The organism is Actinoplanes sp. NPDC049598 (assembly GCF_040675435.1).
In the GTDB taxonomy this organism is placed as follows: domain Bacteria; phylum Actinomycetota; class Actinomycetes; order Mycobacteriales; family Micromonosporaceae; genus Actinoplanes.
Window position 1 is genome coordinate 416,930 of sequence record NZ_JBFAOX010000005.1, and the last position, 41,805, is coordinate 458,734.

A 41,805-nucleotide genomic window follows, 5' to 3' on the forward strand; every position below is an offset into this window, starting at 1 on the left:
ACGAGAACGACATCGCCCGGTTCGACCCCCAGAAGCCGATCGGCTTCGACGAGGCCGTCCGGTACGCGCTCGGCAAGATCCGGGACGCCAACGTGGAGACCCGGTGGGCCGACGCGACCGGCCGCGACGCCGAGGCCGAGCCACTGCCCAGCGACCCCGACTGGTCGGGCGGCAGCGTGTACGTGGACGAGCGCAGCCGCCCGGTCGACGCCCCGGCCGAGGCCCTGTGGCGGGTCATCGAGGGCGTGGGCGGCGAGAACGGCTGGTACTCGTTCCCGCTCGCCTGGTCGGTCCGGGGCTGGCTGGACCGGCTGGCCGGCGGGGTCGGGCTGCGCCGCGGCCGGCGCGACCGGCATCACCTGCGGGTGGGCGAGGCCCTGGACTGGTGGCGGGTCGAGGAGATCGTGCCGGGCCGGCTGCTGCGACTGCGGGCGGAGATGCGGGTGCCGGGCCGGGCCTGGCTCGAGATGTCGGCCGAGAAGGACGGCGAGGGGCGCAGCGTCTACCGCCAGCGGGCGGTCTTCCTGCCGCGCGGGCTGGCCGGGCACGCGTATTGGGCCTCGGTCCTGCCCTTCCACGGGGTGATCTTCAGCGGCATGGCGAGGAACATCGCTAAGGGGGCGGCGCAGCAGCAGCCCGGGTGAGCCGATCGCGGACGGCGAGCCAGTCCTCGGTCTGGGGCGGCTCCTGGACCAGGATCGTCGCCACCCCGGCGTCGTCCAGCCGGTGCAGGGCCGCGTAGAGATCGGCCGCGTACTCCCGGGGGTCGCCCGACAGGATCTCGGCCCCGGGCCCGTCCGCGGTCTCGTAGGTGAGCACCCCGACCGGCCCCGCCAGCTCCGAGCGGTCCACGTCACGCACGTCCTTGGCCAGGATCAGCCGGGCCCGCGGGGCGTAGTGCCGCCGGCTCATCCCCGGCGAGGGCCGGGCCGCGCCGTCGGCCGGGCCGGCGTCGGGCAGCGCGATGGTCCCGGTCACCTCCCGGATCGTACGGAGCGGGAGCGCACCCGGCCGCAGCAGCGTGGGCGTCGCCCCGGCCAGGCTGAGCACGGTCGACTCGATGCCCCACGAGCTCGGCCCGCCGTCCAGCACGAGCGGCACGTCGGGCAGGCTGCGGACCACGTGCTCGGCGGTGGTGGGCGAGATCGACTCGGAGCGGTTGGCGCTCGGCGCGGCCAGCGGCAGCCCGGACGCCTCGAGCAGGCGCAGCGCCACCTCGTGGGCCGGGATCCGGATCGCGATGGTCTCGTCGCCGGCCCCCACCCCGGCCAGGTGCCGGGCCCGCGGCAGCACGAGCGTGAGCGGCCCCGGCCAGAACCGGGCGGCCAGGTCGTCGGCCACCGACGGCCAGGCCGCGGTGAGCTCGCGGGCCGCCTCGACACCGGCCACGTGCACGATCAGCGGGTTCCAGGACGGCCGCTGCTTGAGCCGGTAGATCTCGCCCACGGCCTTGGCCGAGAACGCGTCGGCGCCCAGCCCGTAGACGGTCTCGGTCGGGAAGGCCACCACGGAGGAGGCCCGCAGCACCTCGACGGCCCGGCGCAGCCCCTCGGCGTCGGGGCGGACGATCGTGCCGGTCACGGCAGGAGCAGGGCGGCGAACGGGACCGTCGTGTCCTCGATCTCGTTGCCGATGCGCTGGAACGTCTGGTCGCCGCGCCCCCACGGGTCGTCGAGGTCGTCGCCCTCGCGGGGCGGGTCGTCGCCGCGGAGCCGGGCCACCTCCTCGACGATGGCGGCCCCGCGCGCGTGGACGTCACCGGAGGGCAGGCGGGACGCGTCGACCCCGGCCAGCAGCCGGCCGAACTCGCCGGTCACGAACGTGCGCGCGGCCGCCTCGGGCCGCAGGGCCACCACGTAGTCGAGCTGGTCGGCGGTGGCGGTGAGGATCAGGTCGGCCTCGTCGATGAAGTCGCCGCGCAGCTTGCGGGCCTCGAAGCCGTCGGGCCGGCCGCCGCGGGCGCGCACCTGGCGGGCCGCGGGCGGGTTCATCTCCTCGCCCTCGTGCCAGCCACCGGTGCCGGCGCTGACGCTGCGGACCAGTTTCTCGCCGCCGTCGCCGGCGCGGTCCTTGACCGCGCGGGCCAGCAGGCGCTCGGCCATCGGCGAGCGGCAGATGTTGCCCATGCAGACGTGCAGGACGGTGAACGGCTCCACGTCAGCCCTCCGCTGAGCTGCTGCCAGCGCCTGACGGCGCGGAGGACCCGTCAAAACCCATGGGGAGGATGTCCGGCGCCACGTCGCGGAGCTTTTCGAAGGGGATGGCGCCGTTGCGCAGCACCCGCGGGACGTCACCGGTCACGTCGACGATGGTGCTGGGCGCCGGGTCGAGCGCGGGGCCGGCCTCGAGGTAGACGCGGATCGCGTACTCGAGCTGGTCGCGGGCCTCGTCGGCGGTGTTGGGGGCGCCCCGGCCGACCTTGTTGGCCGTGGTGACGGCCATCGGGCCGACCGCGCGCAGCACCTCGAGCGCCACCGGGTGCAGCGGCATGCGCACCGCGACCTGCCCGCCGGTGTCGCCCAGGTCCCACTGCAGGCTCGGCGAATGCTCGACGTAGAGGGTCAGGGCGCCCGGCCAGAACGCGTCGGCCAGCTCGCGGGCCGCCTTGGGCAGCGAGTAGACCAGGCCGTCGAGCGTGTGCCGGGAGCCGACCAGCACCGGCGGCGGGACCTGGCTGGTGACGCTGCGCGCCTGGTGCAGGGCGGTGATCGCGTGCGGGGTGAAGGCGTCGGCGCCGATGCCGTAGACCGTGTCGGTCGGCATCACGATCAGCTCACCGCTCTTGACCGCCTCGACGGCGGCGGCGATGCCGCGATCCCGGTCCGCGGTGGTACGGCAGTCGTAGAGCATCACACCGTGCAGTCTGCCATGCGCCGCGGCGCATCGATCAGGTGCGCCGTGCCGTCGCGTACCGGGGGCGGCCGGTGAGATCGGCGTGTGCGGTCACCTCGGTGAAGTGGCCGTCGGCCCGCAGCAACGCCGGCACCGCCTCGCCGTGCACGTCGTCGTGCTCGATCCCCACCACACCACCGGGTTTCAGCAGCGCGGCCGCGAGCCGGACGACCGGCCGGATGACGGTGAGCCCGTCGGCCCCGCCGAAGACCGCCTCGGCCGGGTCGTGGTCGGCCACCTCGGGCGGCACCGGCGTGCCCTCCGGGACGTACGGCGGGTTGCAGAGCAGCACGTCGACCGCTCCCCGCAGATCGGACAGGAGCGACGGATCGGTCACGTCGCCCTCGACCACCTCGACGGCCGGGAAACCGGCGGCGTTGCGGCGCAGGTAGCCCAGCGCCACCGGTGAGCGCTCGACCGCGATCACCCGGGCCGCCCGGCTCTCGTCGGCCACCGACAGCGCGATGGCCCCGGTGCCGCTGCAAAGATCGACCACCGTCGAGCCCGGGCCGGCGTGCTCGGCGCCCCAGCCCGCGAGAAGCTCCGTCTCGGGTCGTGGGACGAAAACACCGTCGCCGACGGCTAATTCCAGATGCCGGAACGCGGCCGTGCCGAGCAGATGCTGCAGCGGGACGCGCCGGGCCCGCTCGGCCACCAGCGCCCGGAACCGGCCCAGCTCGTCGGCCCGGATCCCGTCCACCAGCAGCAAGCGGCCGCGGGAGATCTCCAGGACGTGGGCCGCCAGCAGCTCGGCGTCGACCCGGGGCGAGGCCACGCCGGCCGCCGAGAGATCGGCCGTCGCCGTTGCGATCGCATCGCTGAGTCGCGTCCGTACCAGCGGTCGGGAGCTGTCTTCGGAGTCCGGATCCACGGCATAATCATCGAACGTCGCGTGGGGCGCCGACCGGCCGGGTCGGCGGTCTGTTCGCGCGGCACGGGTGGGAGGCACCTGGTGAGTTGGTTGGACCAGCTCGCGGAGAACGTCGACGAGCTGCACCGCGCCGGCGGCCTGCAACAGAACGGCCGCTCGGCGGAGGCGCTGCCGATCCTCGACGCCGTGCTCGCCACGGCCACCGATCCCACGACCCGGGCCTACGCGCTGGTGCAGCGCTTCGGCGCGCTGATAAACCTGGGCCGGGTGGCCGAGCTGGCCACCGCGATGTCGGCCGCCGACAACGCGGTCCGCGAGATCCCCGACCCGTACCTGCGCGGCCAGATGCACGCCTTCGCCGCTCTCGGGGCCCACCTCGAGCGCAACCTCGACCGCGGCGTCACCCATCTCGTACAGGCCTCCCGCGCCCTGGCCGCGGTGCGCGAGAACGACTCCGAGACCGCCTGGGGCTGGCACGACCTGGCCATGGCCTATTCGTACCTCGGCTTCCACGGGCACGCGCTGACCGCGATCGAGCAGGCCCGGCAGGTCGGGGCCGCGGCCGGCCTGGCCCCGGAGATCTTCGCCGCCCCCGGCATCCGCCTGCGCAACGCGGTCTCCCTCGACCACCAGGGCGACACCGACGGCTGCCTGCGGGTGCTGCGGGACATCGACGCCGAGCTGAGCCGGTACGTGTCGGTCGGCGCCGGCCAGCTGCGCCCGGGCAGCCGGGCCGCCTACGGCTACGCGCTGGCCCGCCGGGCCGCCCTGGGCGAACAGACCCAGGCCGACGCGACCGAGTGGCTGACCGGTGGCGGCGACAGCGTGCGCACCCGCGACCTGCGTCACCTGGGGAACGTCTGCCTGGCCATCGCCGGCGGCCGCCCCGCGCACGCGCTGTCCATGCTGGACGCGGTGCCGGTGGCGCCCGAGGTGCTCGGCGCGGCCGAGCCGGCCCGGCTGCGCAGCATCTGCTACGCGGCCGCGGGCGACCACGCCGCCGCGCACACCGCCGACCGGTACGCGTTCCGCCTGGCCGCCCAGCGCATCGACCGGTTCCGCGACGGCTACCTCGACGGCGTCGCGGCCCGGCTCGACGCCCAGGAGACCCAGCGCGACCCCGGCCGCTACGGCGACGAGACGCTGACCGACCCGCTGACCGGCCTGCCCAACCGCCGCCAGCTCGAGCGTTACGTGGCCGCGCTGCTGGCCCGGGGCGAGCGGGCCGCGGTCGGCGTGTGCGACCTGATCGGCTTCACCGCGGTCAACGCACGGCACGGCCGGCACTGCGGCGATCTGGTGCTGCAGCGCATCGCCGGTGTCCTCAATCGAGTGATGCGCCGCGGCGATTTCGTGGCCCGCTTCGCCGGTGACGAGTTCGTGGTCGTGCTCCCGGGCGCCGGGACGGCCCAGGCGGCCGAGGTGTCACGCCGGCTCGCGGCCGCCACGAACGCGGAGAACTGGCAGGTCCTGGTGCCCGGCACGCCGGTCGGGCTGGCCGCCGGATGGTCCGAGGTCGGCGCCCACGGGCGTACGCTCAGTGCGGCCCTGGCCGCCGCCGCGGCCAATCGGACACCGACCAGATGACGGCTCCCAGATGGCCACGATCGAGCTCGGCGAGATCTCCGGCAAGCGCCCGGAGCATGCCCGCCCGCTCGGCCGCGACCGCCGGCTGGCCGCCGCGGCGATAACGATCCTGGTCGTCGGCGTGGTCGCCGGCTCGGCGGTTCCGCAGCCGCGCGGCGTCCGTCCGCTGTGGAGCGCCTCGGCCGTGGGCAGCCAGGGTCTGGCGCTGACCTCGGAGAGGGTCTACGTCCACCGCACCGACGGCCAGGACTCCCTGATCACGGCGTACGACCTCGGCACCGGCCGGCAGCGGTGGCAGCGCCCCCTGCCCGGCTCGGTCGGCTATCTGCAGGCCGCCGAGGAGGCGGGCCTGCTGCTGATCCCGGCCGAGATCCGCCGGGAGGAACGGCCCGGCTACCAGACCATCGCGCTCTCCATGGCGACCGGCGCCGAGCTCTGGCGCGCCCCCGGCGAGCCGCACACGATCGGCGCCGGCACCGCGCTGATGGCCGAGTACCGGGCCGACGGCAGTCTGCGGACGATGCGGGTCGTCCGGCTGGCCGACAACATGACCGTGTGGCGCCGGGACCCCCAGGGCGTCCGTAACCAGATCGTCGCCCAGTCCGGCGGCCGGCCCGACAGCGTGGTCACGGCCACGGCGGAGGGCGAGGTCCGGGTGTACGACTACACGACCGGCGCGCTGCGGGTCTCGGGCCGGATCCCGATGGTCGACCCGCGTCCCGAGGACGGCTACTTCAACGACCTGACCGCCTTCGGCGGACACCTGATCGTCAACCAGTCCCGGGCCGGCGTCTTCGACCTGACCGTCTACCGCATGGACACCCTGCGCCCGGCCTGGAACGCCGGCGACACCGACGGGTACGCCTTCGAGTGCGGCCCGGCCCTGTGTCTCAGCGGCGCCGGCGGGCTGGTCGCGCACGACCTGGCCACCGGGCGCGTCCGGTGGCGCCTGCCGGGCGCGACGAACGCCCTCGCCGTCGGTGACGACCGGCTGCTGCTCGACGACGGCAGCGAGGAGGGTGAGCCGGTGCTGGTCGACGCGGCCACGGGCACTCCGGTCGGTGAGCCGGGCCGCGGCACGCCGGTCTGGAGTCCCGAGCCCGCCGGTACCGTCCTGCTGCTGCGCTCGACGGTCAGCCCGCCCGGGCGCACAGCGGTGACCCACTGGGAGACCGACACCGGCCGGCGCGTGCTGCTCGGCACGATCGACCGGCTGCCCGGCTATCACTGCCAGGCGGCCGCGCGCTATCTGATCTGCAACCGCGGCGACCTCGTGGAGGTCAGCGAGGTGCCGTGAAGCTGTCCTCGCCGGCCAGCCGGGCCTCACGGTCGGCCGCGGCCAGCGCGTCCAGGACGCCGTCGAGCTCGCCGTTGAGAGCCAGGTCGAGGTTGTACGCGGTGTAGCCGATCCGGTGGTCGGTGATCCGATTCTGCGGGAAGTTGTACGTCCGGACCCGCTCGGAGCGGTCGACCGTGCGGACCTGCGCCTTGCGGGAGTCGGAGGCGGCAGCGTCGGCCTGCTCCTGGGCGATGGCGAGCAGCCGGGAGCGCAGGATGCGCATCGCCGACTCCTTGTTCTGCAGCTGGCTCTTCTCGTTCTGGCAGCTCACGACCGTGCCGGTGGGCAGGTGGGTGATGCGGACGGCGGAGTCGGTGGTGTTGACCGACTGGCCGCCGGGCCCGGACGAGCGGAAGACGTCGATGCGCAGGTCGTTCGGCTCGATCTGGACCTCGACGTCCTCGGCCTCGGGCAGCACGAGCACGCCGGCGGCCGAGGTGTGGATGCGGCCCTGCGACTCGGTGACCGGGACGCGCTGCACCCGGTGCACGCCGCCCTCCCACTTGAGCCGGGACCAGACGCCGTGCCCGCCCTCGGGCACGCCCTTGGTCTTGACCGCGACCGAGATGTCCTTGACCCCACCGAGGTCCGACTCCTGCGAGTCGATCACCTCGACGACCCAGCCGTGGCGCTCCGCGTAGCGCGTGTACATGCGCAGCAGGTCGCCGGCGAACAGCGCGGACTCCTGGCCGCCCTCGCCCGCCTTGATCTCGACGATCACGTCCTTGGCGTCGTTGGGGTCGCGCGGGATCAGCATCTCGCCGAGCTTCTCCTCGAGCGGGGGCAGCGTGGCCGCCACCGCCTCGACCTCGGAGGCGAACGACGGGTCCTCGGCCGCGAGCTCCTTGGCCGCGGCCAGGTCGGCCCGGGCCGCCTCGAGCTCGGCGTTGGCCGCGTAGATCGGCGCCAGCTCGGCGAAGCGGCGGCCGACCCGGCGCACCAGAGCCTGGTCGGCGTGGATGGAGGGGTCCTCCATCTGCTTCTCGAGCGCCGTGTACTCGTCGAGAAGGGTGGCCAGGCGGTCGGTGCTCACGGGTCTCTCCCCAGGCTGAAGATCGGGTCACATGCGAACGGCGCCCGCCCCCGGGAACCGGGTGCGGGCGCCGTCGACGCGGTTACTTCTTCTTCGCGGCGTTGACCTTGGCGTACTTGGCCTGGAACTTCGCCACGCGGCCCGCGGTGTCGAGCACGCGCTGCTTGCCGGTGTAGAACGGGTGGCAGGCGCTGCAGGTCTCGACACGGATGTCGCCCTTGGCGGTGCTGCGGGTGGAGAAGGTGCTGCCGCAGGAGCAGATGACCTCGGTGGTCGTGTACTCCGGGTGGATGCCGCTCTTCATGTGAATCGGTCCCTCTCAGTGTGGTGGTCGCCGGGTCGCTGTCAGCACCGCGCCGCCCCGCCAGGGCGGCGAGCTCGGGCGTGAACCGGAACCTTGGCCGATGGACCAGTCTGCCATGTCTCGAGTACAACCGAGAAATCGCGGGTCCGGAGGGTGTAACGCACGTCTTCTCAGTTGCATTCCACGCGCTTAATGCGAATAAAGTCCGTTTCTCGTCCGGTAGTGTCGCCGGTGGCATGACACGACTGCTGATCACCCGTGGTCTGCCGGCCTCCGGCAAGACCACGTTCGCGCGCAAGCTGCAGCCCGGCGTGGTGCGGGTCAACCGCGACGACCTGCGCCGGATGCTGCACGGCACCCGGCTCTACACGCAGTGGGCCGAGGCCCAGGTCTCCGACGCCCAGCGGGCCACCGTCGAGGCGCTGCTGCGGCGGCGCACCAGCGTGGTCGTCGACGACACCAACCTGCGGCCGAGCAAGGTACGCGAGTGGGCCGAGCTGGCCGCCCGCTACGGCGCCTCGTTCGAAGTGCACGACTTCACGGACGTACCGCTCAAGGAATGCATCCGGCGTGACGCCGCCCGCGATCCTGAGGAACGGGTCGGCGAGGACGCGATCCGGAAGATGTTCGACCGGTATCTGGCCAACCGTCCCCTTCCGCTGCCGGTGCCGTACGCGGCGCCCGAGCGCTCGTACGAGCCCGATCCGGCGCTGCCGCCGGCCCTGCTCGTCGACATCGACGGCACGGTGGCGCTGATGAGCGGCCGCGGCCCGTACGACTGGGAGGAGGTCGGCAGCGACCTCCCGCACCAGGCGGTGATCACCGCGGTCCGGGCCATGCACGCCGCCGGCAACGCGATCGTCTTCTGCACCGGCCGCGACGAGGTGTGCCGGGCCGAGACCGAGGCCTGGCTGGGTCTTTACGTGGACGTGCCGTACGAAGCACTATTCATGCGGCCCTGGGGCGACAGCCGCAAGGACTGGGTGGTCAAGCAGGAGATCTTCGAGCTCCAGATCCGGGACCGCTGGCGGATCGTCGGCGTCTTCGACGACCGCCGGCAGGTGGTGCGGATGTGGCGTGAGCTCGGGCTGACCGTGTTCCAGGTGGCGGAGGGGGACTTCTGAACGCGATGAAGTACCCGCGCACCTTCCACCTGCCCGACTCCCCCGGCGCCACCCACGACGACAAGGTGCAGACGGATCTGTCCTGGCTGGACGGTGAGCTCGTGGTGACCGAGAAACTCGACGGCGGCAACCTGACTTTCACCCGCGACGCGATGTACGGCCGTTCGCCCGACTCGGGCACGCAGCCGTGGGACCGCCCGGCCAAGGCGCTGTGGGCCATGACGGCGTACCGGATCCCCGACGAGTGGCGGGTCTGCGGCGAGTCGATGTGGGCCCGGCGCAGCATCGCCTACTGCGACCTGCCCGGCGTCTTCATCGTCTTCGGCATCTGGGACGAGACGGACACCCTGCTCGGCTGGGACGACACGGTCGACTGGGCCCATCGGCTCGAGCTGCCGGTCGTCCCCGTCCTCTACCGCGGCGGCAGCCTTTCCGAGGCCCGCGCCGCCTGGGCGGCGCAACGGGACGAAAGAACATCCGAGGGGTACGTGGTGAGGGCGGCCGGGCGCATTCCGGCCGCCGAGTTCACCCACAAACTACTCAAATGGGTCCGCGCCGATCACGTGCGCACGCCCGACTCGTGGCGGCACCGTGACGACTTCGCGGTCAACGAATTCGCCTAGGCCGCACGATCTTGAGCCGGACGAACCGGCCCAGCGAAATCAGCAGTGGTAGCACCACCGCCGTGACGAGCATGGCGATCACCCCGGCGAGCAGCGGCTGGTACTCGCTCCAGTCGGTGGCGCGAATCACCACCGTACGAAGTGGCCCCACCTCGGACAGCCACACCGACATCAGCGCCGCGATCGGGGTGGCCAGGACCAGAAGCAGCCAGGCGCCGCGGGTCCGCCCCCGGCGTGCGTCGATCACCGCCACGATCAGGCCGGCCAGCAGCAGGGCCACGCCTGCGAGGTGGAGCGCGTACGACGCGTAGAGCCGGTAGTCGCAGCAGACCCCGTACGTGCCCTCGCCGGCTCGCCACATGTTGGTGTCACCGAACCACGGGCTGGCGCCGGGAACCGGCACCTGCACCAGCGCGGCCACCGCCGTGACGGCCGCGGCGATCAACGGCGCGAACCGGGCCGCCCGGGACGCCGTACCCGGCAGGAACAGCGCCGCCACGCCCGCCACCGCGAGCGGGAAGGGGACGGTCATCGGCAGATCCGGCACCGGCGCCTGCATCAGTCGCAGCACCGGGCCGGCGAGCACCAGCGCCAGCGACACCGCGGCGGCGACGCGGGCGGAGCGCCCGGGGCGCACAGCCAGAAGAACCGCCGTCACGAGCCAGCCGACGAAGGCGGTCACGTACCAGGAGGCGAAGGGAGCGCCGTGGGCGCGCATCGACGTGTCGGGATGAAGCTCGTAGACCACCAGGAAGTAGACGGACAGGGCGCTGAGGGCGGTGAGCGTGAACACGGCCGCGGTGGGCAGGGCGTAGGCGATGCCGCCCAGCCCGACGGCGCGCAGCCGCTCGCGCACGCCACCGGCGATCAGGTCCACGGCATCGGCCAGCCGCGGGCGGCCGTCACCGGTCAGCTCGCGGTACATGTCGACCAGTTCGCGGCCACGCTCGCGGCGGTAGCGCTGGGGATAGGCGAACAGCAGCCGCTCGTACGAGTCGCTCACGCCCGCACCCCCATGGCGAAACCGTCGGCAGGACGCCGCTGCAGGCGGGCGCTGGCCGCCTCGACGTGCCGCCGCATGCGCTCGGTCTCGGCCCGCAGCGCGGTCTCGCCGTCGGCAGTGAGCCGGAAGTAGCGGCGCAGACGGCCCTCCACGACCTCCTCGCGGTCCCGGGCGACATAGCCGTCGTCGGCCAGCCGGTCCAGAGCGCCGTAGAGGGTGCCGGGGCGCAGGGCGACGCGGCCGTCGGAGAGCCGGTCGACCTCGGCGATGAGGCCGTAGCCGTGCCGGGGCCCGTCGGCGAGCGCGGTGAGGATCAGGAACGTCGGTTCCCGAAGGGGATCAGCCATGGCGGCCAATATAGTGGGCGCGAAGATATCTTCGTCACGAGGGTATGGCTAAACGATGTGCGGGCAGCCGCGGGCCCGGGCGGCGGCCTCCTCGTCGAGGTAGAAGTTCGGCCGCAGGTCGGCCTCGTGGTAGTAGCGGTGAAAGACCGGCGTCACCCCGCTCGACATCGGCGGGACGATCCAGGTCCAGTCGGCCGGCACCTTGCGGCCGGCCCGTTCCTCGTTCTCGATGTGCTTGAGGAAGCGCTCCGACTCCGTGTGGTGGTCGCTCATCTTCACGCCGGCCTGCTCGAACGAGTGCAGCACGGCCCGGTTGAGCTCGAGCAGCGCCCGGTCCTTCCACAGCGTCGAGACCCGGCTGGTGTCCAGGCCCATCCGGGCCGCGACCACCGGCAGCATGTCGTACCGGTCGGTGTCGGCCAGGTTGCGGGCGCCGATCTCGGTGCCCATGTACCAGCCGTTGAACGGAGCCAGCGGATAGTGCACGCCGCCGACGGTGAGCCGCATGTTGGCGATGGCCGGCACGGCGTGCCAGCGCAGGCCCAGCTCGGCGAACCAGGCGAACTCGGGATGGGTCAGCGGCACCTCGCGGATGGCCCGTTCGGGCAACTCGTAAAGGCGTACCCCCTCGGTGGGGGTCTCGATGGCCAGTGGGAGCACGTCGAACTGCTCGCCCTTGCCCCGCCACCCGAAGCCGCGCATGGCGTCGGTGAACTCCTCGAGCCGCGGGTCGCCGACCGGCCGGCCGACGGCGTCGCGGTAACCGGCGTACCGGATGAGCTGCTCGTTCCAGATCCGGGCGTGCGGCCGGCCCGGCTGCGCGGGCGCGAAGACGCTGATCACCGGGCGGACCGTGCCCTCCCCGGCGGTCCGCAGGTGGTGCACGAGCAGCGAGAAGATCTCGTCGGCGGTACGGGCCCGGCGACGGTCGAGCACCATCAGGCTGCGCCAGTAGAGACGGCCGATGCAGCGGCTCGCGTTGCGCCAGGCCATCCTCGCGCCGTGGGCGAGCTCCTCGGTGGTGTGCACGTACGTGCCGGTGGCGGCGATCTGCGCGCGGACGACGGCCAGCCGGGGTTCCACCGGGCCGAGCCGGGGGTTCTCCGCGTAGCACTGCCGGAGGAAGTCCTCGGCCTCGCCCGGATCGGCGGGCGCCGCTCGATCCCACTTCTCGGGTGGACAGTCCCGGTAGCCGGGCATGTTCATACGAGCGCCTCCCATCAGAGCTGCAGGGAGATTCTCAGAATGCATCCGGAACAAAGCACACAACTTGTCCGACAAAAAGGGCACAGCCCCTCCGTTAAGAGAGGCTGCGCCCTGTTTTGCGCTGTTACTCGCCAGGCGTGGACTTGGCGATCTGCATCAGGAACTCGACGTTGGTCCTCGTCTGCTTGAGCCGGTCGAGGAGCAGGTCGAGCGCGGCACTCGAGTCGAGCGAGTGCAGCACCTTCCGGAGCTTGTGGATGATCGCCAGCTCTTCCTTGCCGAGCAGGATCTCTTCCTTACGCGTGCCGGAGGGGTCGATGTCGATGGCCGGGAAGACCCGCTTGTCGGCGATCTTCCGGTCGAGCTTGAGCTCGGCGTTACCCGTGCCCTTGAACTCCTCGAAGATGACCGTGTCCATCATCGAGCCGGTCTCGACCAGCGCGGTGGCGAGAATCGTCAGCGAGCCGCCGTTCTCGATGTTGCGCGCCGCGCCGAGGAACCGCTTCGGCGGGTAGAGCGCCGTCGAATCGATACCACCCGACATGATGCGGCCCGAGGCGGGCGCGGCCAGGTTGTACGACCGGCCCAGACGGGTCACCGAGTCGAGCAGCACGACCACGTCGTGGCCCAGCTCGACCAGCCGCTTGGCCCGCTCGATGGCGAGCTCGGCGACCGTGGTGTGGTCCTGCGGCGGACGGTCGAACGTGGCCGCGACGACCTCGCCCTTGACCGAGCGCTGCATGTCGGTGACCTCTTCGGGCCGCTCGTCGACCAGCACGACCATCAGGTGGCACTCGGGGTTGTTGTGGGTGATCGCGTTGGCGATCGCCTGCAGCACCATCGTCTTACCGGCCTTGGGGGGCGAGACGATGAGCGCCCGCTGGCCCTTGCCGATCGGCATGACGAGGTCGATGACCCGGGTCGTCAGGATGTGCGGCTCGGTCTCGAGACGCAGGCGCTCCTGCGGGTAGAGCGGGGTGAGCTTGTAGAACTCCGGGCGGCGCCGGGCCTCCTCGGGCTCCATCCCGTTGATGGTGTCGAGCCGGACCAGCGGGTTGTACTTGTCCCGGCGCTGGTCACCGCTGCCGCTCTCGCGGGGCGTGGCCCGCACGGCGCCGGTGACCGCGTCGCCGCGGCGCAGGCCGTGCTTCTTCACCTGCGACATCGACACGTACACGTCGTTCGGGCCGGACAGGTAGCCGGTCGTGCGCACGAACGCGTAGTTGTCGAGCACGTCGAGGATGCCGGCCACCGGCACCAGGACGTCGTCCTCGCTCACGTGCGGCTCGCGGCCGCCACCCTCGCGCTGACCGCCCTCGTTGCCGTCCCGGTCACCACGGCCGCGGCGACGGTCACGGAAACGGCTCCGCCGGCTCCGGCGCCCGCCGTCGCTGTCGTCGTCGTCGTGACCCTGGTCGTCGCGCTGGTTACGGTCGTCGCGCTGGCCCCGGTCGTCCCGGTCACGCGGACCACGGTCGTCCCGGTCACGCGGACCACGGTCGTCCCGGTCACGCGGACCACGGTCATCGCGGTCACGGGGACCACGGTCGTCCCGCTGGGTGCGGTCACCCCGGTCACCCCGGTCGCCCCTTTCGCCCCGCTCGTCGCGGTTACGCTGGCGGTCGCGGTTGCGCTCGCCGCGGTCGGGCCGCTGGTCGGTGCGCTCGGCGGTCTCCGCCTCGGCGGTCACCGCCGGAACCGGCGCCGTGGCGACGACCGTGGCCGGCGCCGACTCGGCGGCGACGGCGGGAGCGGTCTCCCGCGGGGCGCTGTCGCGCGCAGCGGTCTCCCGCGGAGCCCGTTCACGGCGAGCACGCTCGCGACGGCTGCCACCCTCGGCGGCCGGCGCCGCCTCCGGCTGCGCGGCAGCGGTCTGCGGCGCCTCGGCCACGGGAGCCGGGGTCTCGGCCACGGGAGCCGGGGTCTCGGCCACGGGAGCCGGGGCCGGGGTCTCCGCCGCCGGGGCGCTGGCCTTGGCCTCGCTGCGGGGGCGCGGCGCGGCCTCGGCCGCGGCGCTGCCGCCGCTCTGCTTATCGGTGATAGCGGTGATCAACTCGCCCTTGCGCATGCGGGCGGTGCCCGAGATGCCGAGCGAGGCGGCGAGGCTCTGCAGCTCGGGCAGCAGCATCGCGGACAACCCGGTGCCGCCTCGGCGGCGCTTCGTGGCGGTCGCGGTGGTGCCGGCGCCGGCGTCAGCGACGTCAGAAACACCCGACGTCACGTCGGTGGTGTCGCTCAATGGATTCCTTCCGTCGGAAAAAGCCCGAGACTCCCGGTTTTCTGCAGCCTGGTGGGCCGGGTGTCGCGGTACCCGCCTCGCAACAGCGGCGCGGGAGTTTGTGCAGCACGGCAGCTCGACGGTGTCCCTGCTCGCCAGGGGCTGACGAGTAGGTCTCGGCGAGTGCAGCGACCTTTCGATGCTGCTCGGCGTGTGCCTTTGAGGAGGTGAGACAGCCGACAAGGCCATGGGGTCTCGGGGGTGCGCGCCGAACCGCAGAATCGCTTGCTTAGCGGCTGTGCTTGGTCTCGAGCGTAGTCAACTCGTGCGACCTGCGGCAACAGGGCCCCGCTAGGCGAGTTCCACCATACTCCCTTTGACAAGAGCACCGGCGGCATCCACGCCCAACGTCTCGGCGCGCCACTCTGTTCCCGGGTGGAAATCGCCCGGGACCTCGGTCAACGCCAGCACCGAGGGGCCGGCCCCGCTCACCACGGCCGCCACGCCGACCGAGCGCAGCGCCGCCACGAGCGACGTGGTGCCGGGCATGGCGTCGGCCCGGTAACCCTGGTGCAGCCGGTCCTCGGTGGCCGCGTGCAGGAGTTCGGGCGCGCTGGTCAGGGCGTGGGTGAGCAACGCGGCCCGGCCGGCGTTGAAGGCGGCGTCGGCGTGCGGCACGGCCGAGGGCAGCGCCGCCCGGGCCGACGCGGTGTAACCCCGTTCCTTCGGAACGAAGACCGTCGGCTGTACGCGATCCGACACGCCCAACCGCACGGCCCGCGCGCCCGCCCCCTCGCTCCAGGCGATGGTGAAGCCGCCGAGCAGACAGGGCGCGACGTTGTCGGGATGCCCCTCGAGCCGGGCCGCGATGCGCAGCGCGGCCTCGTCGCCGAGCCGGCTGAGGCCACCGGCGACCAGGCCCCGGGCCAGTTGCACGCCACCGACGATGGCGGCCGACGACGAGCCGAGCCCGCGCGCCTGCGGGATCCGGTTGACGCACTCGACGGCCAGCCCGGCCGGCCGGCCGCCGAGCTCGTCGAAGGTCGCGAGCATCGCCCGCAGCACGAGATGCGTCTCGTCGCCGGGCAGCTCGCCCGCGCCCTCGCCGCGCACGGCGACCGTGAACCCGCCGCCGGTGACCCGGGCGGTGAGATCGTCGTGGAGGCTGAGCGCGAGGCCCATCGTGTCGAAGCCCGGACCGAGGTTGGCGCTGGTCGCCGGCGTGCTCACGGAAACCGGCTCGGTCACGAAGGTCAGGCCCATCGCCACATGCTAGGCGGCGATCATGTGCAGCGGATGTCGCACCCACCCGTTACGTTCTGATCGTGTATGCGTTCGGCATCCTCATGGTGCAGTTCCCGATCCTGGCCGTGCTCGTGGCCGGCCTGGTGATTCTCTCGATGCCCGGGCGCCGGTTGCCCGGGCGCAGCGGCGGGCTGGCCCGGGCCGGTCTTTTCGTGCTGCTGGCCCAGGTCATCGTGTCAATGGTGTGGAACGTCGTCTTCGTCCAGGTCGTCGCCCAAGGACCGCTCGACCTGTCGGTGACCGACATCGGCGTGCTCAACGCGATCGTCGGCTTCATGCTGGCCGTCTTCTTCGCGGCGGGCCTCGGCCTGCTGGTCGCGGCCCTGATCAGCGCCCGGTCCCGGCCCGAGGGGGCCGACGGCTGACGGCTCGGCCAGCTTGCGCGTGGCCAGGCGCCAGCCGATCGCGTAGAGCAGGGTGATCAGCCCGCAGCCGGCCAGGATGAACCGCTCGTCGACCACGTCGACGACCGCGGTCGCGCCGAGCTGGCTCACCGCGATGGCCATCGTGGCCAGCATCAGGTCGGTGGCGAAGACGCGCCCGCGCAAGCGGTCCGGCACCTCGCCCTGCAGCGCGTAGTTGGACAGGGTCCAGTTCGCGCCGCCGGCCAGGTGCGCCACGAAGACGAGCAGCAGCACGAGCGGGAACCAGGAGGAGAACGCGACGCCGAGGTAGCCGACTCCGTAGAGCGACATCGACAGCGCGAGGCCGGGCAGGAACCACGACTGCCGGCGCAGCACCGGCCGCAGCAGGAACGGGCCGACCAGCGCGCCGGCGCCGCGAACGGCGAAGAGCAGACCGGCACCGAGGACGCCGGCCCCGTGCATCGCGGCGATCAGCGGGAAGACGGTGAGCACGCCGTTGCCCAGGCCGACCGCGCTCTTCACGGTGACCAGGGCCCGGATCCGCGGATGGGCCCGCAGGTAGCCGAACGACTCGCGCATCGCGTGCCACGTCGGCTGGGGTGCGGCGTCCGCCCGCGGCGCCTGCATCGGGCGGCGGATCAGCGACGTGAGCAAAGCCCCGGCGAGCAGGAACGAGGCGGCGACGCCGAAGCTGACGTACGGGCCGAAGGCGGCCCCGACGACGCCGCCCAGCGAGGCGCCGACGATCGTCATGGTGCCCCACGTCGAGCCGGAGACCGCGTTGGCCGCGGACAGATCCTCGGGGTCGACGATGTTGGGCAGGGCGGCCGAGGCGGCCGGCGAGTAGAACGACTTCGCGACCGCCATCGCGCCGATCGCGACCAGGGCCAGCGGGGCCGTCGCGGCGGAGCGGACCGTGAACAGCAGCAGCACGGCGGCGAAGACGGCGAGGTTCGACGCGATCAGGATCTTGCGCCGGTCGAAGCGGTCGGCCAGGGTGCCGGTGAACGGCAGGAGCAGGGCGTTGACGCCGGTGTCGACCGCGAGCACCAGACCGCCCCAGATCCCGCTGCCGGTGAGCTCGGGGAGCAGCACCAGCAGCGGGACCATGACGAACCAGTCGGAACCGAAGACCACCAGCTCGGCTCCGAAGAGCCGGCGGAAGTCCCTGTTCCTGGTAAGGACCGAAAACGTTCTTGCCACGTACCAGAACCTACCGGTGCTGGTCAGCCCTCCTGGCGCTTGGGCATCTTGAGGACCTCGAACTGGTCGGTGTATCCGCGCAGCGCGGAGGCCGGCGCCTTGGGCTCCTCCGCCCCGGCCTCGGGCGTCACCGGCTCGGCCGGCGCGACGCCCTTCTTGGCCAGGCGCTTGGCCCGCCGCTTCTCCTTACGGTTCTCGACCATGGTGTAGAGCGTCGGCACCAGCACCAGGGTCAGCAGCGTGGAGCTGACCAGACCACCGATGACCACAATGGCCAGTGGCTGCGAGATGAAGCCGCCCTCGCCGGTCAGGCCGAGCGCCATCGGGATCAGCGCGAAGATGGTCGCGATGGCGGTCATCAGGATCGGGCGCAGCCGGTGCCGGCCACCCTCGATCACCGCCTCCTGCACGCCCATGCCCTGGGCCCGGTAATGGTTGATCAGATCCATCAGCACGATGGCGTTCGTCACCACGATGCCGACCAGCATCAACACACCGATCAGGGCCGGCACGCCGAGCGCGGTGCCGGTGAGGAGCAGCAGGATGATCGCTCCGGTCGCCGCGAACGGGATCGACACCAGCAGGATGACCGGCTGGATCAGGCTGCGGAACGTCGCCACCATGATGATGAAGACGATCGCGATGGCGGCCAGCACGGCCAGGCCGAGCTGCTGGAACGCCTCGGCCTGGTCGGCGCTGGCGCCACCGATGGAGGCGCTGGCGCCGGCCGGCAGGGTCAGCGCGTCGATCTTCTTCTGCAGGTCGCGGGTGGCCGCGCCGAGGTCGGAGCCGGTCGCCGTGCCGGTCACCGAGACGGTCCGCTCGCCGTCGACCCGGGTGACCTCCTCCGGGCCGCTGACCTGCTTGATGTCGGCCACCTGGCTCAGCGGCAGGACGCCCCGGGCACCGGTGATCGGCAGCTTGGCCAGCGCGGCCGGGTCGGCCGGGGCGGCCGGGGCGGAGCCGAACGAGATCACGACGTCCTGGGTGCTGCCGTCGACCGAGATCTGGCCGGCCGGCGCCGACCGGAACGCCCCGGCCACCGTCTGCGCGATCGAGGCCTCGGTCAGACCGTTCTGCGCGGCGACGTCCCGCTTCACGGTCACGTCGAGACGCGGGACGCTCGCGGCCAGCGTGCTCTTGGCGTCGATGACACCCGGGGTCTCGGACATCGCCTTCTGCACCTGCTCGGTGGCGGCGCTCAGCGCCTCCGAGTCGGCCGACTTGACCTGGACCGAGAGCTCGCTGCCGCCGCCCAGACCGGAGTCGTCGGCGCCGACGGTGACCTCGCCCACGTCGCCCAGCTTGGCGATCTCGTCGCGCAGCTTGCCGGTCATCTCCTCGGCGTCGGTGTCGGAGTTGAGGCCGACGTTGAAGGTGGCCGTGCTGGCGCCACCCCCACCCACGAACGGGTTGAAGTCGCCCCCGCTGCCGATCGAGACCTGGTACGTCTTGACCCCGTCGGAGTCGGCCAGCACGCCCTCGATCTTCTTGGCGGCGGCGTCGGTCGTGGCCAGGTTGGTGCCGACCGGCAGCTCCTGGCTGATGGTCAGCGAGTCCTGGCCCGACTGGTCGAGGAAGTTCGTCTTGAGCTGGGTGGCCAGGCCCAGCGTGCCGATCAGCACGACCAGGCCGATGCTCAGGGTGGTCCAGCGGCGCTTGGTGGCGAAGCGGATCACCGGCAGGTAGCCACGCTGCAGCGGGTTGCGCCGCTCCTTCTCCTCGGCCGCCCGGCGGACCGCCTCGGTGTCGGTGCCCTCGGCCGGCTGCTTGAGGAACCAGTACGCCAGCACCGGCACCACGGTCAGGGCCACGAAGAGCGAGGCGATCAGGGCCACGGTCACGGTGATCGCGAAGGACGAGAAGATCTGCCCGACGAAACCGCCGACCAGGGCGATCGGGGCGAACACGGCCACCGTGGTCAGGGTGGACGCGGTCACCGCGCCGGACACCTCACGCACGGCCGAGATGATCGCGTGGACCTTCTCCTCGCCGTACTCCAGATGTCGCTTGATGTTCTCCAGCACGACGATCGAGTCGTCGACCACCCGGCCGATGGCGATCGTCAGGGCGCCGAGGGTGAGCAGGTTGAGCGTGTAGTCGCCGATCCAGAGCGCGATCAGGGCGATCAGCACGGACAGCGGGATGGAGACCGCCGTGACCAGGGTCGAGCGCACCGACATGAGGAAGATCAGGATGACGATCACGGCCATCACCAGGCCGAGCAGGCCCTCGGTGGTCAGGCTCTCGATCGAGCGCTCGACGAACGGCGCCTGGTCGGTGACGACGGTCAGCTTGGCCCCGGAGTCCTTCTCGAGGTCGGCCAGCTTGTCGCGCACCTCGTGGGAGATGTCGACCGGGTTGCCGTCGGGCCGCGCGGTGACGGCGATGCCGAGGCTGTCGACGCCGTCGGTGCGGGTGTACGAGGTGGCGACCGGCAGCTTGCTCTCGACCGTGGCCACCGAGCCGAGCTGGACCGGGCCCCGGCTGCCGGTGAGGTAGACCTGCTTGAGCTGGTCGACCGAGGTGATCGGCGTGCCCACCTGCACGGTCAGCGACTTCTGGCCGTCGTTGACGGCGCCGGCCGGCACCGAGATGCCGTTCTGCTGGAGCACCGTGGTGATCGACTGCGGGTTGACGCCGGCGGCGGTCAGCTTGGCCAGGTCGGGGGTGATCACCACCTGCTGGGAGCGCGCGCCGGTGATGGTGGTGTCCCGCACGCCCTCGATGGCGTTGATCTCGGGCACGACCGTCTCGTTGAGCTTGTCGAGCAGCGCGCTCTCGTCGCTCCCGCCCGACGCGGCCAGGATGATGGCCGGGATGTCGTCGGTGCTGCCCGCGAAGATGGTCGGCTCGACGTCGTCCGGCAGCTGCGGCTGGGCCCGGTTGACGGCGGTCGTCAGCTGGTTGACCGCCTGGTCGATGTCGGTGCCGTAGACGAAGGCCACGGTCACCGTGGCCACGCCCTCACGGGTGGTCGAGGTGACGCTGTCGATGCCGTCGAGGCCCTTGGCGGCGTCCTCGAGGGGCTCGGTGATCTGATCCTGGATGATCTCCGGGCCGGCGCCCGGCAGCGTCGCGGTCACGAAGGCCGCGGGGAACTCGATCGACGGGAACAACTGCTGCTTCAGCGACGGGATCGCGACGATCCCGAAGCCGGTGATGACGATGGCGATCAGGGCGACCAGGCCTCTGTTGGCGAGGCTGAGCCGGGTCAGGAATGACATGTGCGCTCCCCCGGTAATAGTTCGTCCAGCATGAATAGTTTGCCCGACGCGAACAAATGGTTTTTCGCGGGGGTGCGCTGGTACCGTCCGACAGACGGGCAGCCTTTAGTCCGTCCAAGGGTGGTGGGCGGGGCGGTCGGACGGGGACGCAGACCGGCCATCAACACGTCACAGGGAAGAGGGCCGCCGGCGTTGGCCGAAAAAGAACAGCTCATCGCGGACATTATGGGCGCGCAGCACCGCCTGCAGGACCTGATCGCCGAGGACCAGGCCGATCCGCTGTTCTCCTCGCACCTGACGTTGTCGCAGCTCAAAATACTCATGCTGCTCTCCCGGCACGGCAATGTGCCGTTCGGTGAGCTCGCCCGGCTGCTCGGCGTCGGCGCCGCCGCGCTCAGCGGCATGATCGACCGGCTGGTGGTCCAGGATCTGGTCACCCGCACGGAGGATCTGCACGACCGGCGGGTACGCCGGATCGGCCTCTCACGGGCGGGCAGCGAGCTCATCGGGAGCATCTTCAACGCCGGGGACGCCAAGATGCGCGCGCTCCTCAGCCGTCTCTCAGCCGAGGAGCTCGACGTGGTGTGTCAGGCGTCCCTGCTGTTACTCAAGGTCGCCGACGAGGGGTGGAGCTCAGGCCAGGCCTAGCTCGCGGGCCGCGATCAGCACGTCGTTCTGGATCGTGGTCGGCGAGGGCGCGGTCGAGATGGCCCACTCCGGGTCCTTGAGGCCGTGCCCGGTGACCGTGCAGACCACGGTCGAGCCGGCCGGCACCTGGCCCGCCTGGGCCTGCTGGAGCAGCCCGGCCACGCTGGCCGCACTGGCCAGCTCGACGAAGACGCCGACCTCGCGGGCCAGCAGGCGGTACGCGGTGAGGATCTCGCGGTCGGTCACGGCGGCGATCAGCCCGCCCGAGGAGTCGCGCGCGTCGAGCGCCTTGGTCCAGCTCGCCGGGTTGCCGATGCGGATGGCAGTGGCGATCGTGGACGGCTCCTCGACGACCCGGCCGGTCACGATCGGGGCCGCGCCCGACGCCTGGAACCCGTACATCTTGGGCAGTTTGGTGCTGTTGCCCTCCGCCCTGTCCTCCTGGTAGCCCATCCAGTACGCGGAGATGTTGCCCGCGTTGCCGACCGGGAGGCAGTGGATGTCGGGGGCGTCGCCGAGGGCCTCGACGATCTCGAACGAGGCCGTCTTCTGCCCGTGCAGCCGGAAGATGTTGACCGAGTTGACCAGGGCCACCGGGAAGTCCTGGGACAGCTTCGAGGCGAGCGCCAGGCAGTCGTCGAAGTTGCCGTTGACCTGCAGCAGCTTGGCCCCGTGGACGAGCGCCTGGGCCAGCTTGCCCAGCGCGATCTTGCCCTGCGGGACGAGCACGGCACAGGTCAGGCCCGCCCGGGCGGCGTACGCGGCGGCGGACGCGCTGGTGTTGCCGGTGGAGGCGCAGATGATCGCCTTGGCCCCGTCCTCGACCGCCTTGGACACGGCCATGGTCATGCCGCGGTCCTTGAACGAGCCGGTCGGGTTGGCCCCCTCGACCTTGAGGTAGACGTCGGCCCCCGTGCGCTGCGACAGCACCGGGGCGGGCACGAGCGGCGTGTTGCCCTCGTGCAGTGTGACCACGGGGGTGGCGTCGGTGACCGGCAGCCGGTCCCGGTACGCCTCGATCAGTCCCCGGTACATGGTCGTCTCCTCACCTAGGCAGGTCTGTAGAGTGCCGCAACTCGCCGAATCTTGAGACTATTGGCCCAGCATGCGGGATTTAGACGCCGCCCTCGACCCGCAGCACACTGGCGATGGAACGGACGATCTCGAGCCGGCTCAGCGACTCGACGGTGGCGGCCAGGCTGGCGTCGGGCGCGCCGTGGGTCACGATGACCAGCTTGGCGTCCTCCTCGCGGCCCGACTGGCGCACGGTCGCGATCGACACCTCGTGCTGGGCGAAGACACCGGCCACGGCGGCCAGCACGCCCGGCCGGTCGTCCACGTCGAGGTTGATGTGGTACCGCGTCACGGCCGTGCCGATCGGGCGTACCGGCAGGTGGGCGTAGTTGCTCTCGCTCGGCGCCCGGGTGCCGGCGAGCCGGTTGCGGGCCGCCGCGACGATGTCACCGAGCACCGCGCTCGCGGTCGGCCGCCCGCCCGCGCCGCGGCCGTAGAACATCAGCTGGCCGGCCGCGTCGGCCTCGACGAAGACCGCGTTGAAGGCGTCGCCCACGCTGGCCAGCGGGTGGCTGCGCGGGATCATCGCCGGGTGCACGCGGACGCTGACCGATTCCTGGCCGGTCCCGTCCGGGCCGCGCTCGGCGATGCAGAGCAGCTTGATGGTGCAGCCCATCTCCTGCGCGCTGGCCATGTCGCCGGCGGTCACGCCGGTCATGCCCTCGCGGAAGACGTCCTCGTTGGTCACCCGGGTGTGGAAGGCCAGCGAGGCCAGGATGGCCGCCTTGGCCGCGGCGTCGAAGCCCTCGACGTCGGCGGTCGGGTCGGCCTCCGCATAACCCAGCTCGGTCGCCTCGTCCAGGGCCTCGCTGAAGCCGGCGCCGGTGGCGTCCATGGACGAGAGGATGAAGTTGGTCGTGCCGTTCACGATGCCGGTGACCCGGGTGACCCTGTCCCCATGCAGCGACTCGCGCAGCGGGCGCAGCAGCGGGATGGCCCCGGCCACCGAGGCCTCGTAGTACAGATCCGCCTCCCCCTCGGCGGCCGCGTCGTGCAGCGCCCCGCCGTCCTCGGCCAGCAGCGCCTTGTTGGCCGTGACCACGCTCTTGCCGGCCCGCAGGGCCTCGACGAGCCAGGTCCGCGACGGCTCGATGCCGCCCACCACCTCGATCACCACGTCGACGTCGTCCCGCTTGACCAGGCCGAGGGCGTCGGTGGTGAACAGCGCCGGGTCGACCGGGAGGTCGCCGCGCTCGCGGCCCAGCCGGCGCACCGCGATCCCCACGATCTCCAGCGGGGCCCCGATCCGGGCCGTCAGGTCACCGGCCTGGTCGTGCAGCAGGCGGACCACTTCCGAACCGACGGTGCCGCAGCCCAGCAGGGCCAGGCGTACCGGTTTCACACTCATCCGACATCCAATGCGAGCAGGTCGTCCTCGGTCTCCCGGCGCACGATGACGCGCGAGGCGCCGTCGCGCACCGCCACCACCGGCGGCCGTGGGACGTGGTTGTAGTTGCTGGCCATGCTCCGGCAGTACGCGCCGGTGCCGGGCACCGCGAGAAGATCTCCGGCCTGCACGTCCGCGGGCAGGAATTCATCCTTCACGACGATGTCCCCGGATTCACAATGCTTTCCCACCACGCGGGCCAGCATGGGCTCGGCGTCGCTTTCCCGGCTGGCCACCGTGGCCGAGTAGGAGGCGTCATACAGGGCCGTACGGATGTTGTCGCTCATGCCGCCGTCGACGCTCACGTACGTCCGGATGCCGTCGACGTCCTTGACCGTGCCCACCTCGTACAGCGTGAAGACGGCGGGACCGACGATGGCCCGACCCGGCTCGATCGAGATCCTGGGCTTGCGCAGCGAGGCCAGATCGCACTCGCTCTCGATGATCTTGTTGAGTCGTTTCGCCAGGTCACCCGGGGTGGAGGGGGTGTCCTGGGTGGTGTACGCGATGCCGAAGCCGCCGCCCAGGTCGAGGTCGGGCAGCTCCACGCCGCGGGCGTCGCGGATCTGGGCCTGCAGCTCGAGCACGCGCCGGGCCGCCACCTCGAAGCCGCTCGTGTCGAAGATCTGCGAGCCGATGTGCGAGTGCAGGCCCTTGAGCTCCAGCGTTCCTTCATCAAGGATCTTGATGGCGGCCTGGAACGCGGCTCCGCCGGCCAGCGAGAACCCGAACTTCTGGTCCTCGTGGGCCGTCGCGATGAACTCGTGAGTGTGAGCCTCGACACCCACCGTGACGCGAATGAGAACGTTCGGCCGCCGGCCTGCCGCTCGGGACATTTCGGTCAGGCGGTCGATCTCCTGAAATGAGTCGACGATGATGCGGCCGACTCCGGCGTCGAGCGCCCTTCGCAATTCGGAGATCGACTTGTTGTTGCCGTGGAAGCCCAGCCGCTCCGGTGGGAAACCGGCGGCGAGGGCGACCGCCAGCTCGCCGCCCGAGCAGACGTCGAGGAACAGGCCCTCCTCCTCGACGATGCGGACGACCGCCTTGCAGAGGAAGGACTTGCCGGCGTAGAAGACGTCGGCGTCGCCGAAGGCCTCCTTGAACTCGCGGCAGCGCGAGCGCAGATCGTCCTCGTCCAGCAGGTACGCCGGGGTGCCGTGCTCGGCCGCCAGATCGGTGACGCTGACGCCGCCGATCTCCAGATGGCCCTTCTCGGCCCGGTTCACGGTGCGCGGCCACAGCTCCGGCACCAGGGCGTTGACATCCTCCGGGGAACGCAGCCAGGCAGGACCCCGGTGCCCGAGGTCGCCGTGCAGCGCCCCGGCCTCATGCGCTCGCATCCCTACATCCTTTCGGGCGCCGAGACGCCGAGCAGGCCCAAACCGTTGGCAATCACCGTACGGGTGGCGTCGTTGAGCCAGAGCCGCGCGCGGTGGGTGTCGGTGACCGGCTCGTCGCCCTGCGGCGTGACCCGGCACTTGTCGTAGAAGCGGTGGTACGCCCCGGCCAGCTCCTCGAGGTAACGGGCGACGTGGTGCGGCTCGCGCAGCTGGGCGCTCCGGGCCACCACGGCCGGGTACTCACCGAGGGCCTTGAGGAGGTCGTTCTCCTTCTCGTGGCTGAGTAGCTCGGGCTTGAAGTCGCCGGCCTCGCCCCGGGTCACGCCCTTGTCGCGGGCGTTGATCGCGACGTTGAAGGTGCGGGCGGCCACGTACTGGACGTAGTAGACCGGGTTCTCGTTGCTGGCCCGGGTCCAGATCTCGATGTCGAGGTTGATCGGCGAGTCGGACGAGTAGCGGGCCAGCGCGTACCGCGTGGCGTCGACGCCCAGGGCCTCGACGAAGTCCTCCAGCGTGATGACGGTGCCGGCGCGCTTGCTCATCCGTACGGGCTCGCCGTCACGCACCAGATTGACCAGCTGGCCGATCAGGATCTCGAGGTTTTTCGCCGGGTCGTCGCCGAAGCAGGCCGACATCGCCTTCATCCGGCCGATGTAGCCGTGGTGGTCGGCCCCCAGCATGATCACGACCCGGTCGAACCCGCGCTTGCGCTTGTCGAGGTAGTAGGCGCAGTCGGCGGCGAAGTAGGTCCAGTCGCCGTCGGACTTGCGCAGCACCCGGTCCTTGTCGTCGCCGAACTCGGTCGTCCGCAACCAGGTCGCGCCGTCGGCCTCGAAGATGTGCCCCTGCTCGCGCAGCCGGTCCAGGGCCTCCTGCAACTCGCCCCGGTCGTGCAGGTCCTTCTCGTTGAAGTACGTGTCGAAGTGCACGCCGAACTCGGTCAGCGACTGCTTGATCTCGGCGAACATCAGGTCGACACCGACCCGGCGGAACGTCTCGAGCGCTTCCTCGTCGCCCAGCTGGAGCACGTCGGGGGCCTCGGCGGTGACCGCGGTGGCGATCTCGGCGATGTACGCGCCGCCGTAGCCGTCCTCGGGGGCGGGCTCGCCCTTGGCGCTGGCCAGCAGCGACTTGGCGAAGCGGTCGATCTGCGAGCCGGCATCGTTGAAGTAGTACTCCGTGCCGACGTCGGCCCCGGCCGCCCGCAGCAGCCGGGAGAGCGCGTCGCCGACGGCGGCCCACCGCACGCCGCCGATGTGCACCGGCCCGGTCGGGTTGGCCGACACGAACTCGAGATTGATCTTCTCGCCGGTCAGCGTCCCGGAATGGCCGTACTCCGGGCCGGCCAGCACGATGTCGCGGGCCAGCACGCCCGCGGCGGCCGCGTCGAGCCGGATGTTGAGGAAGCCCGGCCCGGCGATCTCCACCGACTTGACGCCCGGCTGGCTGCTCAGCTCCTCGGCCAGGGCGGCGGCCAGCTCACGCGGCGCCACACCGGCCTTCTTGCCCAGTTGCAGGGCGAGCGTCGAGGCGTAGTCGCCGTGCTCGGGGTTGCGGGGCCGCTCCACCGTCGTCGACTCCGGCAGCGCGGAGAGGTCGAGGCCGCGGGTCTCGAACACGGCACGAGCAGCTGAGAGAACGGTGGAAGCAAGGTTGGCGGGAGTCACTCAACCATGCTATCGGGGGTAGACTTCGACGCTCGGTGGCCACCCACGCACCGCTTTCCCCCTCCTGACGAATCGACGAGGAACGATGAGCATGAGCACGCCGGGTCCCGAGAGGGTCCCGTCCAGTGTCAAGGTCGGCAAGACCTCCGGTCAGGGCAAGCCGCCCGCGGGTGGTTCACGCCCCGGCGCGTCTCGTCCCGGCGCCAAGAAGTCAGCCCCCGGGAAGGGCGGCAAGGGCCGCAAGCCGGTCACGCCGGTCAAGGTCGCCGGCGGCCGCAACTGGGGCCCCATCGCGGTGGCCGGTGTCGTCGTGCTGATCGCGGTCGGCATCATCGGCTACGGCGTCTTCGCCGCGGTCAAGGGCGGCGGCAGCTGGGAGGACAGGGTCAACGCCATCGACGGCGTCGTCGACTACCGCGCCCAGAAGAACGCGGCCATCGACGCCCGCGACCACAAGGACGGCACCCTGCAGTACATCACCAGCCCGCCGGTCGGCGGCGCCCACAACGGCGTCTGGCAGAACTGCATGGGCGACATCTACGACCAGCCCATCGCCAACGAGCACGCGGTGCACAGCCTCGAGCACGGCGCGGTCTGGATCACGTACAAGCAGGGCCTCGCGGCCGACCAGGTCGACGTGCTCAAGAAGAAGGTCCAGGGCCAGGACTACATGCTCATGTCGCCCTACGCCGGCCTCGACAAGAACGTCTCCGTCCAGGTCTGGGGCTACCAGTACAAGACCGACGACGTGAACGACGGCAAGATCGACGAGTTCATCAAGAACGCGCGCCTCAACGCCTCCATGGAGCCCGGCGCGGCCTGCTCCAGCGGCAACACCACCACCGGCCCGGTCACCGCCGCCGCCACCGGCACCGGGATGACGGGCAAATAATGCCGGTCTCCACCGACCGATCCGTCCCGGCCGCCGCCCCGATCACCTCGGGCGGCGGCCGCCGGGTCGGCCTCTGGTGGCTCGTCGCCACCCTCGTGCTCGGCCTGGCCCTGGGCCTCGGCGGCGGCGTCCTGATCCCCCGCCTCACCCACCCGGCCGACGACTCGGTCGAAGCCGGCTTCCTGCGCGACATGTCGACCCACCACGCCCAGGCCGTCGAAATGTCGATGATCGCCCACGCCGACTCCACCGACTCGCGCATCGTCACCCTCTCCGGTGACATCGCCCTGACCCAGCACGGCCAGATCGGCTACATGCAGGCCTGGCTGCGCAACTGGAGCCTCAGCCCCACCAGCTCCCAGGAGCCGATGGCCTGGATGCCCGACAGCGCCGGCTCGGTCGTCAACGGCCTCATGCCCGGCATGGCCACCCCCGAGCAGTTGGCCAAACTCCGCGAGGCCAAGGGCAAAGACCTCGACGTCCAGTTCCTCACCCTGATGCGCCAGCACCACCTGGGCGGCATCCACATGGCCCAGGAGATCCTCAAACTCTCCGACAACAAAGACGTCACCTGGCTGGCCGGCACGATGGTCACCAGCCAGCAGAGCGAAATCACCCTGATAGACCAGCTCCTGAAAAGCATCCAGGGCAGCTGACCCTGCCCCGCACCACCCTCGGCCCGCGCTCCGGCGCGGGCCGACCCATATCCGGTTGGCGGCCCATCCTGGGGGCCTGCTAGGCTTCTGAACCACTGGGCCCCCGTAGCTCAGGGGATAGAGCGTCGCCCTCCGGAGGCGAAAGCGCAGGTTCGAATCCTGCCGGGGGCACGAGCATCTGGGCATCCTCTGTCCGCTGAAGAGCGCGGACCAAGGATGCCCGTTTCTATTCCTGGGGCCCGAGCCCCAGACCCCACGCCGTGGGGCTCCGCCCCCGGACCCCCGCCCAGAGCGTGACTCACGCCAGGCGAGATGGTTGCGGTTGCCCCCCTTCCCGCTAGGGGCCGCATGGTCGGTGCAGGCGGCGGGTAGAGGTGGCTGCAGACCGGCGCAATGTGCGTAGGGATTTCCCGTGCGTGCACGCGAGAAGACTGGTCACCGCGATCGAAGAACTCATCGAGCCGACACTCCCGGGCGGCAAGGCAGGTCAGACCTGGCCTCGCTCGATCCCGACAACGAGACAGGGCGGCTGACGGCGGCATTACCAGCCCGTATGGGCTTCCGGAGGCAGGCCGCAGTGCCGCAGGGTCAGATTTAATGGTCAGGATATTGGGCGTTAGGTTGGGAGTGTTGTGCCTCGGCCGTCGGTGCGGGTGACGACTGCTGCCGTGAGTATCGGGGAGCAGTTCGTGGCTTGGCGGAAGCTGCAAGGCCTCACTGCCGTGCAGGTGGCCGAGCGAGCCGGCATTTCCCGGAACACGTTGCGACGGATCGAAACCGGAGACACCGGCGTCGGTTTACAGGCCTTCCTGAGTGTCGCCCGCGCCTTGGGTGTGTTGGAGTCCCTGGTGGCGGCTACGGATCCCTATGAGACCGATCTTGGCCGGGCTCGCGCTGATGAGGCCCTACCGAAGCGTGTGCGCCAGTGAACCGCATCCATACGTACGTCGAGATCGATGGTCGCGCCGGGCCCGATTAACCGCGACCTTCTCCTACGATCGCGACTACATCGCCATGCCGGGTGCCTATGCAGTCGATCCCGCGCTTCCACTGAACGCCGGTTCGTGGCCGCTGCCGCAAGGACTGCCCGGAGCCTTCAGCGATGGTACCTAAACTCATCGCCCTGCCTTCCCTGCTGTATGCCGCCAACGCCGTCGCCCGCGACGAGCCGGAAAACATGGAAGCAATCGAAATCCTCTTGGATGCTGGAACTGGCTCGCTCGGTGGCGCCCGGCCCAAGGCTTCGGTACGGGACGACGACCGTTTGATGATCGATAAATTTCCTCACCATGCCGACGGGTGGAATGTCATCGCGTGGGAGAAGACGGCTCTCGACCTGGCCGAGGCTGCGGGGATCCCGGTGCGGAGGCCTCGTATATGCGGCGAGTTTCGACCTGACCGGCAGTCAAGCCCGCGACATTCTCGGCGAGGTCGCCGAGGCCGCCGGCAACTGGGCGGCCGTGGCTCGTTCCAACGGGATCAGCCAGGCCGAGGTCAGCCGGTTCGAGGGGACTCTGTGGCACACCGTTGACGCTGTGCGCCTCGGCCGAGAATTCGGTTCCGGTTCTGAGAGCGACGGTACGGTGCCGGGCATGGGCGGGGAGCGATTGCTGCAATTCGTGGAGCGGCCTGGGGTTCTGGATCTGGGGTGGGGGCATCCGCTGCCCGAGCTGCTGCCGGTTGAGGAGTGGGCGGAGGCCGGGGCGGAAGCTGCCCGCACGTTCGGGTGGCGGGGGCTTGCCTATGGGCGGGGAGCCGGGCCCGGACCGCTGATCGACTGGCTGGCGGGGCGGGGGGATTCGGGGACGGCGGCGGAGACCTTTGTGACGGCGGGGGCCTCGCAAGGGCTGGCGCTGGTGGCTGAGGTGCTGAGCCGGCCGGGGGATGTGGTGCTGGTGGAGGCGCCGACCTATCACCTGGCGTTGCGGGTGCTGGCTGATCGCGGGGTCGAGCTGGTGGCGGCGCCGGGGGATGCGGACGGGGTGGTGCCGGAGGCGCTGGCTGAGCGGGTGCGGCAGCTGCGGGGTGAGGGGCGGCGGGTGCCGATGCTTTATCTCGTGCCGACCTTCGCCAACCCGACCGGGCGGAGCCTGCCCGATGCGCGCCGGCGGGAGCTGGTGGCGGTGGCGCGGCGGGAAAAAATCATGATTGTCGAGGATGACACCTATCGGGAGCTTTCGTACGACGGGGCGGCGCCGGCGTCACTGTGGCGGTTGGCCGATAAGACCGGGGTCGTACGGCTGGGGTCGTTCGCCAAGACGGTGGCGCCGGGGCTGCGGCTCGGGTGGGTCAACGCGGCGCCGGGGATCGTCGACCGGCTGGCCGATCTGGGCTTTGTGGACAGTGGGGGCGGGGTGAACCACTCGATCGCGCTGACCATGGCTGTTTTCGGGCAGAGCGGCGCGTACGACCGGCATCTTTCCGCTACTAAGCCCAGATATGCCGCACAGCGGGACGCGCTGCTGAGCGGCTTACCAAAGATGGAACCGCCGAAGGGTGGGTGGTTTGTCTGGATGCCCACGCCGGCGGGAATCAGCGCGGACCAACTGCTCGCGGCGGCGGAGCGGCGTGGGACGTCGTTCGTGCCCGGTCCGCGGTTCCATGTCGACAAAAAGGGCGGTGCTGGTTTCGTACGGCTCAGCTTCTCGCATCTGCCCCCGGCAGGGCTGAAGGAAGCAGCCCGGCGCCTGCTGGTTGCTGTGCGTGACAGCACGGCGGCACACTGAAGGAGTTTCGGGTTGGGGTTGGGGCTGACCGGGGTGGGCCGGTAGATTTCCCTGGCTGCGGACCGCCACTTAGAAAGGTGCCCCGCTCGATGGCTGGGACGACTCAGTTGGGACCCCACGCTCGCAAACCGGAACTCAAGGCGCTGACCGGGTTGCGGGCTATCGCTGCGATCGCGGTGGTCGTGTCGCACATGGGGGTGCCCAAGAGCCTGCCCGAGGAGTTCGCCAAGGTCGCCCACTACGGGTACATCGGGGTGCCGCTGTTCTTCATGCTCTCCGGCGTCGTGCTGGCCTACAACTACCCCGAGCTGCGAATCGGGCAAGGGCGGCGGACGATCAAGTTCTACGTGGCCCGCATCGCCCGGGTCATGCCGCTGTACTGGGTGATGATCGCGTACTGCGTCCTGTTCTACGCGGCGGTCAACCACAAGCAATATCCGTCGGCCCTGGTGCAGAACATCTTCGCCGTGCAGACGTGGGGCCCCGACCTGCTGACCGCGCAGTCGTACTACAACGGGCCCGGCTGGTCGATCGGCGCCGAGCTGTTCTTCTACGCGATGTTCCCGTTCCTGGTGCCGGTCGTGGCGCGGATCGCCAAGCGCTGGGGGCCGCGCGGGCTGGTCCTCCTGATCGCGGCGGTGGCCGTGCTGACCGTGGCCCTGGTGGTGCTGTTCACGGTCCGCGGCTGGGCCACCCTGCCGGCCACCGACCCCGCGTCGGGTCACCGCTGGCTCTACCGCAACCCCCTCTGCCAACTGCCGATCTTCATCTCCGGCATGGCGGTCGCGTTCCTGCTCCCGCACGTACGCAATTGGGGCTCGATCACGCACAACGTCATCCAGACGGTGGTTCCCGCGTACGTGTTGCTGCTTGCCGCGTACCGCCAGGAAGGCAGTTTCTGGGGTGTCGCCAGCTACGGGGCGTTCTTCGTGATCCCGTTCGCGGTGGCGCTGCTCTCGCTCGGCTCGGGCCGGGGCTGGCTGGCCCGCTTCCTCTCGACCAAGCCGATGGTCACGCTCGGTGTGGCCAGCTTCGCGCTCTACCTGACCCACCGGTGGCTGGTCTGGCAGCTGAGCTCGTACGACCCGATCGCCAAGGGCCACGACCTCGACCCGTACTTCGGCTTCTTCCTCACCCTGGCGGTCCTGCTGCTGGTCGGCGAGGGCGCCCACCGGTACGTGGAGGAGCCCGCCCGCCGCTGGATCATGAAGCTCACCAAGAAGGTGGGCCGTCGCTTCCCCGCCCGTCGCCGGCCCGGCCAGCACGAGGCCCGCGAGACCCCCGACGCGCAGGAGGCGCCGACCGAGGTGCTTCACCTTCAGCCGGTCGCGCCCCGCTGAGGCGGTGACGCACGAGACACCTTCGGTTATCCGCGCGCGGGGCCGGGTAAGCCCGACCCCGAGAGGGAAGGGGATAGCGACATGACCAGGGAGAACTTCAATACCGAGGCGGCCGAGGGCGAGCGCGACCGCCGGTTCCACGGCGGTAGCCCCGCGCACCTCGACGACGACGAGCTGGCGCGCCGGACCGAGCAGGAGCGGGCCGAGGCCGGGGTCACCGACTACGACGCGGGCGACGTGCCGCCGGCCACCGACGACCCGGTGCCCTACGACCCGCAGGCCGACAGCGTCGAGCAGGACATCGAGAGCGTGACGTCCCGCCAGGAGGCGGAGGGCGAGACGACGCCGCTCAGCGCGGACAACCCGTTCCCGCCCACCCGGTACGCCGAATAGCGGTCACCGCATCAGATCGTTGAGCTCGCCGAAGTCGTACGACTCGGCGAGCTCTTCCGCGTAGGTGCCTTCCTCGAGCGCCTGCCGGGTCACGCGACGGAACATGCCGTACGCGGCCTGGGCCGCCCCCGAGCCGAGGCTGACCCGGGCCACGCCCAGCTTGGCCAGCTCCCCCACCGTGGGCGCGCCCGGCCCGGTCAGGATGTTGAGCGGGGCCGGGATCCGCTCGGCCAGCGCGGCCACTGTGGACGGATCGACCACGCCCGGCACGAAGATGCCGTCGGCGCCCGCCTCGATGAAGGCCTGAGCCCGCGCGACCGTTTCGTCCAGGTCGCCCCGCCCCCGTAGGTAGGCATCGAGCCGCGCGTTGACGAACACCCCGGCGGTACGGGCGGCCGTGATCCGCTCCGCCTGCTCCTCGACGGTCCGGTCGCCGTCCTCCAGGTTCACGCCGACGGCGCCGGCCTCGGCCACGAGGCGTACGGTCTCGGCCACCTCAGCCGGGGTCGCCCCGAAACCCGACTCGATGTCGGCCGTCACCGGCACTTCCACGGCGGCCGCGACCCGGCGGATCGCGGCGATCGCCTCGGCCCGGTCGAGCGCGTCCCCGTCCGGCGCGCCCAAGCTCCAGGCCACGCCCGCGCTGGTCGTGGCGACGGCCGGGGCTCCGGAGGCGGCGGCGATCCGGGCGGTGGCCGCGTCCCAGACGTTGACCAGGACGAGCGGGGTGCCGGGAATGTGCAGGGAGCGGAAGAGAGCAGCTTTGTCGGTCACGGGAACGAGTCTTCGCGAGGACCGGCCGGCGTCGTAAGGTTTGAGCTCCAGCTAAAACCACGGAGTCGGAATTGGTCTCCATCGCCCTGTCGGCGGCCTCGGCCACGCGCGTACGCCTCGCCGTGTCCTGCCTGTGGGAAGTGCTGACGGCCGTACGGATCCTGCGTGATCCCGGCGTGCCGGCCGTGCACCGGCCCTGGGCGGCCCGGGTCTCGCTGCCCGCCGACGGCCTGCTCGCGGCCCTGATCGCGCCGACCGGCGGCTACTCGCCCGACTTCCTGACCCCGCCGCCGACCGGGCTGTCGCCCGACCTCGACCGCGAGCTGACCGACCTGCTGGCCACACCCCCCGAGGCCGTACGGGCCGCGGGCCTGCCCGTCACTGACCTGCCCCGGCTGGCCGACGAGATCGCCGCGTTCTGGGCCGCCGCCATCGAGCCGGACTGGCCCCGCATGCGCGCCCTGCTCGACGCCGAGGTGCAACGCCAGGCCCGCCGCCTCGCCGCCGACGGGGCCGACGTCGTCCTGAACGACCTGCACCCCAGCGTCACCTGGGCCGACGGCATCCTCCAGGTCGACCAACCGCACTGCTTGGCCCCCGACGTCCCGGCCGGCCGCGGCCTGATCCTCATCCCGTCGGTTTTCGCCTGGCCCACGGTCCTCACCGTCTCGGCCGGCGACACCCCGCAGATCGCCTACCCGGCCCGCGGCGTGGCCACGTTGTGGGAGCGCCCCGCCCACCCACCGGACGCGTTGAGCGCGGTGCTGGGCCGCGGCCGCGCCCGCGTCCTGACCGAGCTGTCGACGCCGCTGTCCACAACAGAGCTGGCCCGCCGTACCGGCATCACCGCTGGTGGCATCTCACAGCATTTGACCACCCTCCGCGCGGCCGGCCTGGTCACGACCCACCGCCAGGGCCGCTCGATGCTCAACACCCGGACAGCGGTCGCCGACGCCCTCATGGCCGCCGGCAGCCCCGCCGAACCCTCGGGGTGACCGAGCCGGCCGCCACCCACACCCCGAAGAAAAACTTCAGATCGCGGCGCCGCCCGATGTGGTCGCCCTCGGCTCGACCGGAGACCTTGCGCCCGGCCCGCCCCGGCGGACACCAGCCACGCGAGACCGTGGAGAGGTGAGCCGGGTCAGAGGGGTAGGACGACCGGGGTGGGCTGGCCGGCGACGCAGGTGACGGTGATGCGGTATTTCTTAGCCGGCTTACCGGCTTCGACCTCGGTGTCCGCGGTGGCGAAGAGGATGCGGGCGGTGATGGCCGGGCCGGCCTCGACCTCCCGGGCGGTGTAGCCGGGGGCAGGCTCCCACGTGGTCAACCGGGCCTTGCCGCGCTCGCAGACGGCGCGGATCGAGCCGCCGGCCGAGGTGATCTGCTTGCCCTCGGGCGGGGCGGCGGTGGTCGAGGGCGGCGCCTCGGGCGAGTCGCTGGGGGTCGGCGTGGTGGTGCCGGACGGCACTATCGGTATTACCGAGGCGCCTACGGAGGGTGCCGGTCCACTCGCGACGGTTGCTGGCTGTCCCGACGAGGGGATGACGGTGGGTGCCTGCCCATGGCGGGTGGCGCGCACGGTGGGTGAGCCGAAGCCGCGACTGGCGGCGGGGGCGGGCGAGGTCGGGGCGACGACTGCTTGCTGCCGCCGGGCATCCTCGCCGTCGCCGTCACCGGACAAGCCCCAGACCGCCAGCCCGGCGCCGATCAAGGCCACTGCCGCGCCACCGGCGAGCTGCCACGTCTTTGGCTGTACGCCCCGAAGCCCACCCGAAGCGCCACGCGACCGGCCCGGAATGTCGGATGAATCGATGCGAGTCGCCGCAGCCGCGGCCCCCCGATCAAAGGCGACCCGCCCAGAACCGCCTCGACCAGGGCGACCCGACGTCACCCCAGCACCACCACCGAACGCCACCGTGGCCCCAGGATCGGACGATGCCAACCCAGCCCACCCGCCCGACCCGGCGGGCCCGGCCGACACCGGCCACTCGGCAGACGCGGGCGATCCACCGGATGCGGGCGAGCCGGCGGACGCGGACGAGCCGGCGGACGCGGACGACGCGGGCCGCCTGGCCGACGCGGGCGGTCCAGCAGGTGCGGGCGACCCGGCGGATGCGGGCGACGCGGGCCGCCTGGCCGACGCGGGCGGTCCAGCAGGTGCGGGCGACCCGGCGGATGCGGGCGACGCGAATGGCAGTGACTCGCGCCGGGCTGCGGATGGCATCGACCCGCCGCTGGCCGAGGCGGGCGGAAGGTGTTCGGTTCCGGACGTTGGATACGCAGGGGGCGCGCCGTCCCCGGGTGGCGCCGGGTGCGGGATGTCTGCGCCTGTGTCGCGGGCTTCGTCGCGTACCGCCTCGGCGGCTGCGGCCTCGGCCGCGTCGGCCAGGATGAGGGAGACCTCGCTTGCGGTCGGGCGTTCGGCGGGGTCCTTGCGCAGGCAGCGGGCGATGAGGTCGGCCACCGAGGGGGGCACGCCGGGCTGGTCGGGCAGGGGGGCCGGCTCCACGTAGACGTGGGCCCGGAGCATCTGGGTCGTGCTCTCGACGCTCCACGGGGATTCGTGGGCGAGCAGCCGGTAGAGGAGCACGCCGAGCGCGTACACATCGGAGGCGGGCTCGACCGCGGCGCCGGCGAGGCGCTCGGGGGCGAGGTAGGCCGGGGTGCCGACCAGCATCTCCTCGGGTTCGAGGCCGACCGCGGCGGCGATGCCGAAGTCGACGACCTTGGCCCCGGCCGGAGTGACCATGATGTTGGCCATTTTGATGTCTCGGTGGACCAGGCCGTCGGCGTGGGCCGCGGCCAGCGCCGCCGCCACCTCGCCGCAGATGCGGAAGACCTTGCGGGGCGGTAACGGACCCGACGCCACTCTCTGTTGCAGGGTCGGTCCGTTGATCAGCTCCATCACCACGTAGGGCAATGGTGTGCCGGTCTCCAGCGCCTCGCCGAAGTCGTAGACCTGGGCGATGTTGGGGTGGGACAGGGTGGCGGCGGCCCGCGCCTCGTCGCGGATGCGGGCACGCGACTGCGGGTCGCCCGCGAAACGGGCGGCCAGCACCTTGACGGCGACGCGGCGGCCGAGCACCTCGTCGCGGGCGCGCCAGACCACCGCCATGCCGCCACTGCCCAACTCGCCGAGCAATTTGTATCGGCCGCCGAGTTTTTCCCGAACCTCCACCGTGGCAGTGTGCCCGTCCGGCCGGAAATTCGCACATCCGGGCCCACTCGAATGGCATTCACATTCGCATTTCACTTATCATTTCCGACGGTTATCAGGCGTGGGGAGAATTGATCATGGCATTTCGTTGGGCCGACGCGGCTCTCGGCCGGGTGCTGCGGGTCGCCCCCGCCGCGACCGGGTACTCGGTGACGGGCGTGCGCATCCCGATGCGCGACGGCGTCGTGCTGGTCGCCGATCATTTCGCGCCCGAGGGGAGTCGCACGGCACTGTGCTGATCCGTACTCCGTACGGCCGGGGCCTGCCGAACTCGGCCCTGGAGGGGCGGCTCTATGCCGCGCGCGGCTATCACGTGCTGATTCAGAGCGTGCGCGGCACCTTCGGCTCCGGTGGGGAGTTCCGCCCGATGGCCCAGGAGGCCGAGGACGGCCACGACACGGTGGCCTGGCTGCGGGAACAGTCCTGGTTCAACGGGCGGCTGGCCACCTTCGGCGCGTCCTATCTGGGCTGGGCGCAGTGGGCGCTGATGCAGGATCCGCCGCCGGAATTGCGGGCCGCGGTCGTTCTGGTCGGGCCGCACGATTTCCGCGAGGCCGTCTTCGGCACGGGTGCGTTCACCCTCGGCGACTTTCTCGGCTGGAGCGACATGATCGCCCATCAGGAGGACGGCAACGTTTTCACCCGCGTACGGAACAATGTCTCGGCCCAGCGCCGCCTCCGTCCCGCTCTGGCCGGTCTGCCGATGCCCGACGCCGCCGATCCGATTCTGCGCGGCCGCGCCCCGTGGTACCGCGAATGGCTCTCCCATCCCGACGGCGACGACCCGTGGTGGCAGCCCTATCGCGCCGGCGGCGCCCTCGACGCGGTTTCCACACCGACCCTTTTGATCAGTGGCTGGCAGGATCTCTTTTTGACTCAGACCCTTCACCAGTACGAGTCCTTGCGCGCCCGCAGCGTCGAGGTGGCCCTCACCGTCAGACCGTGGACGCACCTTCAACTCGGTCTGAAGGGCGCCGGCGTCGTGGCCCGGGAGGGGCTCGCCTGGCTCGACCAGCACCTGGCCGGCGGGCCGGCCGCCCGCAAAGCCCCGGTCCGCGTCCACCGCACCGGCGAGGGCCGCTGGCACTCGCTCCCGGCCTGGCCGCCGCCGGCCACCCCCGCGGTGTTTCAGCTGCACGCCTCGCGCACGCTGACGTTCTCCGCCTCTCCCACGGGTGCGGCCGCCGCGTCTCCCCCGTGGGCCGGGCCCGGCGAGACGGTCAGCTTCCGTTACGACCCGCGGCGGCCGACGCCGACGGTCGGGGGCCGCACGCTGGTCGGCTCGATGGGCGTCAAGGACAACCGCAAGCTGGAGTCACGACCCGACGTGGTCACCTTCACGACCGACCCGCTGCCGACGGCGATCGACGTGATCGGCTCGCCCACGCTGGAGCTGGCCCTCTCGGTCGACCCGGCCCACGCGGACGTCTTCGTACGGCTCTGCGACGTCGACGAGCACGGCCGTTCCCGCAACTTCTCCGACCATCACCGCCGCCTCGACCCGGCCGTGCCGGCCGGCGAAGTACAGCATCTTTCCCTGGCCCTGGACGCGTGCTTCCACCGCCTGCGGGCCAGCCACCGGCTGCGCCTGCAGATCTCCGGCGGCTCGTTCCCGCGCTTCGCCCGCAACCCGGGCCTGCCCGGCACCCCGGCCGAGTCGCGGACCCTCACCCCGTGCCTGCACTCGATCCACTGCGCGGGCTCGCGGCTGCTGCTGCCGGTTGCTTCATCCACCACTCCGTGAACTGCCGCGCCTGGCCCAGCTGGTCCAGGCGCAGCAGCCACAGGTTGCTGTAGACGTCATTGGGATAGACGGTCGTCGCCTCGATGATGGCCAGCTCCTCGGTGACCAGCACCGGGTGCCACTCGAAGGTGGTGGAGCCGGGCTCGTCCTTGATGGCGAGCCACTTCTTGACGATCGTGTCGCGGCCGATCCACGGCTTGGCGTAGGGCTCGGTGAAGTACGCCGCGTCCTCGGCGAACAAACCCCCGATGTCCCGCGGATCGTTGGACTCCCACGCCTTCCGGTAGTTGCCGACCCACGCCGTCACCGCGTCGAGACTCGTCATCGCGCTCCCCCTCTCACGGTCGCCAGTTGTACGCCAGCTGGCCGAACTCGCCGATCGTTCCGTTCCACAACAGATCCGAGACCTGGCTGAGCACGATCAGGGTGAGACCCTCGGTCGGGTCGTTGAACCACGTCGTACCCAGTCCGCCGGACCACCCGTACCGCCCGGGCCCGGACACCTCGTCCGGCTTGACCGTGACGGCCAGACCGTAGCCCCACCCGCTGCCCTCGAGGAAGAAGGAACCCGACTCGATCTGCTCCGGGGAGAGGTGGTTGGTCGTCATCGCCGTGACCGACTGCTCGGACAGCAGCCGGGTGCCCCCGTGGACGCCCTTGTTGAGCAGCAGGCGCGCGAAGGCCAGGTAGTCGTCGGCGGTGCTCACCAGCCCGCCCGAGCCGGACGGAAAAGCCGGCGGCGTGCTCCAGACATCAGCGCCGCCGATCTCCGGCTCGGCGCCGTTCTCGTAGTGCGTGGGCAACTCGGCCGCCAACGGCAGGGGCACCGAGAAGCCGGTGTGCCGCATGCCGAGCGGCTCGAAGATCCGCTCCCGCAGCAGGTCACCCAGCGGCTTACCGGCCGCTCGCGCGAGCAGCGCGCTGAGCACCAGCGTGCCGGTGTTGTAGTGCCACTGCTGCCCGGGCTGGGTGATCAGTGGCAGGCTCGCGAAGCGCTTGACCCACTCGTCCGGCTCGTGCGGGATGCGGGGGAACATCCCGAGCATCTGCAGGCCGAGCTCCTGCCAGGCCCGGACGACGGGCCACGGCGGGTCGACCTGGTCGCCCGCGATGACCGCGCCGAAACCGAGCGTGAACGTCAGCAGGTCCTCGATCGTCATCGGCCGCTCGGCCGCCACCGTCTCGCTCAACGGGCCGTCGGGCCGGGCCAGCACGCGCTGACCGGCGAGCTCGGGCAGCAGCTGGGCCACCGGCTCCTCCAGGTCGAGCACGTCGTCCTCGGCCAGCATCAGCGTGGCCACCGCCATCACCGGCTTGGTCATCGAGGCGATCCGGAACGGCGTGTCCCGGCGCATCGGCACGTCACCGCCGAACGCGGTCACCCCGGCTGTTTCCACCAGCACGTTGTCGTCGCGGGCGACCAGCGCCACCAGACCCGGGAACTCGCCGCGCTCGACCCGCGCGGCCATCGCTTGCTGCAGCTGTGATGGCATGTCGTCATCTTCCTTTTTTGTCGGAGGTCGTCGCTATGGTCTCCGTCATGGAACAGAACTGGCGGCATCTGCCGGCCCCGGCCCGGCCCATCGCCGTCGCGGCCACCGAGGCCGTCGCCGCGGCCCGGGTCCACGACGCCGACGCCCTCACACCGGCCGTTAACGACCTCGCGGCCCTCGATCACGGCCTGATGCTCGGCACGGCCACCCGCCTGCTGCTCGAGGAGGCCCATCCCGACGGTCTCGACGGCGACGCCGTACGCGACGTGCTCGAGCGCACCGTCCGCTCGGCCGCCACCTGGCAACCCGACGTCGACCCGCACGTGATCCTGCTGCTGCTCGCGGGCGCCCTCGGCGTGCTCGAGGAGGACGAGACCCCGCCCCCGAAACCGGAGGTGCTGGCCCGCCACGCCGCCCTGCTGCTGGCCGAGCTCCTGCACGGCCGCGACGCCAAGCCCGTCTTCACGGCCACCCTGGCCGAGATCGAGCGCGCCCAGCTCAATGATTGACCGAGGCCCACTTGCAGATCGCGGCCAAGGGCTCCTCCAGCGTCAGCCCGAGCGCCGTCAGCTCGTACTCGACGTGCTGCGGCGCCGCCTGTTTGAGCACCCGCCGCTCGACGAGCCCGTCCGCTTCCATGCCGCGCAGCGTCTCGGTCAGCATCTTCTGCGTGATCCCCGGCACCCGCCGCCGCAACTCGGCCGGCCGCCGCGGCCCCGCCAGCAGCGAATAGACCAGCAGGACCCGCCACTTCGCGGCCAGTCGCTCCAGCGCCTGCCGGGTCACGCAGCTTTCCTCGAGCACATCCGGGACGACGATGTCATAGGCACCTGAAAGTGCCTTCTGTCGATCTGCCACGCCCGCAGCCTAGTGTCACGGCGTGACCGAGCGAGTGACCTTCAGTAGCGAGGGCCTGGCCCTCTCCGGCATCCTCCACCGCGCCGGCACCGACCGCGCCATCGTCCTCACCGGACCCTTCACCGGCGTCAAGGAGCAGGTCACCGGCCTGTACGCGGCCCGGCTGGCCGCCGCCGGCTTCACCACCCTGGCCTTCGACCACCGCGGGTTCGGCGAGAGCGAAGGCCGCCCCCAGCACGAGGACAGCCAGGGCAAACTGGCCGACCTGCGCGCCGCGGTCTCGCTGCTGGCCCCCGACCACCGGGTCGCCCTGGTCGGTATCTGCCTGGGCGGCGGCTACGCCATGCGCGCCGCCGCCACCGACCCCCGCGTCACGGCGGTCGTGGGCATCGCCGGCGCCTACAACAGCCCCGCCTGGTTCGCCGACCGCATGGGCCTGTCCGCCTACCGCGGCGCCCTCAGCGACATGCTCATCCGCTACGACGACTTCCTTCCGGCCGTAGCCGAGTCCGGCGAGGCCGCGATGCCCGGCGAGGAACCCTGGTCCTACTACTCGGCCCACACCACCAACTGGACCAACCGGGTCACCCGAGGCTCCCTGCACAGCCTGATGACCCTAGACGTGCTGGGCGTACGCCCCCTGCTGCCCCCGAGCCTGATCATCCACGGCCGCCAGGACGCCTACTGCTCCCCCGACCTGGCCAAGGCGATGTCCGCCGACCAGACGATCTGGCTCGACACCGACCGCCACGTCGACCTGTACGACGCCGACCCGTACGTCACCCAGGCCGTGACCGAGACCGCCACATTCCTCCACGCCCACGGCTGACCCCAAGCCCGCGGGATCCGCCCGGGTCCGTACCAAGATCGGTGTTTCCGGCGCTTGGTTAGTAGGTTTCGGCGGCCGGCCAGCGGTCACCGAAGGTGATGGCGAAGGCATTCAGCA

General features: G+C 71.3%; 39 protein-coding genes and 1 tRNA gene (1 of these 40 running past the window's edge). 18 read left to right on the plus strand and 22 right to left on the minus strand.

Going from position 1 to position 41,805, the window contains the following annotated elements:
• Nucleotides 1-644: the final stretch of an SDR family oxidoreductase gene (locus AB0J66_RS15385; RefSeq protein WP_364660155.1), read on the plus strand. The gene continues 814 nt to the left of window position 1, outside the view; 644 of the gene's 1,458 nt are visible here — the last part of the coding sequence; its start codon lies off the left edge, out of view; its stop codon occupies nucleotides 642-644.
• Here AB0J66_RS15385 and AB0J66_RS15390 read toward each other — a convergent pair.
• Genes AB0J66_RS15390 through prmC form a run of 4 tightly spaced genes read right to left on the minus strand, consistent with a single transcriptional unit; the run spans nucleotide 613 to nucleotide 3,703 of the window.
• Nucleotides 613-1,581, minus strand: coding sequence for an L-threonylcarbamoyladenylate synthase (locus AB0J66_RS15390; RefSeq protein ID WP_364660157.1), 969 nt, complete (start codon nucleotides 1,579-1,581; stop codon nucleotides 613-615). The genes AB0J66_RS15385 and AB0J66_RS15390 overlap by 32 nt on opposite strands.
• The gene (locus AB0J66_RS15395) at nucleotides 1,578-2,156 is read right to left on the minus strand and encodes a phosphotyrosine protein phosphatase (RefSeq protein WP_364660159.1); all 579 of its coding nucleotides are present in this window, start codon (nucleotides 2,154-2,156) and stop codon (nucleotides 1,578-1,580) included. The genes AB0J66_RS15390 and AB0J66_RS15395 overlap by 4 nt, the downstream gene beginning before the upstream one ends.
• 1 nt (nucleotide 2,157) lies before the next feature.
• Nucleotides 2,158-2,850, minus strand: coding sequence for an L-threonylcarbamoyladenylate synthase (locus AB0J66_RS15400; protein WP_364660277.1), 693 nt, complete (start codon nucleotides 2,848-2,850; stop codon nucleotides 2,158-2,160).
• A gap of 37 nt (nucleotides 2,851-2,887) precedes the next feature.
• On the minus strand, nucleotides 2,888-3,703 hold the full coding sequence (prmC, locus tag AB0J66_RS15405) for a peptide chain release factor N(5)-glutamine methyltransferase (RefSeq protein ID WP_364660279.1): 816 nt from the start codon (nucleotides 3,701-3,703) through the stop codon (nucleotides 2,888-2,890).
• A 141-nt stretch (nucleotides 3,704-3,844) separates the two neighbouring features.
• On the opposite strand from prmC, the gene AB0J66_RS15410 reads away from it, so the two are divergent.
• Nucleotides 3,845-5,350 (plus strand): GGDEF domain-containing protein, encoded by a 1,506-nt coding sequence (locus AB0J66_RS15410; protein WP_364660161.1) that lies wholly within the window; start codon nucleotides 3,845-3,847, stop codon nucleotides 5,348-5,350.
• A gap of 10 nt (nucleotides 5,351-5,360) precedes the next feature.
• Nucleotides 5,361-6,647, plus strand: a complete 1,287-nt coding sequence (locus AB0J66_RS15415) for a PQQ-binding-like beta-propeller repeat protein (RefSeq protein ID WP_364660163.1) — start codon at nucleotides 5,361-5,363, stop codon at nucleotides 6,645-6,647.
• Here AB0J66_RS15415 and prfA read toward each other — a convergent pair.
• A complete protein-coding gene (prfA, locus tag AB0J66_RS15420) occupies nucleotides 6,631-7,722 on the minus strand; it encodes a peptide chain release factor 1 (protein WP_364660165.1) in 1,092 nt (363 codons plus the stop codon). The two genes, AB0J66_RS15415 and prfA, sit on opposite strands and share 17 nt — an antisense overlap.
• 82 nt (nucleotides 7,723-7,804) lie before the next feature.
• Nucleotides 7,805-8,026, minus strand: coding sequence for a 50S ribosomal protein L31 (gene rpmE, locus AB0J66_RS15425; RefSeq protein ID WP_097318153.1), 222 nt, complete (start codon nucleotides 8,024-8,026; stop codon nucleotides 7,805-7,807).
• Between the two features lie 236 nt (nucleotides 8,027-8,262).
• On the opposite strand from rpmE, the gene AB0J66_RS15430 reads away from it, so the two are divergent.
• Together AB0J66_RS15430 and AB0J66_RS15435 are read left to right on the plus strand one after the other, a co-directional pair.
• Nucleotides 8,263-9,150, plus strand: a complete 888-nt coding sequence (locus AB0J66_RS15430; RefSeq protein ID WP_364660167.1) for an AAA family ATPase — start codon at nucleotides 8,263-8,265, stop codon at nucleotides 9,148-9,150.
• A 5-nt stretch (nucleotides 9,151-9,155) separates the two neighbouring features.
• A complete protein-coding gene (locus tag AB0J66_RS15435; protein WP_364660169.1) occupies nucleotides 9,156-9,773 on the plus strand; it encodes an RNA ligase family protein in 618 nt (205 codons plus the stop codon).
• Here AB0J66_RS15435 and AB0J66_RS15440 read toward each other — a convergent pair.
• The 7 genes from AB0J66_RS15440 to AB0J66_RS15470 form a co-directional block, all read right to left on the minus strand.
• Entirely contained in the window at nucleotides 9,757-10,776 is a 1,020-nt protein-coding gene (locus tag AB0J66_RS15440) for a hypothetical protein (protein ID WP_364660171.1), read from the minus strand. The two genes, AB0J66_RS15435 and AB0J66_RS15440, sit on opposite strands and share 17 nt — an antisense overlap.
• Nucleotides 10,773-11,123 carry a helix-turn-helix transcriptional regulator gene (locus AB0J66_RS15445; RefSeq protein WP_364660173.1) on the minus strand — a complete coding sequence of 117 codons (351 nt, stop codon included), beginning with the start codon at nucleotides 11,121-11,123 and terminating at the stop codon, nucleotides 10,773-10,775. Before AB0J66_RS15445 ends, AB0J66_RS15440 begins: the two co-directional genes overlap by 4 nt.
• 48 nt (nucleotides 11,124-11,171) lie before the next feature.
• Entirely contained in the window at nucleotides 11,172-12,329 is a 1,158-nt protein-coding gene (locus tag AB0J66_RS15450) for a nitric oxide synthase oxygenase (RefSeq protein WP_364660281.1), read from the minus strand.
• Between the two features lie 124 nt (nucleotides 12,330-12,453).
• A complete protein-coding gene (rho, locus tag AB0J66_RS15455) occupies nucleotides 12,454-14,568 on the minus strand; it encodes a transcription termination factor Rho (RefSeq protein WP_364660175.1) in 2,115 nt (704 codons plus the stop codon).
• 330 nt (nucleotides 14,569-14,898) lie between these two features.
• Nucleotides 14,899-15,810: a homoserine kinase gene (gene thrB, locus AB0J66_RS15460; RefSeq protein ID WP_364660177.1), complete on the minus strand. Its 912-nt coding sequence runs from the start codon at nucleotides 15,808-15,810 to the stop codon at nucleotides 14,899-14,901.
• 218 nt (nucleotides 15,811-16,028) lie between these two features.
• Nucleotides 16,029-17,420, minus strand: coding sequence for an MFS transporter (locus AB0J66_RS15465; RefSeq protein ID WP_364660179.1), 1,392 nt, complete (start codon nucleotides 17,418-17,420; stop codon nucleotides 16,029-16,031).
• Nucleotides 17,421-17,443: 23 nt separating this feature from the next.
• A complete protein-coding gene (locus tag AB0J66_RS15470) occupies nucleotides 17,444-20,647 on the minus strand; it encodes an efflux RND transporter permease subunit (RefSeq protein ID WP_364660181.1) in 3,204 nt (1,067 codons plus the stop codon).
• 192 nt (nucleotides 20,648-20,839) lie between these two features.
• On the opposite strand from AB0J66_RS15470, the gene AB0J66_RS15475 reads away from it, so the two are divergent.
• The gene (locus tag AB0J66_RS15475; protein ID WP_364660183.1) at nucleotides 20,840-21,295 is read left to right on the plus strand and encodes a MarR family transcriptional regulator; all 456 of its coding nucleotides are present in this window, start codon (nucleotides 20,840-20,842) and stop codon (nucleotides 21,293-21,295) included.
• On the opposite strand, the gene thrC is transcribed toward AB0J66_RS15475, so the two are convergent.
• The 4 genes from thrC to argS form a co-directional block, all read right to left on the minus strand.
• The gene (gene thrC / locus AB0J66_RS15480; protein ID WP_364660185.1) at nucleotides 21,281-22,330 is read right to left on the minus strand and encodes a threonine synthase; all 1,050 of its coding nucleotides are present in this window, start codon (nucleotides 22,328-22,330) and stop codon (nucleotides 21,281-21,283) included. The two genes, AB0J66_RS15475 and thrC, sit on opposite strands and share 15 nt — an antisense overlap.
• Before the next feature lie 79 nt (nucleotides 22,331-22,409).
• The gene (locus AB0J66_RS15485) at nucleotides 22,410-23,717 is read right to left on the minus strand and encodes a homoserine dehydrogenase (RefSeq protein WP_364660187.1); all 1,308 of its coding nucleotides are present in this window, start codon (nucleotides 23,715-23,717) and stop codon (nucleotides 22,410-22,412) included.
• On the minus strand, nucleotides 23,714-25,099 hold the full coding sequence (gene lysA / locus AB0J66_RS15490) for a diaminopimelate decarboxylase (protein WP_364660189.1): 1,386 nt from the start codon (nucleotides 25,097-25,099) through the stop codon (nucleotides 23,714-23,716). Before lysA ends, AB0J66_RS15485 begins: the two co-directional genes overlap by 4 nt.
• Before the next feature lie 2 nt (nucleotides 25,100-25,101).
• Complete coding sequence (gene argS / locus AB0J66_RS15495; protein WP_364660191.1) at nucleotides 25,102-26,766, minus strand: arginine--tRNA ligase; 1,665 nt, start codon at nucleotides 26,764-26,766, stop codon at nucleotides 25,102-25,104.
• A gap of 85 nt (nucleotides 26,767-26,851) precedes the next feature.
• Here argS and AB0J66_RS15500 point away from each other — a divergent pair, with 85 nt between their 5' ends.
• The 7 genes from AB0J66_RS15500 (at nucleotide 26,852) to AB0J66_RS15530 (ending at nucleotide 32,773) form a co-directional block, all read left to right on the plus strand.
• Complete coding sequence (locus AB0J66_RS15500; protein ID WP_364660193.1) at nucleotides 26,852-27,658, plus strand: DUF3105 domain-containing protein; 807 nt, start codon at nucleotides 26,852-26,854, stop codon at nucleotides 27,656-27,658.
• Nucleotides 27,658-28,314 (plus strand): DUF305 domain-containing protein, encoded by a 657-nt coding sequence (locus AB0J66_RS15505; protein WP_364660195.1) that lies wholly within the window; start codon nucleotides 27,658-27,660, stop codon nucleotides 28,312-28,314. Before AB0J66_RS15500 ends, AB0J66_RS15505 begins: the two co-directional genes overlap by 1 nt.
• 99 nt (nucleotides 28,315-28,413) lie before the next feature.
• Nucleotides 28,414-28,485 (plus strand) — tRNA-Arg (locus tag AB0J66_RS15510).
• A 497-nt stretch (nucleotides 28,486-28,982) separates the two neighbouring features.
• Nucleotides 28,983-29,243 (plus strand): helix-turn-helix transcriptional regulator, encoded by a 261-nt coding sequence (locus AB0J66_RS15515; protein WP_364660197.1) that lies wholly within the window; start codon nucleotides 28,983-28,985, stop codon nucleotides 29,241-29,243.
• A 360-nt stretch (nucleotides 29,244-29,603) separates the two neighbouring features.
• Nucleotides 29,604-31,040 (plus strand): PLP-dependent aminotransferase family protein, encoded by a 1,437-nt coding sequence (locus AB0J66_RS15520; protein ID WP_364660199.1) that lies wholly within the window; start codon nucleotides 29,604-29,606, stop codon nucleotides 31,038-31,040.
• Nucleotides 31,041-31,129: 89 nt separating this feature from the next.
• Nucleotides 31,130-32,380: an acyltransferase gene (locus AB0J66_RS15525; RefSeq protein ID WP_364660201.1), complete on the plus strand. Its 1,251-nt coding sequence runs from the start codon at nucleotides 31,130-31,132 to the stop codon at nucleotides 32,378-32,380.
• 81 nt (nucleotides 32,381-32,461) lie between these two features.
• A complete protein-coding gene (locus AB0J66_RS15530) occupies nucleotides 32,462-32,773 on the plus strand; it encodes a hypothetical protein (protein WP_364660203.1) in 312 nt (103 codons plus the stop codon).
• Between the two features lie 3 nt (nucleotides 32,774-32,776).
• On the opposite strand, the gene AB0J66_RS15535 is transcribed toward AB0J66_RS15530, so the two are convergent.
• A complete protein-coding gene (locus AB0J66_RS15535) occupies nucleotides 32,777-33,547 on the minus strand; it encodes an isocitrate lyase/phosphoenolpyruvate mutase family protein (protein WP_364660205.1) in 771 nt (256 codons plus the stop codon).
• Between the two features lie 71 nt (nucleotides 33,548-33,618).
• Between AB0J66_RS15535 and AB0J66_RS15540 the strand changes: the two genes are divergently transcribed.
• Complete coding sequence (locus AB0J66_RS15540; RefSeq protein WP_364660207.1) at nucleotides 33,619-34,542, plus strand: DUF5937 family protein; 924 nt, start codon at nucleotides 33,619-33,621, stop codon at nucleotides 34,540-34,542.
• A gap of 146 nt (nucleotides 34,543-34,688) precedes the next feature.
• On the opposite strand, the gene AB0J66_RS15545 is transcribed toward AB0J66_RS15540, so the two are convergent.
• On the minus strand, nucleotides 34,689-36,725 hold the full coding sequence (locus AB0J66_RS15545; protein WP_364660209.1) for a protein kinase: 2,037 nt from the start codon (nucleotides 36,723-36,725) through the stop codon (nucleotides 34,689-34,691).
• A 116-nt stretch (nucleotides 36,726-36,841) separates the two neighbouring features.
• Here AB0J66_RS15545 and AB0J66_RS15550 point away from each other — a divergent pair, with 116 nt between their 5' ends.
• Together AB0J66_RS15550 and AB0J66_RS15555 are read left to right on the plus strand one after the other, a co-directional pair.
• The gene (locus tag AB0J66_RS15550) at nucleotides 36,842-37,003 is read left to right on the plus strand and encodes a hypothetical protein (RefSeq protein ID WP_364660211.1); all 162 of its coding nucleotides are present in this window, start codon (nucleotides 36,842-36,844) and stop codon (nucleotides 37,001-37,003) included.
• Nucleotides 36,997-38,508: a CocE/NonD family hydrolase gene (locus AB0J66_RS15555; RefSeq protein ID WP_364660213.1), complete on the plus strand. Its 1,512-nt coding sequence runs from the start codon at nucleotides 36,997-36,999 to the stop codon at nucleotides 38,506-38,508. Before AB0J66_RS15550 ends, AB0J66_RS15555 begins: the two co-directional genes overlap by 7 nt.
• On the opposite strand, the gene AB0J66_RS15560 is transcribed toward AB0J66_RS15555, so the two are convergent.
• Both AB0J66_RS15560 and AB0J66_RS15565 read right to left on the minus strand, forming a co-directional pair.
• Nucleotides 38,432-38,833 (minus strand): nuclear transport factor 2 family protein, encoded by a 402-nt coding sequence (locus AB0J66_RS15560; protein ID WP_364660215.1) that lies wholly within the window; start codon nucleotides 38,831-38,833, stop codon nucleotides 38,432-38,434. The genes AB0J66_RS15555 and AB0J66_RS15560 overlap by 77 nt on opposite strands.
• 13 nt (nucleotides 38,834-38,846) lie before the next feature.
• Complete coding sequence (locus tag AB0J66_RS15565; protein ID WP_364660217.1) at nucleotides 38,847-40,001, minus strand: serine hydrolase domain-containing protein; 1,155 nt, start codon at nucleotides 39,999-40,001, stop codon at nucleotides 38,847-38,849.
• Between the two features lie 47 nt (nucleotides 40,002-40,048).
• Between AB0J66_RS15565 and AB0J66_RS15570 the strand changes: the two genes are divergently transcribed.
• A complete protein-coding gene (locus AB0J66_RS15570) occupies nucleotides 40,049-40,510 on the plus strand; it encodes a hypothetical protein (protein WP_364660219.1) in 462 nt (153 codons plus the stop codon).
• On the opposite strand, the gene AB0J66_RS15575 is transcribed toward AB0J66_RS15570, so the two are convergent.
• On the minus strand, nucleotides 40,500-40,859 hold the full coding sequence (locus tag AB0J66_RS15575) for a helix-turn-helix domain-containing protein (RefSeq protein WP_364660221.1): 360 nt from the start codon (nucleotides 40,857-40,859) through the stop codon (nucleotides 40,500-40,502). The two genes, AB0J66_RS15570 and AB0J66_RS15575, sit on opposite strands and share 11 nt — an antisense overlap.
• A 22-nt stretch (nucleotides 40,860-40,881) precedes the next feature.
• Here AB0J66_RS15575 and AB0J66_RS15580 point away from each other — a divergent pair, with 22 nt between their 5' ends.
• On the plus strand, nucleotides 40,882-41,688 hold the full coding sequence (locus AB0J66_RS15580; protein ID WP_364660223.1) for an alpha/beta hydrolase: 807 nt from the start codon (nucleotides 40,882-40,884) through the stop codon (nucleotides 41,686-41,688).
• Nucleotides 41,689-41,805 lie beyond the last annotated feature (117 nt).

Bases quoted from the DNA above. Each gene is read 5' to 3' on its own strand.
- AB0J66_RS15400 (WP_364660277.1), bottom strand. From the start codon at position 2,850: ATGCTCTACGACTGCCGTACCACCGCGGACCGGGATCGCGGCATCGCC.
- AB0J66_RS15415 (WP_364660163.1), top strand. From the start codon at position 5,361: ATGGCCACGATCGAGCTCGGCGAGATCTCCGGCAAGCGCCCGGAGCAT.
- rpmE (WP_097318153.1), bottom strand. From the start codon at position 8,026: ATGAAGAGCGGCATCCACCCGGAGTACACGACCACCGAGGTCATCTGC.
- AB0J66_RS15430 (WP_364660167.1), top strand. From the start codon at position 8,263: ATGACACGACTGCTGATCACCCGTGGTCTGCCGGCCTCCGGCAAGACC.
- AB0J66_RS15435 (WP_364660169.1), top strand. From the start codon at position 9,156: ATGAAGTACCCGCGCACCTTCCACCTGCCCGACTCCCCCGGCGCCACC.
- AB0J66_RS15445 (WP_364660173.1), bottom strand. From the start codon at position 11,123: ATGGCTGATCCCCTTCGGGAACCGACGTTCCTGATCCTCACCGCGCTC.
- AB0J66_RS15450 (WP_364660281.1), bottom strand. From the start codon at position 12,329: ATGAACATGCCCGGCTACCGGGACTGTCCACCCGAGAAGTGGGATCGA.
- thrB (WP_364660177.1), bottom strand. From the start codon at position 15,810: ATGGGCCTGACCTTCGTGACCGAGCCGGTTTCCGTGAGCACGCCGGCG.
- AB0J66_RS15470 (WP_364660181.1), bottom strand. From the start codon at position 20,647: ATGTCATTCCTGACCCGGCTCAGCCTCGCCAACAGAGGCCTGGTCGCC.
- thrC (WP_364660185.1), bottom strand. From the start codon at position 22,330: ATGTACCGGGGACTGATCGAGGCGTACCGGGACCGGCTGCCGGTCACC.
- AB0J66_RS15485 (WP_364660187.1), bottom strand. From the start codon at position 23,717: ATGAGTGTGAAACCGGTACGCCTGGCCCTGCTGGGCTGCGGCACCGTC.
- lysA (WP_364660189.1), bottom strand. From the start codon at position 25,099: ATGCGAGCGCATGAGGCCGGGGCGCTGCACGGCGACCTCGGGCACCGG.
- AB0J66_RS15500 (WP_364660193.1), top strand. From the start codon at position 26,852: ATGAGCATGAGCACGCCGGGTCCCGAGAGGGTCCCGTCCAGTGTCAAG.
- AB0J66_RS15505 (WP_364660195.1), top strand. From the start codon at position 27,658: ATGCCGGTCTCCACCGACCGATCCGTCCCGGCCGCCGCCCCGATCACC.
- AB0J66_RS15520 (WP_364660199.1), top strand. From the start codon at position 29,604: ATGCCGACGGGTGGAATGTCATCGCGTGGGAGAAGACGGCTCTCGACC.
- AB0J66_RS15525 (WP_364660201.1), top strand. From the start codon at position 31,130: ATGGCTGGGACGACTCAGTTGGGACCCCACGCTCGCAAACCGGAACTC.
- AB0J66_RS15530 (WP_364660203.1), top strand. From the start codon at position 32,462: ATGACCAGGGAGAACTTCAATACCGAGGCGGCCGAGGGCGAGCGCGAC.
- AB0J66_RS15550 (WP_364660211.1), top strand. From the start codon at position 36,842: ATGGCATTTCGTTGGGCCGACGCGGCTCTCGGCCGGGTGCTGCGGGTC.
- AB0J66_RS15560 (WP_364660215.1), bottom strand. From the start codon at position 38,833: ATGACGAGTCTCGACGCGGTGACGGCGTGGGTCGGCAACTACCGGAAG.
- AB0J66_RS15565 (WP_364660217.1), bottom strand. From the start codon at position 40,001: ATGCCATCACAGCTGCAGCAAGCGATGGCCGCGCGGGTCGAGCGCGGC.
- AB0J66_RS15570 (WP_364660219.1), top strand. From the start codon at position 40,049: ATGGAACAGAACTGGCGGCATCTGCCGGCCCCGGCCCGGCCCATCGCC.